The 56,284-nt window shown below is 52.8% G+C and carries 59 protein-coding genes (2 of these 59 only partly in view); 36 read left to right on the forward strand and 23 right to left on the reverse strand.

The annotated features are described in order from the left end of the window. Nucleotides 1-802, reverse strand: partial view of a glycoside hydrolase family 38 N-terminal domain-containing protein gene (locus AC6I7T_RS18245; protein WP_497788860.1) — the start only. It extends 2,093 nt beyond the left edge of the window; only the first 802 of its 2,895 coding nucleotides appear in the window; its start codon is at nucleotides 800-802; its stop codon lies off the left edge, out of view. A gap of 216 nt (nucleotides 803-1,018) precedes the next feature. On the opposite strand from AC6I7T_RS18245, the gene AC6I7T_RS18250 reads away from it, so the two are divergent. Beyond that, the gene (locus tag AC6I7T_RS18250) at nucleotides 1,019-1,810 is read left to right on the forward strand and encodes a DeoR/GlpR family DNA-binding transcription regulator (RefSeq protein ID WP_497788861.1); all 792 of its coding nucleotides are present in this window, start codon (nucleotides 1,019-1,021) and stop codon (nucleotides 1,808-1,810) included. 175 nt (nucleotides 1,811-1,985) lie between these two features. Here the strand turns inward: AC6I7T_RS18250 and AC6I7T_RS18255 are convergent, their stop codons facing one another. Beyond that, complete coding sequence (locus tag AC6I7T_RS18255) at nucleotides 1,986-2,741, reverse strand: tetratricopeptide repeat protein (RefSeq protein ID WP_497788862.1); 756 nt, start codon at nucleotides 2,739-2,741, stop codon at nucleotides 1,986-1,988. A 390-nt stretch (nucleotides 2,742-3,131) separates the two neighbouring features. On the opposite strand from AC6I7T_RS18255, the gene AC6I7T_RS18260 reads away from it, so the two are divergent. Then, complete coding sequence (locus AC6I7T_RS18260; protein WP_497788863.1) at nucleotides 3,132-4,733, forward strand: malectin domain-containing carbohydrate-binding protein; 1,602 nt, start codon at nucleotides 3,132-3,134, stop codon at nucleotides 4,731-4,733. Nucleotides 4,734-4,968: 235 nt separating this feature from the next. Here AC6I7T_RS18260 and AC6I7T_RS18265 read toward each other — a convergent pair whose 3' ends face one another. Beyond that, nucleotides 4,969-8,685: a carboxypeptidase-like regulatory domain-containing protein gene (locus AC6I7T_RS18265; protein ID WP_497788864.1), complete on the reverse strand. Its 3,717-nt coding sequence runs from the start codon at nucleotides 8,683-8,685 to the stop codon at nucleotides 4,969-4,971. A 242-nt stretch (nucleotides 8,686-8,927) separates the two neighbouring features. Here AC6I7T_RS18265 and AC6I7T_RS18270 point away from each other — a divergent pair, with 242 nt between their 5' ends. Next, nucleotides 8,928-10,283 (forward strand): hypothetical protein, encoded by a 1,356-nt coding sequence (locus AC6I7T_RS18270; RefSeq protein WP_497788865.1) that lies wholly within the window; start codon nucleotides 8,928-8,930, stop codon nucleotides 10,281-10,283. Between the two features lie 156 nt (nucleotides 10,284-10,439). Here the strand turns inward: AC6I7T_RS18270 and AC6I7T_RS18275 are convergent, their stop codons facing one another. From AC6I7T_RS18275 to AC6I7T_RS18310, 8 genes are all read right to left on the reverse strand, one after another. Continuing rightward, nucleotides 10,440-10,778 carry an ArsR/SmtB family transcription factor gene (locus tag AC6I7T_RS18275; protein ID WP_497788866.1) on the reverse strand — a complete coding sequence of 113 codons (339 nt, stop codon included), beginning with the start codon at nucleotides 10,776-10,778 and terminating at the stop codon, nucleotides 10,440-10,442. 17 nt (nucleotides 10,779-10,795) lie between these two features. Continuing rightward, entirely contained in the window at nucleotides 10,796-11,353 is a 558-nt protein-coding gene (locus tag AC6I7T_RS18280; protein WP_497788867.1) for an NADH-quinone oxidoreductase subunit B family protein, read from the reverse strand. A gap of 7 nt (nucleotides 11,354-11,360) precedes the next feature. Beyond that, a complete protein-coding gene (locus tag AC6I7T_RS18285) occupies nucleotides 11,361-12,911 on the reverse strand; it encodes a hydrogenase large subunit (protein WP_497788868.1) in 1,551 nt (516 codons plus the stop codon). A gap of 5 nt (nucleotides 12,912-12,916) precedes the next feature. After that, nucleotides 12,917-14,368 carry a hydrogenase 4 subunit F gene (locus AC6I7T_RS18290; RefSeq protein ID WP_497788869.1) on the reverse strand — a complete coding sequence of 484 codons (1,452 nt, stop codon included), beginning with the start codon at nucleotides 14,366-14,368 and terminating at the stop codon, nucleotides 12,917-12,919. Nucleotide 14,369: 1 nt separating this feature from the next. Next, on the reverse strand, nucleotides 14,370-15,035 hold the full coding sequence (locus AC6I7T_RS18295) for a hypothetical protein (protein ID WP_497788870.1): 666 nt from the start codon (nucleotides 15,033-15,035) through the stop codon (nucleotides 14,370-14,372). A gap of 4 nt (nucleotides 15,036-15,039) precedes the next feature. Further along, nucleotides 15,040-15,993, reverse strand: coding sequence for a respiratory chain complex I subunit 1 family protein (locus tag AC6I7T_RS18300; RefSeq protein WP_497788871.1), 954 nt, complete (start codon nucleotides 15,991-15,993; stop codon nucleotides 15,040-15,042). Then, a complete protein-coding gene (gene hyfB / locus AC6I7T_RS18305; RefSeq protein WP_497788873.1) occupies nucleotides 15,990-18,029 on the reverse strand; it encodes a hydrogenase 4 subunit B in 2,040 nt (679 codons plus the stop codon). The genes AC6I7T_RS18300 and hyfB overlap by 4 nt, the downstream gene beginning before the upstream one ends. Nucleotides 18,030-18,173: 144 nt before the next feature. Beyond that, entirely contained in the window at nucleotides 18,174-18,896 is a 723-nt protein-coding gene (locus tag AC6I7T_RS18310; protein WP_497788874.1) for a fused MFS/spermidine synthase, read from the reverse strand. A 520-nt stretch (nucleotides 18,897-19,416) separates the two neighbouring features. Here AC6I7T_RS18310 and AC6I7T_RS18315 point away from each other — a divergent pair. After that, nucleotides 19,417-20,553, forward strand: coding sequence for a type IV pilus twitching motility protein PilT (locus AC6I7T_RS18315; protein WP_497788875.1), 1,137 nt, complete (start codon nucleotides 19,417-19,419; stop codon nucleotides 20,551-20,553). A 21-nt stretch (nucleotides 20,554-20,574) separates the two neighbouring features. On the opposite strand, the gene AC6I7T_RS18320 is transcribed toward AC6I7T_RS18315, so the two are convergent. Both AC6I7T_RS18320 and AC6I7T_RS18325 read right to left on the reverse strand, forming a co-directional pair. Beyond that, nucleotides 20,575-23,289 (reverse strand): ABC transporter permease, encoded by a 2,715-nt coding sequence (locus AC6I7T_RS18320; protein WP_497788876.1) that lies wholly within the window; start codon nucleotides 23,287-23,289, stop codon nucleotides 20,575-20,577. 21 nt (nucleotides 23,290-23,310) lie between these two features. Then, nucleotides 23,311-23,640, reverse strand: coding sequence for a PadR family transcriptional regulator (locus tag AC6I7T_RS18325; protein WP_497788878.1), 330 nt, complete (start codon nucleotides 23,638-23,640; stop codon nucleotides 23,311-23,313). A 148-nt stretch (nucleotides 23,641-23,788) separates the two neighbouring features. Here AC6I7T_RS18325 and AC6I7T_RS18330 point away from each other — a divergent pair, with 148 nt between their 5' ends. The 5 genes from AC6I7T_RS18330 (at nucleotide 23,789) to AC6I7T_RS18350 (ending at nucleotide 30,429) form a co-directional block, all read left to right on the forward strand. Continuing rightward, nucleotides 23,789-25,852, forward strand: a complete 2,064-nt coding sequence (locus tag AC6I7T_RS18330; RefSeq protein ID WP_497788879.1) for a S9 family peptidase — start codon at nucleotides 23,789-23,791, stop codon at nucleotides 25,850-25,852. 221 nt (nucleotides 25,853-26,073) lie between these two features. After that, entirely contained in the window at nucleotides 26,074-28,419 is a 2,346-nt protein-coding gene (locus tag AC6I7T_RS18335; protein WP_497788880.1) for a hypothetical protein, read from the forward strand. A gap of 23 nt (nucleotides 28,420-28,442) precedes the next feature. Then, a complete protein-coding gene (gene ribH, locus AC6I7T_RS18340; RefSeq protein WP_497788881.1) occupies nucleotides 28,443-29,303 on the forward strand; it encodes a 6,7-dimethyl-8-ribityllumazine synthase in 861 nt (286 codons plus the stop codon). Further along, a complete protein-coding gene (nusB, locus tag AC6I7T_RS18345; protein WP_497788883.1) occupies nucleotides 29,300-29,722 on the forward strand; it encodes a transcription antitermination factor NusB in 423 nt (140 codons plus the stop codon). The genes ribH and nusB overlap by 4 nt, the downstream gene beginning before the upstream one ends. 158 nt (nucleotides 29,723-29,880) lie before the next feature. Then, complete coding sequence (locus tag AC6I7T_RS18350; RefSeq protein ID WP_497788884.1) at nucleotides 29,881-30,429, forward strand: hypothetical protein; 549 nt, start codon at nucleotides 29,881-29,883, stop codon at nucleotides 30,427-30,429. A 136-nt stretch (nucleotides 30,430-30,565) separates the two neighbouring features. Here the strand turns inward: AC6I7T_RS18350 and AC6I7T_RS18355 are convergent, their stop codons facing one another. Then, nucleotides 30,566-31,537 carry a 2-hydroxyacid dehydrogenase gene (locus AC6I7T_RS18355; protein WP_497788886.1) on the reverse strand — a complete coding sequence of 324 codons (972 nt, stop codon included), beginning with the start codon at nucleotides 31,535-31,537 and terminating at the stop codon, nucleotides 30,566-30,568. 129 nt (nucleotides 31,538-31,666) lie between these two features. Then, on the reverse strand, nucleotides 31,667-32,470 hold the full coding sequence (locus AC6I7T_RS18360) for a hypothetical protein (RefSeq protein ID WP_497788887.1): 804 nt from the start codon (nucleotides 32,468-32,470) through the stop codon (nucleotides 31,667-31,669). A gap of 228 nt (nucleotides 32,471-32,698) precedes the next feature. Here AC6I7T_RS18360 and AC6I7T_RS18365 point away from each other — a divergent pair, with 228 nt between their 5' ends. After that, complete coding sequence (locus tag AC6I7T_RS18365; RefSeq protein ID WP_497788888.1) at nucleotides 32,699-33,778, forward strand: FUSC family protein; 1,080 nt, start codon at nucleotides 32,699-32,701, stop codon at nucleotides 33,776-33,778. Between the two features lie 49 nt (nucleotides 33,779-33,827). Further along, nucleotides 33,828-34,007, forward strand: a complete 180-nt coding sequence (locus tag AC6I7T_RS18370; protein WP_497788889.1) for a hypothetical protein — start codon at nucleotides 33,828-33,830, stop codon at nucleotides 34,005-34,007. Between the two features lie 23 nt (nucleotides 34,008-34,030). On the opposite strand, the gene AC6I7T_RS18375 is transcribed toward AC6I7T_RS18370, so the two are convergent. From AC6I7T_RS18375 to hisI, 8 genes are all read right to left on the reverse strand, one after another. After that, the gene (locus tag AC6I7T_RS18375; protein WP_497788891.1) at nucleotides 34,031-34,717 is read right to left on the reverse strand and encodes a 1-(5-phosphoribosyl)-5-[(5-phosphoribosylamino)methylideneamino]imidazole-4-carboxamide isomerase; all 687 of its coding nucleotides are present in this window, start codon (nucleotides 34,715-34,717) and stop codon (nucleotides 34,031-34,033) included. After that, a complete protein-coding gene (gene hisF, locus AC6I7T_RS18380) occupies nucleotides 34,711-35,490 on the reverse strand; it encodes an imidazole glycerol phosphate synthase subunit HisF (protein WP_497788893.1) in 780 nt (259 codons plus the stop codon). Before hisF ends, AC6I7T_RS18375 begins: the two co-directional genes overlap by 7 nt. Before the next feature lie 4 nt (nucleotides 35,491-35,494). Further along, nucleotides 35,495-36,085, reverse strand: a complete 591-nt coding sequence (hisH, locus tag AC6I7T_RS18385; RefSeq protein WP_497788894.1) for an imidazole glycerol phosphate synthase subunit HisH — start codon at nucleotides 36,083-36,085, stop codon at nucleotides 35,495-35,497. Between the two features lie 28 nt (nucleotides 36,086-36,113). Next, on the reverse strand, nucleotides 36,114-36,749 hold the full coding sequence (gene hisB / locus AC6I7T_RS18390; protein WP_497788896.1) for an imidazoleglycerol-phosphate dehydratase HisB: 636 nt from the start codon (nucleotides 36,747-36,749) through the stop codon (nucleotides 36,114-36,116). Beyond that, nucleotides 36,750-37,874: a histidinol-phosphate transaminase gene (gene hisC / locus AC6I7T_RS18395; RefSeq protein ID WP_497788897.1), complete on the reverse strand. Its 1,125-nt coding sequence runs from the start codon at nucleotides 37,872-37,874 to the stop codon at nucleotides 36,750-36,752. It lies immediately after the preceding gene. Then, nucleotides 37,837-39,102 (reverse strand): histidinol dehydrogenase, encoded by a 1,266-nt coding sequence (hisD, locus tag AC6I7T_RS18400; RefSeq protein ID WP_497788898.1) that lies wholly within the window; start codon nucleotides 39,100-39,102, stop codon nucleotides 37,837-37,839. Before hisD ends, hisC begins: the two co-directional genes overlap by 38 nt. Before the next feature lie 135 nt (nucleotides 39,103-39,237). Continuing rightward, nucleotides 39,238-40,113: an ATP phosphoribosyltransferase gene (hisG, locus tag AC6I7T_RS18405; protein ID WP_497788900.1), complete on the reverse strand. Its 876-nt coding sequence runs from the start codon at nucleotides 40,111-40,113 to the stop codon at nucleotides 39,238-39,240. After that, nucleotides 40,113-40,451, reverse strand: a complete 339-nt coding sequence (hisI, locus tag AC6I7T_RS18410; RefSeq protein ID WP_497794620.1) for a phosphoribosyl-AMP cyclohydrolase — start codon at nucleotides 40,449-40,451, stop codon at nucleotides 40,113-40,115. The genes hisG and hisI overlap by 1 nt, the downstream gene beginning before the upstream one ends. 471 nt (nucleotides 40,452-40,922) lie before the next feature. Between hisI and AC6I7T_RS18415 the strand changes: the two genes are divergently transcribed. The 25 genes from AC6I7T_RS18415 to rpsE form a co-directional block, all read left to right on the forward strand. Further along, nucleotides 40,923-41,408 (forward strand): hypothetical protein, encoded by a 486-nt coding sequence (locus AC6I7T_RS18415; RefSeq protein WP_497788902.1) that lies wholly within the window; start codon nucleotides 40,923-40,925, stop codon nucleotides 41,406-41,408. 82 nt (nucleotides 41,409-41,490) lie between these two features. Beyond that, the gene (locus AC6I7T_RS18420; RefSeq protein ID WP_497788903.1) at nucleotides 41,491-41,844 is read left to right on the forward strand and encodes a ComEA family DNA-binding protein; all 354 of its coding nucleotides are present in this window, start codon (nucleotides 41,491-41,493) and stop codon (nucleotides 41,842-41,844) included. 577 nt (nucleotides 41,845-42,421) lie between these two features. Beyond that, nucleotides 42,422-42,805 (forward strand): 30S ribosomal protein S12, encoded by a 384-nt coding sequence (gene rpsL / locus AC6I7T_RS18425; RefSeq protein ID WP_497788905.1) that lies wholly within the window; start codon nucleotides 42,422-42,424, stop codon nucleotides 42,803-42,805. A 23-nt stretch (nucleotides 42,806-42,828) separates the two neighbouring features. Continuing rightward, entirely contained in the window at nucleotides 42,829-43,299 is a 471-nt protein-coding gene (gene rpsG, locus AC6I7T_RS18430; protein WP_497788906.1) for a 30S ribosomal protein S7, read from the forward strand. A 127-nt stretch (nucleotides 43,300-43,426) separates the two neighbouring features. Next, nucleotides 43,427-45,511 carry an elongation factor G gene (gene fusA, locus AC6I7T_RS18435; protein WP_497788908.1) on the forward strand — a complete coding sequence of 695 codons (2,085 nt, stop codon included), beginning with the start codon at nucleotides 43,427-43,429 and terminating at the stop codon, nucleotides 45,509-45,511. An 80-nt stretch (nucleotides 45,512-45,591) separates the two neighbouring features. Beyond that, nucleotides 45,592-46,779: an elongation factor Tu gene (gene tuf / locus AC6I7T_RS18440; RefSeq protein ID WP_497788909.1), complete on the forward strand. Its 1,188-nt coding sequence runs from the start codon at nucleotides 45,592-45,594 to the stop codon at nucleotides 46,777-46,779. Nucleotides 46,780-46,835: 56 nt separating this feature from the next. Beyond that, the gene (gene rpsJ / locus AC6I7T_RS18445; RefSeq protein WP_497788911.1) at nucleotides 46,836-47,153 is read left to right on the forward strand and encodes a 30S ribosomal protein S10; all 318 of its coding nucleotides are present in this window, start codon (nucleotides 46,836-46,838) and stop codon (nucleotides 47,151-47,153) included. A gap of 59 nt (nucleotides 47,154-47,212) precedes the next feature. Further along, nucleotides 47,213-47,953, forward strand: a complete 741-nt coding sequence (gene rplC, locus AC6I7T_RS18450) for a 50S ribosomal protein L3 (RefSeq protein ID WP_497788912.1) — start codon at nucleotides 47,213-47,215, stop codon at nucleotides 47,951-47,953. A gap of 89 nt (nucleotides 47,954-48,042) precedes the next feature. Then, complete coding sequence (gene rplD / locus AC6I7T_RS18455; RefSeq protein ID WP_497788913.1) at nucleotides 48,043-48,717, forward strand: 50S ribosomal protein L4; 675 nt, start codon at nucleotides 48,043-48,045, stop codon at nucleotides 48,715-48,717. Beyond that, the gene (locus AC6I7T_RS18460; protein ID WP_497788914.1) at nucleotides 48,717-49,010 is read left to right on the forward strand and encodes a 50S ribosomal protein L23; all 294 of its coding nucleotides are present in this window, start codon (nucleotides 48,717-48,719) and stop codon (nucleotides 49,008-49,010) included. The genes rplD and AC6I7T_RS18460 overlap by 1 nt, the downstream gene beginning before the upstream one ends. A 148-nt stretch (nucleotides 49,011-49,158) precedes the next feature. Next, nucleotides 49,159-49,983, forward strand: coding sequence for a 50S ribosomal protein L2 (gene rplB / locus AC6I7T_RS18465; RefSeq protein WP_497788916.1), 825 nt, complete (start codon nucleotides 49,159-49,161; stop codon nucleotides 49,981-49,983). 15 nt (nucleotides 49,984-49,998) lie between these two features. Continuing rightward, nucleotides 49,999-50,283, forward strand: a complete 285-nt coding sequence (gene rpsS, locus AC6I7T_RS18470; protein ID WP_497788918.1) for a 30S ribosomal protein S19 — start codon at nucleotides 49,999-50,001, stop codon at nucleotides 50,281-50,283. Between the two features lie 33 nt (nucleotides 50,284-50,316). Next, nucleotides 50,317-50,841 (forward strand): 50S ribosomal protein L22, encoded by a 525-nt coding sequence (gene rplV / locus AC6I7T_RS18475; RefSeq protein ID WP_497788919.1) that lies wholly within the window; start codon nucleotides 50,317-50,319, stop codon nucleotides 50,839-50,841. 35 nt (nucleotides 50,842-50,876) lie between these two features. Then, entirely contained in the window at nucleotides 50,877-51,542 is a 666-nt protein-coding gene (gene rpsC, locus AC6I7T_RS18480; protein ID WP_497788921.1) for a 30S ribosomal protein S3, read from the forward strand. A 147-nt stretch (nucleotides 51,543-51,689) separates the two neighbouring features. After that, nucleotides 51,690-52,121, forward strand: a complete 432-nt coding sequence (rplP, locus tag AC6I7T_RS18485; protein ID WP_497788922.1) for a 50S ribosomal protein L16 — start codon at nucleotides 51,690-51,692, stop codon at nucleotides 52,119-52,121. Between the two features lie 48 nt (nucleotides 52,122-52,169). After that, nucleotides 52,170-52,445, forward strand: a complete 276-nt coding sequence (rpmC, locus tag AC6I7T_RS18490; RefSeq protein ID WP_497788924.1) for a 50S ribosomal protein L29 — start codon at nucleotides 52,170-52,172, stop codon at nucleotides 52,443-52,445. A 3-nt stretch (nucleotides 52,446-52,448) separates the two neighbouring features. Beyond that, nucleotides 52,449-52,778 (forward strand): 30S ribosomal protein S17, encoded by a 330-nt coding sequence (gene rpsQ / locus AC6I7T_RS18495; protein WP_497788925.1) that lies wholly within the window; start codon nucleotides 52,449-52,451, stop codon nucleotides 52,776-52,778. A 31-nt stretch (nucleotides 52,779-52,809) separates the two neighbouring features. After that, nucleotides 52,810-53,181, forward strand: a complete 372-nt coding sequence (gene rplN / locus AC6I7T_RS18500) for a 50S ribosomal protein L14 (RefSeq protein WP_497788927.1) — start codon at nucleotides 52,810-52,812, stop codon at nucleotides 53,179-53,181. Between the two features lie 66 nt (nucleotides 53,182-53,247). After that, nucleotides 53,248-53,577, forward strand: coding sequence for a 50S ribosomal protein L24 (gene rplX / locus AC6I7T_RS18505; RefSeq protein WP_497788928.1), 330 nt, complete (start codon nucleotides 53,248-53,250; stop codon nucleotides 53,575-53,577). An 88-nt stretch (nucleotides 53,578-53,665) separates the two neighbouring features. Then, complete coding sequence (gene rplE / locus AC6I7T_RS18510) at nucleotides 53,666-54,214, forward strand: 50S ribosomal protein L5 (RefSeq protein WP_497788930.1); 549 nt, start codon at nucleotides 53,666-53,668, stop codon at nucleotides 54,212-54,214. A gap of 34 nt (nucleotides 54,215-54,248) precedes the next feature. Then, nucleotides 54,249-54,434, forward strand: a complete 186-nt coding sequence (locus AC6I7T_RS18515) for a type Z 30S ribosomal protein S14 (protein ID WP_497788931.1) — start codon at nucleotides 54,249-54,251, stop codon at nucleotides 54,432-54,434. Nucleotides 54,435-54,616: 182 nt separating this feature from the next. Continuing rightward, entirely contained in the window at nucleotides 54,617-55,015 is a 399-nt protein-coding gene (gene rpsH / locus AC6I7T_RS18520) for a 30S ribosomal protein S8 (RefSeq protein WP_497788933.1), read from the forward strand. 129 nt (nucleotides 55,016-55,144) lie between these two features. Continuing rightward, nucleotides 55,145-55,684, forward strand: coding sequence for a 50S ribosomal protein L6 (gene rplF, locus AC6I7T_RS18525; protein ID WP_497788934.1), 540 nt, complete (start codon nucleotides 55,145-55,147; stop codon nucleotides 55,682-55,684). A gap of 43 nt (nucleotides 55,685-55,727) precedes the next feature. Continuing rightward, nucleotides 55,728-56,084 carry a 50S ribosomal protein L18 gene (rplR, locus tag AC6I7T_RS18530; RefSeq protein WP_497788936.1) on the forward strand — a complete coding sequence of 119 codons (357 nt, stop codon included), beginning with the start codon at nucleotides 55,728-55,730 and terminating at the stop codon, nucleotides 56,082-56,084. A 71-nt stretch (nucleotides 56,085-56,155) separates the two neighbouring features. Beyond that, nucleotides 56,156-56,284: the 5' portion of a 30S ribosomal protein S5 gene (gene rpsE / locus AC6I7T_RS18535; RefSeq protein WP_497788937.1), read on the forward strand. It continues 381 nt past the right edge of the window; 129 of the gene's 510 nt are visible here — the first part of the coding sequence; the start codon lies at nucleotides 56,156-56,158; the stop codon falls past the right edge of the window.

Consider the following 56,284-nt stretch of genomic DNA (forward strand, 5'->3'; position numbering starts at 1 on the left):
TGCCTGCTTGTGCCATGGCTGTTACAGTTCCCCAGGTAAAGCCTGGAACATCGCTCAACATGGCCGAGTCAATCTTTACATTGCATCTCTTGCCGAGTTCGACGGAGTACTGAAAAAGTTGCAGCAGTTCTTCGGGCCGACACAGGCCGGTGAGTTCGTTGGCATACATGCCGTTTGGGCTTAACCATCCTTTTCGAACTGCATCGACGAGGGCTGCCCTCTCTTCCTGAGCCCGGCGACGTAAGAACAGGTCGGCTCCCCACAGCACTTCAAGATTCCATACAAATCGGGCACCTTCCGGATAGTTTGCCGTTTTGCTGGCTATCTCCATTCCAAGAGATATGTTGTGCATCTGCTTTTCTTCGACAGCGGCTTGAAGATCGGTATAGCCGAGGTCGTGGTGGGAGTGCGGCAGGATGTAGACAGTAGTCTTACGAACGGGTTTGAGCTTCACATCTGCTTCGGCTATCTGGCCGTTGCACTCGACCGTTACGTGTACCGTCCGAGGAGTACTTACCGGAGCCATGAATACCGTAAAGACATTCTCCTTCAGTGCTCTGCGATCGACTTCCGATCCATCGATTTTTGTGATGGCAGTTGAACCCTTCGATTCCTGAGGTAGCGATATTTGGAGAGGCTGACGAAGGCTCCCGTTTAGCCTCGCCAAACCACGAATCGGCAACACAAAATTTGCTGGACTTTTGTTTTCTTCTCCCAGGAAGGGGAGCGACCAGGAAGATCTTGGATAAAGTGTTCCGCCTGTAACGAGAGTTAACCCCTTGAGAAGATCGCGTCGCTTCATCCGTTCACGCTCCTGTATCGAGAGACAACTGTACCGTCATGCCCGGGAAGAGGCGGTGGGGCAGCGGCTAGTCTCGTCATCCGATATCGATTTTTAGAACAATCCCTGTTCTACATCTTTTTTGTGATCTTAGAAAGCTTTTTAGATCACATTTCGTGATCTTTTTGCTCAAAATAAATCACCAGGGAGTATGCCGGTTTGTTATGCTCGGCCTGTATGTCCAGCAAAACAGAAAATCTTGTTGCTCGTCAGGAGTTCATTCTGCGTCGCTTACAGGAGACCGGATCGGTAACGATTGATGAACTCTGTACGGCACTGGAAGCCTCAATTGCGACGATCAGGCGGGATCTTGAAGATCTGGAAGGACGGTCTCTTCTACGTCGCATTCGTGGTGGAGCTGTTCCGATCGGGCCTCTCTTCTATGAGCCCTTTCGCCATGACACCTCCTTTCAGGACAAGGTAAGTAGCTTTGCCGAAGAGAAACGGCGTATCGCCCGAGCTGCGGCGGAACTGGTGCAGACCGGCCAGACGATTGCTCTTAGCGGAGGAACTACAACGACTGAAGTCGTCCGTAGCCTGAAGCTGCTTAGTGGAATCACCATCATTACCAACACGGTAAACGTCGCGATGGAACTCAGTACTCGAAAAGATATAGAGGTGATCGTGACGGGTGGTCATCTGCGGGGGAGCTGGTTTACCTTGATCGGACCCCTAGCAACCAGTGCTGCAGAGATGCTCTTTGCCGATCTGATGTTTATCGGGGTGGATGGAATCAATGCTCGGCATGGGCTGACCTGCACAAATCCTGCGGAAGCTGAACTGTTGCGTAGTCTTGCCCGGCATTCCAAACAGAAGGTTGTTGTTGCCGATCACAGCAAGCTCGGAACAGTAAGTAAGTATCTGCTTTGTTCAACTCGAGAAATCGACAGGCTAATCACTGACTCAGGTGCAAGCGATGAAGCGATAGCACCCTTTGAAAAACTTGGAATTGTGATTACACGGGCCTGAACTTCAAAAAAAGGCGTGGCCATTCTGCCAAAGGGCCAGGGGGCCTCCATTCCTTATGACTGGTGGAATGGCTGGCAGAACAACCACGCATAAAAGCCTTGAAATAGCGGTCCTGCGCAACATCATGGTCCGGAACTGCTTGGGCCTTGTGTTGTGCAAAGAACTCGGCAAGCAATTAACGCTTGATGATCTGGGCCAAACGCGGATCCTTCCACAAACCGGCAAATTCCTGATCGGAATAGACCTTAGCTAATTCTGGGAAATGATCGTCTTTGGCTCTCTTCAGATAATCGAGAGCGCCGTCCATGTTTCCGCGTTTCGCGTATGCCTTTGCGATTAAATAGGAGATGCGAGCCCGTTGTTCGGGAGTGCTGACTCGGGCAATGACTCCATCCGATTGAGGACTAAGGATATCGGGATCCAATTCGAGAGCCCGGGCATATTCCGTCATGGCCCAATCGATCTTGCCCTGTCCGAACCAGCTCTCCGCAAGATTAATGTGGATGACGGCTCTGGTTTCGTCGAGAGCCAGTGCCTGTTTCAGGTACTTGGATGCTGGCTTGTACCTTCTTTCGAGGCAGTTGAGCGCCCCAAGATTATTCAATGCATCTACATGCTTGGGGTCATGTTTGATGGCCTGTGAAAAGTCTTTGCGAGCTCCACGCATATTGCCAAGCTTTAATTCGGCGACACCCAGCTTGTTATATAAAGTGGCATTAGTTTTATCGGTACGCAGAGCGGTGCGATAGTAGTCGATGGCAGCAACATAGTCCTTGCGGACTCTTGCCAAATCTCCCTTAAGTTCTGCCGTCTTCGATAGATCTTCCAAGTTTCCAGGTTTGGGCAGATCAAGAGCCGAACTCGCTCTTCCATAGGGAGTCCAAAGAGCCAGCAGGCCTGCCGTAAGAATTACAACTAACTGTTTTCTCATAAGTCACCTCCTCTGCGGGGTGGCATCTCGTGGGAGGAGGATGCTGCATCATCCAGCCTCCCTACGAGGTGCTCGTACAACGTACTCAGTAGAAGCTTCCCGGAACCTGGGCACAACGCTATACCTGTTACCTTTTGGGACTTTGCGGGTTAACCCTGGGCCTGTAGTGAGGAATCTCATGAATTACCGCGGGTTTTAGAACTTCTAGTGAAGTTGGAACGTAACGGGTACTGAAGCTAATTTCGCGGGAAAAGGAGGGAGCACCGGGGGGTTACACGACGTTAAATCCTCTGCTTCGGTCTCCGGATACACGGTTAACTGGCACTAAAAAAGGAGAAGAAGCGTATAACTGGATAGCAATTCAACTGGGATAAAACCGGGATTAGTAAGATGGCAGTAGGGAGTCCAGCATCGACCGATCTTCACGCGCAACGTGCAGAGCTGAAGGCCGTTCTTCAGTCAGAGCTCTTCACGCGTGCTCCTATTTTGGCCAACCTGCTGTCTTATTTATGTGAGAAGGTCTTTGCCGGAGAATCCAGCCAAATCAAGGAATACTCTGTTGGCGTAGAGGTCTTTCGCCGCGGCTCTTCTTTTGACCAGGATTCGGATTCGATTGTTCGGGTTGAGATGAATCGGCTGCGCAAACGGCTTGCGGAATACTACTCCGGACCCGGAGCTTCCCATCATCTCCGCATCACGATTCCGGTCGGTCAATATGTTCCTGAATTTGAGGTTGCATCTCAAATTCAGAAACAGGAAGTTCCACCTCCTGCTGCTTCCTCGGAACCTAGTCAACCTCCAGCCGAAGCACTTCCAAAGCCTGAAACAGAAGTGCCCGGAAGATGGAGGCAATTGCTTCGCCAAAAACGAATGATTTGGGGCGGAGTTGGATTGACTATCTTTATTGCTCTAGGTATTGGATCTGTTCTTATCCTTTCCCATCGGCATCCGCGGCAGTCGTCGACCGAGGCCGTAGCCGTAGCTCCGAATTCAACTGCGGGACGAGAGTCAATGTTCGGATTGCCGATGGGTGAGGAGATCCGGATTCTTGCCGGTGCGGGCCGCAGTTACGTAGATCACGCCGGTAAGCTATGGAATACAGATGCCTACTACTCTGGTGGCACATCGGTGAAGAGCTCCGTGCAGCATATCTGGAGAACTCAAGATCCGAGTTTTTACCGTACCAGTCGCCAAGGCCAGTTCCGCTATGACATACCTCTGAAAAAGGGTCTTTATGAGTTGCGTCTGCACTTTGCCGAGACCGTCTATGGTCCGGAAACTACCGGAAGCGGTGGTGAAGGTAGTCGTGTAATTTCCGTTCGAGCAAACGGAAGGCCGCTGTTGTCACATTTCGATATTGTGGCCGATGCAGGTGCCAGCCGGACGGCTGATGTTAAGGTCTTTCCAAACATTGCGCCTTCTCAGGATGGCTTCTTGCATCTGGAGTTTGCCGGAGAGTCTGGGAATCAAGCTACTTTGTCGGCTATTGAAGTTCTTCCTGGGACGAAGGGTCATATTCGCCCAGTTCGGATCTTGGCCCGCCAAACTCCGTATTACTCAAACGATAGCCAATGGTGGAGTCCTGACAACTACTTCGAGGGTGGACAGATATCTTCCCATCCGGAACCGGTTCGCGGAACCGATGATCCTGAACTCTTTGAAACCGAACGCTGGGGAAACTTTTCCTATGCCATACCCGTTTCGCCCGGTCACTACACTGTAAACCTGTATTTTGCAGTACATAGTGGAAGTCCGAATGAGTCGGCAGAACCTTCGTCCGAGGATTCAAGCCCGGTTCATATCTTCAATGTGTTTTGTAATGGCAAGGCCATTCTGGAGAATTTCGATCTTAGGGCCGAGACGCATAAAAGCGATGTTGTAATCCGTAGCATTCCGGGGCTCGAACCGAATGCGCAGGGCAAACTCCTGCTTAGCTTCGTTCCTGTGAAAGGATATGCAACTGTTACGGGAATCGAAGTCTTGCCTCAGTAGTATGGTTTTTCTTCCGCAGACAAGTTGCTGATAGCAGCAAGGATTTGGCAATTTCCTTAAGCTGTGAATCCCAACACACCCGGCTTGGATGTGTTGGGATTGTAGGAAACCCGTGCCTCATTTCTGAGGGGAGACTAGAGCGGAATCAGGGTAGGTGTATCCGCAAGCCACAGAGGACTGCGCAACTTTTCCGGGAACAGTAACCCTGATTCCGCTCTAGCAATGCTGCACCGGTTTAAAAGCTAACTCGCCCACTGAACTGCAGAGTACGAGTGGCATTGAAGCTGGTGATATAGCCAAACGTACCTCCGCCAACAGTCGTATTGGGATTCGTTAACTGCGGATGATTGAATAGATTGAAAGCCTCCACACGAATTTGGAATTGGCTTTCGCGATACATATTGAAGCTGCGGAAGACACTGGCATTGACACCGGTCGTACCTGGTCCCCGGAACTGATTACGATGTGTATTGCCGAAATGCGGCGCAACAATCTGGGATGGGGTTTGGGATGCAGAATAAGTAGGTTGTACCGGGTTAGCGAATGACGTGGGATCGAACCAGGGATGACCGCCCGAAATCGCATTGCTGCCCGGCGTACGGTTGTGTCCACTGAGTTGGTGATAGGGTGCAACTAAGTCAGCATAGAGAGTGTTGTTGGGTGAGTTAAAGCCATTGCTATTCGAAGGACTAACAGAGAACGGTGAGCCGCTGACGTGGCTAAACTGGCCGTTCAATTGGAAGCCACCGAAGACAGCGCCGGCGATACCTTTGTTAAGAAAATGCTGGCCACGGCCGAGGGGCAAATGATAGATCCCCCATATCTGCAGGTTATGGGTACGATCAAAGCCAGAGGTTGCGCGGTTCCTCTTGAAATATGCAGGATAGGAGAAGGCTGCTCCACCCGATCCTGTGCCTCCACCATTGTCTGTGTAATCGAAGGCATGAGACCAGGTGTACGCGGTACCAAACTGCGCCAAACGCCCGAAATTACCCGTCAATTGTGCCTGCAGTCCATTGTAGTTTGAGCTGTCTTTGGGTTCAGTTAGTCCAATGCCACCTGAGTTGTAACACACATATCCAGTCTTTGCATTGCATCCGGCATTGACATTGATCAGCTCGTTTGCGGCAAAGTTGCAGGGGCCGGTCAACCCAGTGGAAGGATTGTATTGTCCGTTCGCCATGCATGGGGTTGACCCATCAGGCAGTGGGGCGGCATTGAGGGAAAAGCCAGTGATCTGCCGTATCTGATGAGTGCCAACATAACCGATATTGGCTACAAGACCGTGGCCAAAATCCTGTTGGATAAATAAGTTCCACGATTCGATGTAACCTCGGCGATAGTCCTTCGGAACTGTAGTTGTAGAGCCGCTAATCGGAAGAGACACAAAACCGCTGGACAGATCAGGTAAAGGTGGGTTCGGAATTCCGACTGCGAGAGTAAGGGCCTGTCCATTGGCAGGATTAATCGCAATAGTGTTGGCTGCTGTTCCACTGAAGGTGGGTGCCTGATCTACCGGGAATGAGTCACGCAGGAATCGCAAACTATCCGGGTCAGTGGTGATACCTGCTCCAAGACGTATTACCAGGTGATCCGTTGCGCGATAGGCAATTCCGGCACGCGGTGTGAAGTTAAGCTTCGACATCTGAATGCCGGCATTCTTCGGGTTCCCGTTGACTCCGCCGATGATCACATTCGCTGTCTGCGGCAAAGAAGGATCGAGACGGTATACACCACTTTTATCGCGAGACGGAGCCGGATAAAACTCGTAGCGAACACCGTAATTCAGAGTGAGTTTCCCATTTACCTTCCACTGGTCCTGAGCATATGCGGAATAATTGCTCCAACGCAGAGAGTTGGGATTGAAAATTTGATAGGCATGGCCAACCGCAGCTCCCGTGCCGTTGTTCGGCAATCCCAGGAGGAAGTCCGCCAACGAGGTGTAGGCGTTAATGTTGTTTTGGCTTCCCGATGAGGTTACGTTCGCAGGACCTGTAGTCATACCTCCCTGGAAAAGGAAGGCGCCGCGAGGCCCTTGAATACCGCCACCGCTGGTTGGTTGGAAATGGTTGAGAAGAAAGTGAAAATATCCAAAACCATATTTCATTGAATGTCTGCCCTTTGTCCAGCTGACATTCACATCGCCTGTGAATTGGTTATCGCGGAAAAGGAACGGGCTTGCTAAGGCTGCATTGCCCAAGGTTCCGAACCCGGTGAATTGAAAGGCTGGCTGGCCAACATATTGCGGCCCGACGCCGTTGGTCCCCGGAATTCCGAGGGTATCGGTTCCGAAATCGCCTGCTGCAATATCGACCAGGGACTGGACGCCGGAATTCAGGCGTGTATATCCCAGGTCTGCATCGACAACCAGGTTCGAAGTAACGACGTGACTAAAGCCAATGCCTACGTTCTGTACTCGTCCCTTTGTTGCTCCCGGTTGTCCTCCATCGAAGGTTCCTCCACCTGCATTGCCAAGCTGCTGGGGATCGATGATGGTAAAAGGCTCCACGCTATAACGGCCGAAGAGTGTTGTGCTTTCGGAAGGCACGTACGTGATTTTGGCATCGTTAGTATTGCGGTTATAGGCGAGGGTCCCGCTGCCAAAGTAATCGTTGGCCATCTGATTGTTGAGTTGTTGGGTGGTCGGCGCACCTACGGAATTGGAGATTGGCGCTAGAAGCGTTAACATTTTTGCCGCCTGCGGAGAAATTCTCGAGGCAGGGATACAGTTGCAACCGTACTCCGATAGGAATGTCGGACGGTGACCTACGTTCAAGTATCCGGAAGTTGTATTAGGACCGGTTTGTACGACTCCTCCCGGCTGCGGATCATAGAGAATCGTGGCGGCAGCAGGTGCCGACAATCCGTTGACGGAGGAGAAGTCACCGCCGATCATTGCCGCACTGGGAACGGTATAAAATCCCGAAATAAGTTGACGGCGCGTAGTCCGCTCGAATGCGTCGAAGAAGAACAGCTTTTTCCTTCCGGTGAGGATGTGGGGAATGTATACAGGGCCACCTACCGATCCGCCGAATTGATTGAAGATATTCTTCGGGACCTTCGGCTGAACCTTTGGCGTGTTTACATATCCGCGGGCATTGGTATTGAAAAGCTGGTTATATTCCCAGGCACTGCCGTGGAGATCCTTCTGGCCGCCCTTAATGGTGACGTTGATAGACGCTCCACCTGCCATACCTTGTTCAGCATTGAAGGAGTTGGTAACGACGTTTACTGATTGAATGGAGTCAGCAGGCGGAACATACGCAATCAAATAGGGTACCCAGCCATTTTGATTCATGGCTCCGTCAATTCGATTGGAAACGCCCATGTTTTCGGTTCCATTGACATTTGCTGACATAGCGCGGGAGGGATTGAGCGAGGTAGAGTTTTGTTCCGATACCGCGGCGAAGCCGGGAAGAATGGTATAGAGCGCCTGAAAATTACGGCCCTGCGTTGAAGTGATTGGAAGTTCGGCAATTTGCGTTTGAGAGATTTCGTGGTTTACCTCGGCCGTTTCTGTTTGCAGGATAGGTGCAGTTGCATCGACGACTATCTTCTCTGTGACGGTAACCGGCTGTAGTGTAATGTCGACACGTGCTTCTCGATTGACCTGGATAACCACTCCACGCTGTTCGTAGGCAGAAAATCCCCCAGAGGCAGCGATCTTGATGATGTACTGCCCCGGAAGTAAGTTAAGAAAAAGGTAATTACCTCCGTTATCCGACTGAACGGTACGAGATTCTCCAGTCTGTTGGCTGGTTACTATAATCGGTCGGTTGGGCACGATGGCACCGGCATTGTCCTGTAATGTTCCCGTCAGCGACCCGTACAATACCTGAGCGACACCGGACCCGGTACACAGAAACACTACCAGGCAGGTGGCCAGGAAGAAGGGAAGCCAGCGTTGTTTTTTGTGCGGCTCAGAACTCGTTGAGCGCAATCTAGATATCATGAACAGCCTCCATAGTTTGAAAACCAAATTAATCTGAGTGATCCTGGTAACTCCAAATGCCTCTAAACAAAACCGGTGGAATAGAAGTTGCCGGACGGAGCGCCATGAGAAGCTTGTGGTTAGTTCGTTGGCAAGGTTGAATACAGTAGTTTCCAGGAGAGTTCTTGTAAGTCGCACTATGTCAATGAGATAGAAGGAGGTAAAATACCGGCCGTTACCTGGCGGAGTGCGGGGAGTATGAGATGAAAAACGATCAAGGTGACGAACAACTAAAGCCCTTTAGAGCATGGCCTCCTGAGGTGCGACCGATGGTAGAGTGTGCTCTCGAAGAGATGCTGAGCAGCATCCCTTTTCGGACGAGCCGACAATGCCAGGACCTGCTCCGCTACATCGTTTTGCATAGCTTGAACGGGGAGGAGGAGTCTCTTCGGGAGCGTATTATCGGAGTCGAGGTCTTCGGCAGAAAACCCGATTATGATCAGGCGGCAGATCCTGTGGTGCGCGTCCGCGCTGCTGACGTGCGAAAACGCCTTGCGCTGTTTTACGAGCAATCTGCCGATGGGGCCAGTGTCGTAAAGATCGCTATCCCGTCGGGTTCCTATAAGGCTTGTTTTGAATTCCGTACCAATAACGAAGGTGGAACACCTCCGAAAGAAGAGGTCGTTCCTGGAGATTTGTCATCGAGTTCCCCGCTTGATACATCCACGGGGGTGGACAAGTCAGAGGAACCGGGGACGATTGAATCCCCGCACAAGGCAAATACGAGTCTCCGCGCTTGGCTCCTGCAACAACGTTTGTTTCTCCTAACTCTTTTATTGTTAATAGCTGCCGGAATCAGTTATACGTGGATAACGGCAACTCCCGATACAGCCTTACATCGCTTTTGGTCGCCACTCCTTAAGGATCAACACCGTAGCCTGATCTACATGGGAGGTAATACCGTCTATGAGTTCTCATTGCCCTTTGTCGAGAAGTATCGGCAGGAGCATCATCTTAGTAGTAATGAAGAGGCAAGACGGGAACTGGATCTTTCCCTCAGCCCGCAAGAGATGCTACAAGGTAGCGATTTATATCGATTAGCAGACACTTACGTTTCAATCGGGGACGTCGCAGCATCTGCAAAGGTTGCTTCCTTCCTTTCCGTAGAAAAGAAAACATACGATATGCGTTTCAATCAGGACATCTCTATCGGAGACTTGCGACAGGGGCCGGCAATCCTTATTGGGGCATTTAATAATATGTGGACCCTTCAGCTCACCGATAGCCTCCGGTTTGTTTTTGCGTCCGGATATCGCATCCAAGATCGTTTCGATACGAATCGATTCTGGAAAGCAGCCCAGAACCCTACGGAAGACTATGCAGTCGTATCGAGAGTCCTCAATTCCAAGACGGGAGAGATTCTCATTACAGCCGCCGGCCTTGGGCAAGCTGGGACCTGGGCCGCCGGAGAGTTCATTACTACCCCGAAAGCACTCGACGCCTTTACTCGTATTGCGCCCAAGGGGTGGGAACGTAAAAATTTACAGATAGTTCTGCACACCACTGTGATCAATGGTTCGCCAAGCGAACCCGATATCGTTGCAACCTATTATTGGTGAAGAGGGCTTCGGAAGGGGGCCCGAGCCGATAATTGCATTGTTTCGATGGAGCATCGGTACAATGCCACTTCAGGCCCTCGCCAGCGGAATGCAATTGAATCAAGTCCGGAAGCCGCTCGACAGACTCAATCTCCGGTCTCACGTACCCGCTATTATCTAGTTGGGTTTTACAGGTTTTTCCATCTCGTCCAACATTCCCAACCACTCTTTCAGGTGGGCGTGGAAATAGCGCTTCATGAGCGCGAGGACTTCGAGGATCAGAGGATCTTTCACCGAATAGAAAACCTGATTTCCAACCTTACGGTTGCTTACGATCTGCTTTGCGCGCAATACGGCCAAGTGCTGTGAGGCATTGGCTTGTTCAATCCCTAGCCTTTCGATCAGGGCTCCAGCCGAGAGCTCTCCTTCGCCCAATGCTTCGATGATGGCAATCCGCGTCGGATGTGCGAGCGCTTGAAACATGTCCGCCTTAAAGCGCCGTAATGAATCTTGCACGATTTCCTCTCTCTTCACTAAAGTACATCGCCTGAACTACCCGGTTTGCCAGTGGTTCCACCCGGAGCCAGTGCCGTGCACACAGTCTGGAGAATGCCACGCAGGATAGCGGTTGGGCTAGGGGGACAACCCGTCACTGTAAAGTTTACCGGGATAACGTTAGCCACGCCTCCGCGACTCGCGTAATTTGTCCCATAAATTCCGCCGCAAGCACCACAATCCCCGACAGCTACGACCCATTTCGGGTCTGGCATGGCCTCGTAGGTGCGTTTCAGCGCTTCCTCCATATTGACTGAGACCGGGCCGGTTGCCAGTAGCAGATCGGCATGCCGGGGGCTGGCGACGAAATGAACTCCGGCCCCCTCCAGGTTGTAATAAGGATTATTCACTGCCTGGATCTCGAGTTCACATCCATTGCATGAGCCTGCATCTACGTGACGAATGCAGAGGGCCCGCCCCAGGATCTTCTGAAGATTCGACTGCAATGCATCGAATTCGGACGTTAGCTCGTCGATAATCGGTGAGGACTCGGTCAATATGCCGGTGCGCAGTATGCGCGAAAGAACGTCAAACATGATTACCTCATCCGTCCTGTCCGCTGTAGGACAGGTTGAAAGATTTGTTTACTAACGGAAAATCCGGCACGATATCGCCGATAATCGCGTACTCGAGAAGCGGCCAGTTTTGCCACGAAGGATCGTGTGCATGGCATCGCCGGATGGAGCCTTGTGGACCTGATTCCAGAGCAATCAACACAGGGCCACGCCAGCCTTCAATTGCTCCCACCCCAAACTGGTTGGGTTCTGCGGCTGCTACAGGAGCCTGAATCGGTCCGGATGAGAGGTTTTCCAGCAGAGTCCGGCAAAGCCTCAACGATTCGAACACTTCTTCAAAACGCATTTGAACCCGGGCGGCTACATCGCCTGAAGTCTGTACCACCAACTTTGGATTCAACTTGTCATATGGAGCACAGGGATGATCGATTCGTAAATCCGAAGCGATTCCCGAAGCTCGCCCTGCTATACCAAGAGCCCCGAGCTTTTGCGCTTCGTCAATCGTCAGTTTGCCAGCTTCCCTGAAGCGATCTTGCAGACCGGCATGTTCGGCATAGATGGACTGGAGATTGGCAACGGCTTTCTCCAGGGCAATATACTGCTCTATCAGAGTATTTGTTGCTTCTGGCGTTAGCTCGCCCGCTACGCCACCGGGAATAACGTAGTCGAAGAGATAGCGTGCTCCGAAGGCGAGAGCGTTTGCTCTTAACAGGTCCTCTTTCAGCCGGGAGAACTGCGTGAGACCAAAAGCGAAGCCGGCATCATTCCCTAGTGCGCCGAGATCTCCAAGATGGTTGGCAATCCGTTCATGTTCCAGTGCTAAGGCTCGCAACTCTGTAGCTCTGGCTGGGCAGACGGCTTTAGCGATAGCTTCCAGTGCTGCGCAGTAAGCCCAGGAGAAAGCCACGGCTGAGTCTCCGGAGATGCGAGCCGCCAGGCGGTGGCCCTCCAGTTGGGACAATTCTTCGAAATGCTTTTCCGTTCCTTTGTGTTTGTATCCCAGCCGCTCTTCCAGACGCAGGACCTTTTCTCCAACGACAGAGAAGCGGAAATGTCCGGGTTCGATGGTTCCGGCATGTACAGGACCGACAGCGATCTCGTGTACGCCATCTCCTTCGACTGTCACAAATGGATAGGGTTCGGAGATAGCTGGATACTGCCGATGTCCATCGAAGTCTCTCCGTAGGGGAAACTCTGTCTCTGGCCATCCACCGTGGCGAAGCCAGCCTCGGGTATCTTTTTCTTCCGTTGCGATTCCCAGAAGATCGTAGACCGCACGTTGCATCCTCTTCGCAGCAGGGTAAAGGGCAGCAATACTTGGATACTTTAGTTCCGCTGTCTGGGGGATTGCATGTTCGACAACAAGAATGTGTTCCGCCTGGAGATATGCTGCATAGATACGGAAACAACCATCCCGATCCCGGTCATCGCTTCCCCACAGCGTAAAAAATTGTGCTCCAGACTCGCGTAAAATTTCGGCTACTTGAAACCATTGCCGGCTATCTACAGTTATTCCGTTAACCGGCACATTGGATGGTACCGGGATGCGTTGATGATGTTCCATAAAGCTGGTTCCCATGAGCGTCATCCAATCAGGCGCGCAGCAGCGCGATACCATTCAGCCAGAGCTGGAGGCATGTAGAGCCCCAACATCAATACCAGTGCCAGGTGAACAAACACAGGCACCAGAGCCGGAGAGTGCGAGAGTGGTTGTGCGTCGCTTTCTCCAAAGACCATTGGTTGCACTCTGATAAAGATGGCGGCGAAGGCCACCCCTAAGGCAATCAAGAGAAAAGGTGTTGACCAAGGATGCTCTCGCATGGCAGTTGTAAGAATTAAGAACTCGCTGGAAAAGACGCCAAAGGGCGGCATGCCTAAGATAGCGAGTGAGCCGAGAACCAAACCCCAGCCGATAGTCGGACTAATACCTATCAAGCCGCGAATGCCATCCATCTGTTGTGTTCCTGCGGCCTGTGAGGCGTGTCCGGCTGTAAAAAAGATTGAAGACTTCGTTAACGAATGAACAGTCATATGCAGCAAAGCTGCGAAATTTGCCACGGGACCGCCCAGTCCAAAAGCAAAGGTAATGATCCCCATGTGTTCAATCGAGGAGTAGCCAAATAGCCGCTTAATGTCGCGTTGTCTCCACAGGAAGAAGGCACTCAGTACTGCAGAGAGTAATCCGAAGGTCATCAGCAGGCGACCAGGGAGAGAAGATCCGATAGAGCCTACGACCAGAACCTTGCAGCGTACGACAGCATAGAGGGCGACGTTCAGAAGCAATCCCGATAGTACGGCTGAGACCGGCGTCGGGCCTTCTGCGTGTGCATCTGGAAGCCAGTTATGCAGAGGTGCCAGGCCTACCTTCGTTCCATATCCGACAAGAAGGAAAACGAAGGCTAATGCCAGTACCTTTGGTTCAAGTTGTCCTTTGACTGCATTCAGATGTGTCCATAACAGAGCTGTCATGCCCTGACGTCCCAGCTCTTGTTCGGCAGCGAAATAAAGGAGGATGGTGCCGAAGAGTGCTTGCGCAATGCCGACACCACAGAGGATGAAGTATTTCCAGGCTGCTTCCAGACTAGCCCGTGTACGGTAAAGAGAAACCAGCAGAACTGTCGAAAGAGTTGCAGCTTCCATGGCTACCCAAAGCAGTCCCATATTGTTTGTGAGTAGCGCCAGAAGCATTGCTCCCATGAAGAGCTGATACATACTGTGGTAAAGCCGCAGACGACGGGGATTTAGGCGCCCGTGGTCTTCTTCAATGCGCATATATGGACGGGAAAAGAGAGCTGTAGTGAAACCCACGAAGGCAGTCAGTCCAACAAGAAACACGTTGAAGGAATCGACGAAGAACTGCTCGTGCCCGGTGAGGATTGGGCCGTAACGAATTACTCGCATTACCAGGAACGCAGCAGCCACCAGAGTGGAGAAGCTCATGCCTATGTTGAGTTCGGCGGCATAGGAACGTGCCCCGAGTAGCGCTAACAAGAGCGCACCCAACAATGGCAGGCAAAGAACAAACAGTATCTCCACTTCAATCCTCCTTAAGCGATTCGAGGTGGTGCAAATCCAGGCTTTCGAACTGCTCCCGGATCTGGAAGAAAAATATGCCGAGGATAAAGACGCCTACCAGTAAGTCCAAGGCGATGCCTAGTTCAATAACCATCGGCATTCCATAGGTAGCACTCGTTGCGGCAAAGAAGAGACCGTTTTCCATTGCCAGAAATCCGATCACTTGTGTCACAGCCTTGCGGCGCGTGATCATCATCAGAAAAGAAAGCAATGTAACCGAGAGCGCAATCCCCAGGGTCTTGCGGGTGATGGTTGTGGCTAACATGCTGATCGGCTGGGCCAGACCGAAGGCAAAGATGACAAGGATCAGTCCTAACAGCATCGTCGTCGGAATGTTCACGAGAGGTTCGTTATCCCACTCTGCTCCAAGACGACGGATGAGGTGGTTCAGAATCAACGGCAACCCAATTACCTTCAAGATCAAGGTGAGCGCAGCGGAGTAATACAGCTCCGTCAGTCCTGCGCTGTAAGCCACAAGAACTGTAGAAAGGAACAGGATGCCTCCCTGACAGGCAAAGAGGGTGATCAGCCGTTTTGTCCTTCGACCTGACAGCATCGAGAAAGAAATCAACAGCAATCCTGCAGCGAGCAGTTTCAGCACTTGGGCGATCAGATAAGACATGTGCATTCGATCAGGCCCCCAAAAGAAGATGGACAAGCAGTCCAAGGACTGTAAGCAAAAATGCGGATGCTAGATATTCCGGAGCCCGAAAGATCCGCAGCTTTGCCGATAGCGTTTCGATCAATGCCAGCGCGCTACCTGCAACGACAAGCTTCAAAATAAGAACACCGGCAGCAAGAAAGAGTGCTAAGCCACCATCGGCTCCATGCGTTGCAATTCCAAAGGGAAAGAACAAGGCAAAGCCGATGCAGGCATAATTCAAAAGCTTCAGGCTGGAAGCCCATTCCACCAGTGCCAAGTGACGTGCCGAGTACTCAAGCAGCATCGCTTCGTGAATCATCGTGAGCTCGAGGTGTGTTGCAGGATTATCGATCGGAATACGAGCGTTCTCTGCCAACAGCACCATAAGGAAGGCCACTGCCGCGAAGGTGAGGCTTGGGTCAATGAGAAATGGATGTGCGCTGTAGGTCTCCACCAGACTCGGCAGCGCGGTGCTTCCCGACAAGAGGAAGGCGTTGAACAGTACCATCAACAGAGCTGGTTCGGCTAGAAAGCCGATCATCATCTCACGACGTGCACCTAAAGTACCGAAGGCCGTACCCACATCCATGGCCGCCAACGATAGAAATACACGGGCTGTCGCAAAGAGGCCCGTCAAGGCAATTGCATCGGCAACCCTGGCAAACGGAAGATCTGTAGCGAGAGAAGGAATGATGGCTGCTGCCAGCACCATAGTTCCAAACAGCACATAGGGCGTTAGCCGGAACAGAGGTGAGGCATCTGTAGCTATGGCAGCATCTTTATTGAACAGCTTTCGCAGCGTTCTATATGGCTGTAGTAACGATGGTGCTGAACGGCTTTGCAACCACGCCCGGCATTTGCCGATCCACCCCGTGAAGAGGGGTGCTACCGCAACAGCAAGCAGTACTTCGCCGAATTGGCGGACCAATGCAATCGTACTCATAAGACGAACACCAATAAGCCAATCAGAGTCAGGAAGCTATAAAGCAGATAGATGGCTAATCTGCCTCCCTGCAAAACACCGATCCGATCTGCCAGCCACTGGACACCTTGTGCAATGGGCAGATAAATACCCCGCCACATTCGGTCTTCAATCCGAATTCGATAACGAGGCTCCTCATCGGAAGGCAAAGGAAGGTCGCGCTTCATGCGGAAAAACGGCCCAAAGATGTGGCGAATCGGTTGACCAAAGCCCTCGGCAGTATCCTGCATGCGGGATGTCTGCCAGGGATAACCGCAGTCCCAAGGATCTGTTCGGCGAATGCGCCCGTGAGCGAGGACGCGCACAAGAATGAAAGTCACAGCGATGACTCCCACGACGCTTGCAAAGAACAGGACGCCGCTATAGGAAGCCTGTTGTATTCCAATTGGCGCAATCAACCAGAAAGGTGAATGAGTATTGGCAACTTGTCCTAGAAGCTTGCCGGTAACCGCGCCTGCAGCTCGTAAAGAAAGCTGCGGCAATACGCCGAGGATCACGCATCCTATCGCCAACCAGCTTAGTCCGATCTTCTCCAGGAAGTTGGCATCGTGTGCTTCCGTCAAAGAACTCTCACGTGGTTGGCCAAGGAAGATTACTCCATAGAATTTCACCATTACGTATGCGGCCAAAGCCGTGGTGAGCGCAAAGGCAGCAGCTCCGAGCGGAACCAACATATTGATGAAGGTATGCGGAATCTGAGGCGTGAAAAGGAAGGACTGTAACAAAAGCCATTCAGAGACGAATCCATTAAAGGGAGGCAGTCCAGCGATGGCAAGAGTTCCGACCAATGCCAAGGTAGCCACCCAAGGCATATGTCGAATTAACCCTCCCAATTTTCCAAGGCTTCTTTGCTTGGTCGCATGCAGCACCGATCCGGTGGCAAGGAAGAGAAGGCTCTTAAAGAATGAATGGTTGAGTGCGTGAATCAGTGCGGCACTCAAGGCCAACGCAGCGAAGAGCTGCATATTGCATCCGGCAAAGAGAATGGATAATCCAATACCGGCAAAGATGATTCCGACATTCTCAATTGAAGAGTAGGCCAGCAGACGTTTCATGTCTGTCTGAACGCCGGCAAATATGGCTCCGAACAGGGCTGAGAATAATCCCATCGTTAGCACCAGCACGCCCCACCACCAGAACTTGGCATCTAGCAGGTCGAAGCTGACTCGCACTATTCCGTAGATTGCTGTCTTGAGCATCAGGCCGCTCATTACCGCGGATACGGGCGAAGGGGCTGCCGGGTGTGCTTCCGGAAGCCATACATGCATCGGTACTAAGCCTGCCTTTGCTCCGAAGCCTATTAGTGCGAGGAGAAATGCAACTGTTGCCCAGAAGGGAGAGAGGGTAGCGTTGCGCATGGCATCAAAGGTGAATTGCCAGCTGCCGCCTTGCAGTACTCCGAAACTGAGCAAAATACAGATGGCCCCAACGTGAGCGATCAAGAGGTAGAGAAATCCGGCTCTTCGAATCTCGGGAATGCGGTGTTGCGATGTCACCAGGAAGTAGGAACTGAGCGCCATGGTTTCCCACGACACCATGAAGAAGTAAGCATCATCCGCGAGCATCACAAGCGCCATACTGGCAAGGAAGATGTGGTATTCGAGTCCTAATAGGCCAGGCGCGGTACCGACTCCGGAGCGGAAATATCCAGCCGCAAAGGTGGAGATGCCTGTTCCCGCTAATCCCAGCAAGAGAAGGAAGAATCCCGATAGTGCATCCAAACGAACATGAAAAGGGAGATCGGGTAGGCCGAGTGGAAGAGTGATGATGTCGGGAGTGTGTCCTGCCGTGAGAGCAATTCCGCCCAAAACTGCGATGCCGAGAGAAATCAGTGCTCCGAGAGGGAATAGAAAGTGCGCTACAAAGCGCACGCTATGCGGTCGAATAAGTGCGAGTAACCCCAGAGCCAGCCAACCGAGTACAAGGGCTAACACCAGCGAGAGGTCGTGCTTCGACAACGTAAGAATGCTCGAAGATATCCAGCCAGCGATGCTCATGAAATGAGCTCTTTCGGATAGATCTGGTGACTATCTTGTATAAAGATTTGAAAATTCTTCATAACTCTTGCCAATAAAATGTTCCTGTCGTGTGCACCGTTTCTTGTCTTTGAGCCGCACAGATGCACATCGTGATACGACCTTCTAACTTGCCAGGCATGTATCTCGTTCTTGTTGAAGACTTAATGCGGTACGACGAAGCGGAATCGGATGATGGTGCTTCGCATATTCAATTGCCCGTCTCCACTCTTCCGATGTACGAGCGAATGCATTTCCTCTGCTGGCGAAGACAATCACGTTATCTCCGTCTTCTCCATCTACTGTTCTGACCTTGCTCTGGAAGCTTTGGCAGATGCGAGAGGTCAAGAGTTCAATATCTTCGCAGAGATTAACAACCAAGATGCCATTTGGAGCTAATGCTTCATAGCAGTTGTCGTAGAAACGGGGACTACATAGTTGCCGGGGCTGCTCAAGATCGAATCCGTCGACGATCAAAACATCGAATTCATTTTTGTGGCGGTCGACAAAATCTGCTCCATCTTCGCAGTGAACTCTGAAACGAAGATCGTCGTCGGGAATAAAGAAGCGGTCTCGCAGTGCGATAACTTCCGGATTGATTTCCGCAATCGAGATTTGCGCGTGCGGCAGGAAACGATAGCAGTATTTCGGTATGGAGCCGCCCCCCAAGCCGATCATTCCTATGTGGCGTGGCTGTGCATGGAAAAGCAGAAAGCCCATCATGGTCCGGGTGTAACCAAGCGCCAGAAAGTTATCCGGCGAACTGATGCGCATCTTGCTTTGTACCGCACTCACCTCGAAATGAAGAGTCAGTGTGTCATTCTCTTCATAAACAAAGGGTCGGAACATACGAGTTCTTGATTCGTCTTCTTCGTGTTGGTCCGGCAACTCGCCCACAATAGACATCCTTCTGTCTCAGTTTATGGAATACAGAGACATTACTTGCTCGGGCATCGAGCAAACGATGTTTTCCTCTTTCTCTTTCTTTCCGGTAGAGCTCAAAAACGGGTAATTATTTGGAAGTATCGGCAGAACGCAATCGATTCGACATCTTCGTTACGAGTTTGCCGTTGGTCTACGACAGAAATCTTTTACATTAATTCGTATATTATAAATATCGAATATACCGGGTGCAATCCTTTCTGTTCGTGATCAGAACCTGCTTTGGTACCCATTGTTACGGAAACCTGCGCTAAGCCTCGGAAAGTGAGTACCTTCCTGCTCTCTTCCCCTTTTGGATCAGGAGACAAAAAATCTCCTGCCTTCTGGAGAGGTCTTCCACATGCTGCTGACCAGAAACGTGAGCATCGATCTCGTGGGATGCGTCTAATCGATATGTCCGTCGATTTGTGCTCCTTGGGATTGCTGGATGGCTGAATACGATCTCGAATTGACGCGTCTTGTTGACCAGCTGAATCGTTCCGTTGGTGGTACGAAAAGCGCTGAGAAGATGTCGCTCGATCAACTGCTGTCGGCAGCTGTTCAACGTCATGCTTCCGACATCATTTTGGTAGCAGGATCGCCCGCGACCTTTCGGGTCAATGGTGCTCTGACACCTGGGGTGGGGCCTGTTACATCTCCGGAGGATCTCCGTGGCATGCTCTTGCCATTGCTTTCCGTGAATCAAACGCGGGAATTGCAGGACAACAAGGCCCTCGATTTTTGCTTTGCGCGTGGTTCCATAGGAAGGTTTCGAGCGAATTTTCATCACCAGAGAGGGACACTGGCTGCGGCGATACGTCTTTTGCCTCCACAGATTCCATCCCTTGAGACTCTTCATCTTCCATCGAACTTGGCCCTTCTGGCTGAACGCAGGCAGGGACTGGTGTTACTCACCGGGCCCACCGGTTGCGGGAAAAGCTCTACACTTGCCGCAATTGTCGATCTGATTAATGAGCGGCGTCGTGATCACATCATCACGATTGAAGATCCTATTGAATATCAGCATGTGAATCGCAACTCGCTTGTGGAGCAGATTGAGTTAGGTCACGATATTCCGACCTTTGCGCAAGCCGTGCGATCTGTTTTGAGACAGTCTCCCGACGTGATCCTGGTGGGAGAAATGCGAGATAGCGAGACGATGTCTGCGGCCCTTACGGCAGCAGAGACCGGGCACCTGGTGTTGTCGTCATTACACACAAATGATGCGGCCCAGACAGTTTCGCGCATTCTGGATACCTTCCCGACAGGCTATCAGTCGCAGATACGCCAACAGTTGTCTTTAGCCCTATTAGCCGTGGTCTCTCAGCAACTTCTCCCTTCTGCAGATGGTGTTGGCAGATATCCTGCGGTTGAGATCATGATGGCAAATGGCGCAACGCGGAATCTGATTCGTCGCGGTGACGATCACCAACTCCGGGCGCACATTGAAACCGGGAGAGCCGAAGGCATGTTGACGCTGGAGCAGTCGCTGGCTGAACTGGTACGTACAGGACGAATCTCGCGCGAGACTGCCTTTGCTCACTGCTATCATCCGGAAGATTTGCGGCGTCATCTCGGTAGTTGATGACCCTTTGTAATAAGACTGCTATTCATGCCGTAAAGCATTCATCGGATCGATAGCGGCCGCTTTGTAACTCGGAATCAAAGAAGCGATCAGAGTTGCAGCGAACAGTAGTATCGGAACGAGTGAAAGAGTAATAGGGTCAAAAGCTGGAACCTGATAGAGAAAGCTAGTCAGTAGTCGAACAAGCGCAACAGAAAGAGAAATGCCGATGAGAAGACCAAGTGCAAGCAATTTAAGTCCCTGCTGAAGAATGAGCTGTATAACGCCAGCTTCGGACGCTCCGAGTGCCATGCGCAGCCCAATCTCGCCTGTCCTTTGGCGAACAGTATAGGAGAGCAATCCATAGATACCGACAACCGCGAGAAACAATGCCATTCCCGAAAAAATGGTCAGCAAGATTACCTGGAAACGCCGTGTTGCTGTGGCCTGTGAGACCAGATCCCCCATCGAATGAATGTCTGCGATAGCCAAGTCAGGATCGATACTGTGGACGGCATTGCGAATCTCCGGTATGACTGCACTAGAGGGAAGGGAAGTGCGCACAGTAATGTAACCGCTACTTACAAATTCTCCTCTCTGCAACCCCTGCCAAAGCGGTACATAGATTTGTGGAAGAGCACTACTCTCAAGACTCATATTTCGAATGTTATCCACGACTCCAACGATTGTGATCCATGGCGCATTGTTTATCCTTCGGATATGGTGACCAAGCGGATTAGCGTTTCCAAAATATTTCTTAACAAAGACTTCGTTGACGATAGCTACGTCCGGACGAGTAGGCATGTCTTCATCAGTAAAATTGCGTCCTGCAAGGAGTGGAATTTGCATGGTCATCAGATAGTCAGGTGAGATGCATCGTTGTTCCACCAATTGCTCCGGAATTGTTTGTGTTTTGTTGGTGGAATGGCCCTCGACTTCAATTGGTGTGACACTTTCCGAGTTGCTTAATGGGAGGTAATTGACAATGCCCGCTGCCTGAATGCCATGGATTGCCTGTATTCTTGTAAGCAAATCTTTGAAGAAGATCGTTTGCTTCCTTGTTGTGTCGTAGCGGGGATTCGACTGATGAACAGTAAGTTGAGGATTGAGCTGTATCGTCGCTGAGATAGTCGAAGCTGAATAGCCTACCGGAACAGTTAGAACATTGATGTAGCTTCGCACAATCAGACCAGTACCCGTAAGTAGCACAGTCACAAGTACGACTTGTGCAATAACCAACGCATCTTTAAGGTGTTTCCTCTCCCCTAATATTCCGCGCACTCCGCTGCTTTTCAGGAATGCCACCAAATGAATTCGACTTGCCGAGAGCGATGGCAGGGTGCCGAAGAGGACACTAGTGATTACTGTCACGGTAGTTAAAAACATTAAGACATGAAGATCCAGAGTTGCATTTTGTATGCGAGGGATATCATTAGGACTACATTTCAGCAGTATTTGGAGAAAGATAAAGGACAGTCCTATTCCGACAATGCCGGCGGCGCTTCCTAGCATTAAAGATTCCGTAAGCATTTGACGTACGAGTCTATTTCTGCGAGCACCGAGGGTAGCCCGTACACCCAACTCTTGCGTTCGATCCGTGGCACGTGCCAGGAGCAAATTGGCAGCATTGCTGCAAGCAATCAATAAAACAAGTCCCACGGCTCCTAGCAGCAGCCACATCAGTGGCTTTACGGGTCCTAGAGCACTATTCAGAAGAGGGACAGTACGTCCTCTCCAGCCGCGGTTATCGGGAGCACGTAATAAATCAAGCTGTGACACGATTGCACTCACTTCCGCTTGTGCTTCGCGCAGACTTACTCCGCCTTTTAGGCGCGCAAGAGTGAGTCCAAAGGATTGTTCCCGATCTGCTCGTTGTTGTGCTGTTAAGTCAGACGGAATCCATATCTGAGTTGTCTCAATACGAGGATTGGAAAATTTGAAATCACTCTTGTGTGGGTATCCAAAATCTTGCGGCATTACACCTATAACCTGATACGACTGTCCGTCGAGGCGAAGAGTACGGCTCAGGATATCGGTAGATCCTCCAAACATGTCTTGCCAGAGTGCATAGCCGATGATTACAACATGGTCGCTTCCCTGCTGTTCATCGCTCCTACCGAAGGTTCGCCCCAATGAAGGTGAAACTTGTAAGACAGAGAAAAAATGCTCGTCGACCTTTGCTGCACCGATTCTTTCGGTGCGATCCCCAACACCGAGATTGTAGGTAGACTGTGCGAAGAGCGTCATCTCTCGAAAAGAACGGTTCTGTTTCTCGATATCGAAAAAGTCTGCGTTTGTAGGAGTGAAAGCATCTGAGAAGGCACCCCAGCGTGGATTGGGAGTGCGGACATAAACCAGCTTCTCCGGTTGTCCATAAGGCAGAGAGCGAATGAGTACTGCATTGACTAAGCTAAAAATCGCAGTAGATGCACCAATTCCCAAAGCGAGCGTAAAGATCGTGATAAGGGCAAAGGAGTGATTTTTCAGGAGGGTACGCAGACCATAACGAAGATCCTGAACAATGTCTTCGATCCACCTAAGGCCGCGCGCTTCATAGCACTCTTCTGTGATTTGAGCGACACTACCGAATTCGGCCATAGCGGCGGCTCTAGCCTCCTTGGGAGACATGCCTCCGGCGAGGTTTTCTTCAATCTGGTGAGCGAGATGGAACTTGATTTCTTCACTAAGCTCACTATTGCTCGAATCTTTTGTGAGCAATGAGTGCAGACGGCGAAGCAGGCTCTGCAATGGGCGCATAGTTACCTCGTCTAGAGGCTTTCAGATTGCTTTCAGGACCCCTTGGACCGCTGTTGAGAGCCGATCCCATGATTCTTCTTCCGCTTCCAGCCGTTTCCTTCCGGCCTTTGTTAATGAGTAGTACTTTGCACGGCGATTGTTCTCCGATTCTCCCCACTCAGCCTGAATCCAGGCCTGATGTTCCAATCGATGTAGTGCCGGATATAGTGCACCTTGGTTTACCCGAAGAACATCCTTCGAAAGTTGGCGAACTCTTTGCGCAATTGCCCATCCATGCATTGGTTCAAGGCTTATTACCTTCATGATCAGAAGGTCGAGTGTTCCCTGGAGTAGTTCGTTGGATCGTGTCACACCTTCCCCTCAGTGATTGACAGGAGAATATCCCAGGAATTCTTAATCTGCAAGAGAACTGTTCTTTTTTAGGTGGACGACGAATCTTGTTTCGCCGGATTGTCGGTAAGCAGGTCTGTTTAGACGGCATTTCTGCTAGCATCCGCTCATGAGGGCATTCCTTTCTACCTTCTTTGTTTTCAGCTCGATTTTCTGCCTGAATTCAGGACTATATGCGCAGCCTGCTCTTGCAGGCACTTCTTCCTCGGCATCTTCTGCGGCATTGCCCAAGGAGCCGCGAATTACAGCATTACTTGCCGAACTAGGAAAAGCTCATGGCTTTCGTCAGACAGCTATTTCTCCGGATGCTGCCAGGATTGCCTGGCTGGAGGCTGGGACAGAGACCATCAAGATTGCGGCTGTTGCCAACTTATCGGAGGTGCGCTCTCTTGTTGTCGGTGAGAAGGCTGAGGGGCAATGTGAGCAGGGAAATTTTGCCTGGTCGCCTGATTCTCGAGTGCTCGCTTTCTTTGTGAGCTGCCCCTCATCGGAGAAGACCGATCTTTATCTGGCAGATGTAACAAGCGGTGCGGCTCTCAGGCGGTTGTTGAGCGTGAAAGGTTATGTCGAGGGTCTTCACTATTCACCGGATGGAGCTTCTCTTTCTTTTCTCTATGTTGAGGGAGCAACCAGACCCTCGGGAGCCCTGGCTGCGATGAAGCCGCCAGCTGGCGTTATAGGAGAGGATGGAGTCGAAATTCAGAGAATTGCGATTGCCGATGTGCAAAAGGGAGAGCTACGCCAAGTCACTCCCGCAGATCTGCACATCTATGAGTATGACTGGGCTCCCGATTCCAAGCATCTGGCCTATATTGCGGCAACGCCTCCGGGCGAGAATAACTGGTGGGTAGCAAAGCTCTATACCCAGGAACTGACTGGACCTGCAAATCCTATTCTCGATCCGGTTACAGTGAGTGGTTCGCTTCATGGGCTGCAGCTCGCTGTGCCCAGATGGTCTCCTGATGGCAAGCAGATTTCCTTTATCGGCGGTCTGATGAGCGATCAAGGCTCGACGGGCGGAGACATCTATCTGGTCCCTGCAAATGGTGGTACTCCTAGAAATCTCACCACCGACCGGCCGACGAGCCCTGCTTGGATGGAATGGCAGGACGATACCCATCTATTGGTGACGGAGCTTGCCGCTGGCGATAGTCGTCTGGTTCGGATGCAGGTGACCTTCGATGGAGGTCGTTTCGACTCTCCTCTCTTCCAGGAACCGGCCTCGATTGGGGATGGGCTGATGCATTTAAGCCTGTCGGCTTCTCGCGACCATTCTACGTTTGCCTTCATGAAACGTTCGTTTTCGACCCCTGAAGAGGTCTGGATACTGAGTTCCGGGAGTCCGAAGCGGGTAACCCAGAGAAATGCCGGGTTGAGGCCGTCCTGGGGAAAAGTGGAGTCGGTCAAATGGACCAACGAAGGCTTTCAAATTCAGGGATGGCTCGTTTATCCGCTGAACTACGACTCCTCCAAGAAGTATCCGATGATTGTTTATGTGCACGGGGGACCGGCCTCTGCCGAGATGCCTGGCTGGCCGGGAGTCGGCTATACCCCGCTCGCTTTTTCTCATCTTGGATATTTTGTTCTTTTGCCGAATCCCCGGGGCAGCTTTGGCCAGGGTGAGGCTTTTGCTGCTGCCAATCGCAAAGACTTTGGTTATGGGGATCTGCGGGACATTCTCGCAGGCATGGACGCTGTTCAGGCCTCTCATCCGATAGACAAGGACCGAATTGGCCTGACGGGCTGGAGCTATGGGGGCTTTATGACGATGTTTGCCGTCACGCAGACCCATCGTTTCCGGGCGGCGGTTGCCGGGGCGGGAATCTCCGACTGGCTGAGTTATTACGGGGAGAACTCAATTGATCAATGGATGAAGCCCTACTTCGGCGCTTCTGTCTATGACGATCCCTCGGTTTATGCCAAGAGTTCGGCGATTAATTTTATTAAACAGGCAAAGACTCCCACCCTGGTTGTCGTGGGAGACCGAGATGGGGAGTGCCCGGCTCCCCAATCTTTTGAGTTCTGGCATGCACTTCGGGCTGCTAGCGTTCCGACACAGTTGGTCGTCTATCCAAATGAAGGCCATCGTTTTGCGTCGATGGACCATCGCCGGGATGTGCTTGAACGAGCCCTGGAGTGGTTCCAGAAATATATGCCGGCTAACGGAGAGTGAGCTTGAGCATCTTCTGATCGTTTATCGGATCCTGGTCGTCACCGACAGATGACCAGGATGTTGTATTTAAAGGGCAAGGTTACCTGGGCTGAATTCGTTTTGAATGGTCCCAAGCGTGAAAACGTCCCGGTCTGCCTGATACACTTCTTTTTCGGACCATTTGGTATTTTTGACAAGGTTCATCATCCGCTGGGCGATTTGACGTCTTGCGGGGAGGTTTCATGCGGCGGTTTTTTACCTTTGCTGTTTTGCTTGCACTAGCACTCCCAGTTGGTATCTCGATTTCCGGTTGCACCAGTAACCCAGATGCGAATTATTGCCAAAACACTGGGTATGGCACGAAGAAGGGAACTGTCTACACGATTTCCCTGACCCCGGTTCAGGGCATCTCGTTGGCATATGGGCAAACGGGCACGGTGACCACGCCAACTGCTGCCGACTGTACTGGTGCCTCAGCTAGCGTTAGCAACTATACCTATTTGACTGACAATCCGAATTTGGCAGACATTTCTCCCAGTGGATCGATCTGCGCCGGTACCTGGAACAAGAACAGCGCTGGCGGTACGCCGGACTACACTGTTTGCACGCCGTCAAAGCAGACAGGTGTTGTTCACCTCTGGGCGAATGGCGCGGGCGTCAGCTCGAATAAGATTCCGGTCTATATTCATCCGCCGATTTCCAGCCTGCAGCTTACGAATACTGCAAGCATTGCAACAGGATCCTGTATTTCTCAAGGGGATACCCAGACACTGAGTGTCTCGGCATATTCTGCGAATGCAGACGGAACAAGTAGCTTGCTGTGTCCAATAACGGACGCAAAGGGAAATATAATAACTTCCTGTACCGATGTCATTGGTTCTTTGAGCTACACGCCGGTAAACTCGAACGTCGCTTCAATTGACCAAACCGGCAAAATTACGGCGAAGCTGCCGGGTTCTACAGCGATCAGTGCTACGCTCTCATCGGTTAGCTCGACTGCCGGATATTTCTCCGTCTGTTCGCCGGTGCAGTTCTCCCTGGCACTGCCCAATGGGACGACCACGGGAACGATCACTAATGGTGTTTCTCAAAATCTGAATTCGAAGGCAATCGATAGGAACAACAAGACCATCAGTGGTTTGACGCTCGACTACACATCGACCATTCCACGGAACATCACTGTTTCCTCAAGCGGCGTTCTCAGCAGCACCTACCCAGGGACTGCAAATATTTATGCTTTCTGCCAACCGTCGAACTGCAACCCCTCTCCTCTCGACAAAGTCGGTCAGTTAGGGGGAACTGGTGTTCCGATCGTTTCCAATCCGATCCATGTGACGGCAGATGGTAATTCCAGTTCCTATCTGTGGATTGGCAGTCCGAATCAGTCACAGTATTTTGTGCCTGTGAACGTGTTTGCTGGTACTGTTGGCAGCCCTGTGCGCCTGCCTTACATGCCGAATTCCATGATTCTCGACCAGACGGGAGCCAGCCTCTATTTCGGCAGCTACCGTGAGCTGATGGTCTACAGCGCGAGTACCAACAGCCTCTCTTCGGAAGACACGAATGTCCCCGGAGTTGTTCTGGCTGTCTCTCCCGATAATTCACAGGTATTGATTAACGATCAAACCTCGGCCAGACAGGTCTTTTACTTGTACAACGTTTCCGGAAAGACCTTTTCTACCTACGGTGGCGTTGGCTCTAAGGCCGCTTGGACCCCGGATGGCAAGACTCTATACATCCTGGGCAGCGGAAGTTATGCCAATAAGCTTTTCGTTTATAACAATTTCACCGGATGGCATACCTACGATCTCTCGGGATCTGGAAGTGCAGGGGACATCGCTATTACGGTTCCTCATGCTGGAGCCTATTTCGCAGGTACAACGTCGACTGTTGCCCGTGGCTACTGCTGGGATAACACAACCGGCGCAGCTTATCCATCGGCCGATACGGTGGGCGTTGCCACGGATCATCTCGCAGCGACATCTGATGGACTTCATATCCTTGGTACTTGGGTAAACACCAATACTGCTGCAACAGCCGAGACTACGAACCTGTACGACATCGGTATCAATAATCTCGGATTCGACATTAGCTCTTCATCCCCGTCGGGAATATGCCCTGCTACGAATGGTGTGACGAGTGCGCTGAAGTTCTCCTCGACGGTTCAGCAGACTTCCTTCTCGATCACGAAGCCTGCAGGCTATAACGCGATCGTCAATCAGCTGGTGGCAGCGACAAACTCTTCGTTGGCCTTCGTTACATACAACTTCCTGGACGGCAACAATCAGGCCTACGCCACGCCGAGTTCAACCGGTGCTGTACTGCCGTACTACAAGCCTGGTGCTGTCGGTTCAATCGGCACAGTCGGAAACGTGACCATATCCGGTACCGCAACCGCACCTGTTGGCGGTACGTTTAGCCCGGACAATTCGATATTCTTCGTCGGGACTTCAGGGGACAACATGGTTCACTACATCAACACATCGACCCTGAAAGACACCACTCAGATTAGTCCCAAACTACTGGACAACAATGGAGTCGCTGTGGCGCCGACTGTAATTTGGGCCTATCCGCGTGCAGCTAACTAAATGAGCGAGGGCAAGAAAATCAAATGATCAAGGGTATTACCGTCTTGCACTCCGCTGCCTCTTCTGCGGCGAATGACAAGTTAACCAGTTTCTTCTCCGGGCTGGGATTTGAATCAGGAAAAGAGGGCCCGATTTCGGGACCCTCTTTCTTGGCCCCAACGGGAAATCTGCAATTCGCGGATGGCTCTCAATCTCCGAAATCCGGAATTCAAGTGGAAGTTACGGAGCTGGACGCCGTTTATTCCTCGGTACAGCAGTGGCTAAGCTCAACCTGGGGGGAGGCTACCGGACGCATTACGCCGGTTTCCGAAGCAGAGAAGATTCGTTCTTTCGAAGCTGAACCTGTTCCCGGCCTGCGAATCGCCTTCTGGGAATGGACCGATATTTTGCAAGGCAAGCCAGTCGCAATCGAAGGCGATTTGAGCGCTGCGGGCATGCGGTTTGCAATTGTTGTTGCCCGTTGGAATGCAGTTATTACAGACCGTCTTTTGCAGGGCTCGCTGGATGCACTGTGCCGTAGTGGCGCTGTCAAAAGCGATATTCAGATTGTTCGCGTTCCCGGGGCTTGGGAGATTCCCTCTGCTGCCCGTGCTTTGGCAGAGAAGAAACAATATGACGCGATTATTACCCTTGGCTGCCTGCTTCGTGGAGAAACTGCGCATTATGAGGCAATCTACAACGAAGTTTCCCGTGGCATAGGGCAGTCGCAGCAGGAGACCGGTATTCCTCACTCTTTTGGTGTGTTGACCTGCGAGACCTTGGAGCAGGCCCTGAATCGTGCTGGTATTAAGGCAGGAAATAAGGGGTTTGAAGCCGCGGTAGCCGCAATTGAAATGGTTTCGCTGCATCGGAAATTGGGCAAACCTGCCGGCGGGGTTGCATGAGCGTCGCCGGTTCAAGACGCAAATCCCGCGAACTTGCCATGCAAATGCTCTTTCAGGCCGACATGGGCAAGCAATCCCCTGAAGAAGTTCGCAATACTTTCTGGAAGGCCCGCGAAACGGTTGATGCCGATGTGCGTGGCTTTGCCGAGGACCTTTTTCGTGTAGCGAAAACTCGCGAAGAAGAAATCGACACAATTATCGAAAAACACTCGGCCAATTGGCGGTTGGTTCGTATGCCGGCGGTAGACCGCAATGTGCTTCGACTGGCAGTTGCCGAGATGATCGGTTTTCGCGGTACCCCTTTTCCCATTGTTATCAATGAGGCTTTGGAGATTGCCCGTCGTTATTCTGCGCCGGAGTCGATTAACTTCCTGAATGGGGTTCTCGATGCCATTGCACGCGCACAGCTGAATTCATAATCCTTCTAGAGGAGGACTTTGGACTGGCGGAGTTCCGCAATAGGGGCTTGCATTCAAATAAGCTATAAACAGGTCTCCTCAGAGGAGGCCTGGGCGATCCGTGTAGCTTCGGGTACATCTACGCTGAAATTGCTTCAGTCCTTGGTATGCTTGCAATCGTGACTCGTATTTCTCGCTCTTTGCCTTTGTTCGTTATTGCTGCTTTATGTATCTCAGGTTGTTCTCGCTCCTCCTCCAAACAAGATGCTCCGACATCCCGGCAGGAGGCCAGGCTGCAGGCGCGAGCCGCCGCACAGGGCCGTGAGAATGATCGCCAGCAGCTGGAAAAGATTCCTCCACCGACAAAGAGTCGATATATCGATGTAAGAACTCCCGATACCTGGCAAAATCCATTTTTGAGCGTCGGTACCGATGTCATTAAGATGCGGGTTGTAATGCCCGATGCTAATCCCAGCCAAATAGGGCAAGGCGGGATGTTGCGTCCAGCCGGAGCTCGTCGTCAGGATCTGGATATTCGAATTGCAGATCTACCGTCGGCTCTGACGGCACTTCCAGTAAAAGCATGGCCCTATGGTCGAGTGATTGCAGTTGCTGAAGGCCCCACAACGGACAAGAAGTTAAGACTGCAAATACGACGCAATGTCGAAGCTACAATCCAGACCTTGAATGATCTGGGCATTGTGGTCGATGAATGGCCGACGAAATAACACAGTTCTTATCGAAAGAGGGCCACGATTAAAAACGTGGCCCTCTTGTCGTCAAGTAACGTGAAGAGCGGCTTTCTTTGGTGGAAAGCCACGCCCACTTCTATTGCTTCGGGTCTACATCTTTTCGGGAAATGCTCTAATATCCATTCGAAACGATATTGTGTAAGGGCCGTCCTTCTATCAGACGACGAACCTGATCGGCAGCGATCTGTAAGGCTCGCGGCATAAATTGTCCTGTAGAGCCCGCGACGTGCGGGGTTAGCAGTAGATTGGGCGCGCTCCAGAGAGGGTGTCCGGCTGGAAGCGGCTCCGGGTCTGTCACATCGATAGCCGCTCTAATTTTGCCAGCATTGAGCTCTTCTACTAGAGCATCGGTATCTACCACCGGTCCGCGTGCGGCATTGACGAGTAATGCGCCTTGCTTCAGTAAGGCAAATTCAGCACGCCCAAACATCCCTGTGGTTTCGTTTGTAAGCGGGACAATCAGGACAACAACATCTGCATCCGGCAATACGCTATGGAGATTCGATACCGGGTGTACAGGTGGCTCTCGTCGAGCGCTTCGAGCTACACGAACGATCTCCACTTCAAAGGGCTTCAGTCTGTCTTCGATAGCCTCTCCGATAGCACCGTAGCCAATAATGAGCACCTTCTTACCGGAGAGGTCCTCAAGAAGCACCGGGGGGTAACTTGGTGGCGATTGTTTGTGCATGGCGCTGAATCGTTCCGGAGCTTCAAATCGACGCGACCATTTTTCCGAGCGCTGCACGTCGAAATAAAACGGCATGTACTTCAGGGAAGCCAGGATCGCCATGATCGCCCATTCGGCTGTGGCTCGAGTATGCGCGCCTTGTGCATCGCAAACCGTTATCTTGGGTCCCACCAGTTGGAGAAGCCAATCCACACCTGCCCAGAGGCCCTGCACAACCTTAATTCCCTTTAAGTGGGGGAAGATTGCTTTCGCCGGAGCGGGATACAACGGCGGAATCCAAAGATCGATTTCAACCGGGTGATCCAGGGTGTCTGGAAGGGGAATGATTTGCGCTTCGGAAGGGAAAAGAGAGAAGAACTTGGGATCAACGGAATCAGGTAAACCGACGCGAATCATTGTCGCAGCACCTCGGGAAAAATCGCTTTTTTCATGCTACACGGGCGTGCTGCGCATATGGGAAGCGGAGCTATATCTGCCCCTGCCGGTTCTGCTTTGTGCTCGGTTTACCTTTTGGGGGAAATGTCTTTAGTGGGTATGAAAGATTTTGCTGTTGATGTCGGGCCAATACTCCTTCACCAGATTGGAAAACCCATCGATTCCGATCTGTAAGATCCACTTCTGACCTGTCTTTGTCCATGTCCGCTCGCGGCTTGGGTAATAGAGTGTCGATATTCCAGCCGCAGCCCCATTCCCAATCACCTCTGAGAAGTTCGGCGTCGGATTACCCTGGTCTGTCCGTGTAATCAAGAGCCGGGATACAGAATAGCCTGTGCGTTTGATGATGCCGCCGTGACCTTTTGTGTAGTAGCGGGGATCTTCGCGAGTAAGAGTCGGCAGGGCAAACTCCGTCATCAGGTTTCCTGCAACGTTATCAGCAAAGGAGTGCCAGTAATAGCGGGCATATCCTGGAGCTCCCTGGTGGAATTCGGGGTAGGAATCCTGTGCCTGGCTGACTCCAGCCAGAATGCCTACAAAGAGAAAGGCCGAATAATCGAAGCTATCCTGAAGTGTGAGGACCAATTTCTCTTTTGTCGATTCCGGGGGGAGCTTAGTGTCTGCCGAAACAGAACGGAAATTCGGAATTATTCCGAGAATGCGGCTGGTCTGCTGCCCTGACGCCGGAGCCGTCGGCTGAGTAGTGGATGCCGATGTGGAGGCTGGCTGTTGAGCCTCTGCCACGGTGGGGGCGTCCGGAAATGATGCGCCAATCGAGCTCGGAGATGGGGGGGACGTGGAAACAGCTTCTTCCTGAGCGTGAAGCCGAGATCCAGAGAGGAAGAACAGAATCAGAACAATGACGAGAAACTTATTTCGATGGGATGGGAACATGAACTCCTCAGATATGTATTATGACGAACTCGCAGCGCCTTTAGATTTCTTACAAATTGTTCATCTAAAAAGGCGTGGCCAAGAGGGTCCGGTACCTGAGAGGTTTTAGCCGGGATCAAGTGAGGTAGCCGTCACAGGTCAGAGTAAACAACACATGTTAGAAAAGAGGAAACATCAAACAATTGAGACCCTTTCTCCAAGAATTATCCAAAAGGTTGGCACACTAGAATGCGCCGCAAAATTAGCCTGATCACGCAAGAGCATCGAAACCTGCTAATCCAAGGAACAAAGACTGGCTTAGCGGCTGCGTTGAGCTGTTGGATCACATCTCTCTTTCATTTGCATGAAGCCTATTGGTCAGGTATCAGCGCTGTTATCGTTTTGCAATCGGATGTAGGTTCAACCGTAACGGCTTCGCGTAACCGTTTTATTGGGACCACAATCGGCGCACTGCTTGGATTCGTGGGATCGCTCGTAGGTCCGCAACCGGAAGTCTACGGACTCACTGTTTTGGTGGCCATGGTTCTGTGCGGGCTATTGAATCTAAAAGAGAGCTCCCGTTTAGCGGGAGTGACGATCACCATCGTGATGATGGTTCAGCAACATGGTCCGAGGCTTTCCCACTGGCACATCGCTCTCAATCGATTCTTGGAAGTTCTCGTTGGCATCATCGTTGCCTTGATCGTATCGGCCGTAGTAATGCCCCGACGGGCACGCGAGCACCTTCAAGAGGGGCTGGCCCAGGCTTACCGGTCACTTGGAACTTTCTTTGAAACGATCATGTTGGGCTTCCGCGATACTCCCGCCGAGAATCTACAGGAGGCCAAGACGACTACCGGTCTGTTGCTGCGAACCAATGAGCAGCTGCTTCGTGCGGCGCGTCATGAACCTGCAATTGGTCCCGCTGCTATCGAATGTCTTTCGTTGTTAGCCGAGTACGCACGGGCTCTATATGCCGCGTTGCTGGCCTTGGAAATTTCCGTGAGAGAGAGCCATAGTGATCAGTTCGGCCGCCGTTTGGAGCCTGAATTAGGGAAACTGGTAGGAGATACCAAAACCGGTTTCCTTCACGTTGCAAATTGCGCGAGCAACTGGCGATTTGATATTCCACCGGAAGGTATTGACCTCGAAGCCGATATTGCTGCTCTTGACGCCCGGATTGCGGAAGGTCGCACACAGAGTCAGAATGTGCCTCTGGAAGAGATACTCCGGCTCTATGCTGTGCAGTTGCACCTGAAACAGATTGCCAGAGTCTTGCGTGCCTCCCGACTGCAGTTAAATGAGGCAGTTACAGAGAATAAGCGCTGAAGTGAGTTCAATCTGGAGATGCCCTCGATCACGATATGCTGATACAAGCATGCGAGCACTTATCTGGTTTGTTCTAGCTGCAGGGTGGGGAATCGAAGCATTAATTTCGAAGATTCGCCACAATACCGGCCACGCGATTCTTACTGCCGCGATTGCCATGATATTTGCTGTCGTTGGCTGGATGGTGCGCCGGTATGACCGGCGCTTGCTTGAAAATCGGAGAAGCTGATACCGCAGTTATAGTGGGCGAACTCAGGCCTTCAGTGTTCCGGTATAGACAGCCATTCCCGAGACGGCATCAATACCCATTGCATCCAGGGCATCGATTTCTTTCTGTTCTCGAATACCTCCGGCGACAATGAGCTGGCGAGAGGTCTTCTTTTTCAGCCGTTCCGCAATATCGATGGGAAATCCCTGCATCGTACCTTCCCTATCGATATGGGTATAGAGGAATGCTTCACAGTAGGGTTCCAGCTCGGCGATTGCCTCATCGGGCGTAAGTGCGACCTGCTCCTTCCAACCTTTTACGGCGACCCGTCCCTGCTTAGTATCGATTCCTGCGATGATGTGGTTTGCTCCGACAGTGGAAGATAATTCCGCTGCGAAGTCCGTATTTACCAACGTCGGTGCCGCTGTCGCGCGAAAGAGCGAGGATCCTACGATCACGCGCCGTGCTCCTGCATCGAGGACCTCCTTTGCGCGCTGCACGTTATGAATGCCACCACCTACCTGGCAGGGCAAACGGCTGGCGATCTTTTCGATCAGCGTGCGGTTGTCTCCTTGACGCATAGCAGCATCCAGATCAATGAGCTGGACCACCGGGTAAGCTGCGAAGCGATTAATCCAGTATTCGAAATCATCGAAAGCAAGCTTTAGTTTTTCTCCCTGAACGAGTTGAACAATGCGCCCACCCATCAGATCAATTGAAGGAATTAGCATGGAAGCCTCACTGGCACTCCGGCAGAAGCCAGTTGCTCCTTCAGATCGCGAGCGCTGGAAATACCGAAGTGGAAGATACTGGCGGCAAGGGCAGCATGAGCCTTACCGCGATCAAAGACCTCGACGAAGTGCGCAGCTGTGCCGGCTCCTCCAGAGGCAATTACGGGAATCTGCACAACTTCACTTACCCGCGCTGTCAGCTCACAATCGAAGCCTGCTCGTGTTCCATCCGAGTCCATCGAGGTAAGCAGAATCTCTCCCGCGCCGCGCTCCTCTGCCTCGCGGGCCCAGTCGAGCACTTTGCGTCCAGTGGGCTTGCGGCCTCCATGGACATAGACCTCAGCCTCCGCTATCGGGTCTGTAGCATCAGGACTGCGCCGGGCATCGATAGCGACAATGACGGCTTGAGCGCCAAAGCTTCGTCCGATTTCGTCAATCAACTCAGGGCGTGCGAGCGCCGCGGAGTTGATGCTGACCTTGTCCGCTCCGGCATCGAATACGGCAGAAGCATCTTCGGCCGTGCGAATACCGCCGCCGACAGTGAAGGGAATGAAGAGCTCGCGAGCGGTTCTTCGTACCGTCTCTAGCAGCGTTCCACGTCCCTCATGTGTCGCGGTGATATCGAGCAGGACAATCTCGTCAGCGCCTTCTTTTGCATGGCGGGCAGCCAGAGCAGCCGGATCACCGGCATCGATCAGGTCTACAAATTGCACACCTTTGACAACACGTCCGGCCTTGACGTCCAGGCACGCGATTACACGTTTGGTCAGCATCGTTCTAGATCTCCAAGAAGTTGCGCAGAACACGCATCCCGGTCTTGCTGGATTTTTCGGGGTGGAATTGGACTCCCATGATGTTGTCGCGTTCTACAGCGCCAGTAAAGGAACCTCCATACTCTGTAACTGCCACTGTGCCTTGGACCACGGGGGCACGGTAGGAGTGAGTGTAGTAGACGTATTCTCCGTCTTGAATTCCTTTCATCAACCTGGAACCTGGGGTTACTTGAATAGAATTCCAGCCCACGTGTGGAACTCTGATGCCCGAAGGGAATCGCTCGCACAGTCCCTGAAAGGCGCCAAAACCGCGCTGATCCGGATCTTCTGTGCTTCCCTCAAAGAGCCATTGCAAGCCAACACAGATTCCGAGAAAAGGAACTCCACGTGTAGTTGCTTCTCGAACTGCGTCTGTAAGACAGGCATCGTCGAGAAGCTTGGTTGCGGCAAAATGACCTACTCCAGGCAAAATGATTTTTGTTGCGGAAGCCACAACAGTGGGGTCTGCGGTAACGGTCGCAGCGGCTCCTAAAGTAGTAAGAGCTTTCATGACTGAGGTCAGATTGCCAGCTTTGTAGTCGATAACGGCGATCAATGGAGTCTCCTGATATAGAGCCGTGGTACTAAAGCAATCCCTTAGTACTTGGCAGCATTTCACCGAGTTGCGGATCTTTGGAGCAGGCAACTCGCAGGGCACGCGCAAATGCCTTAAAGATGGCTTCGATCTTGTGGTGGTTCGAGCGGCCGTACATTACCTTCATGTGGACGTTGGCGCGAACACCGCGGGCAAATCCTTCGAAAAAGTCGGTTACCAGTTCGGACTGAAGATCTCCCACCAGCCGTACACGAACCTTAGTATCGACTGCAAAGGCCGGGCGACCGCTTAAATCGATTGCTGCAATTGCCAGCGTCTCATCCATTGGCATCAGAAAGTATCCGGCACGAAGGATGCCCTTTTTATCTCCCAGGGCTTTATCGAAGGCTTCTCCGAGAGCGATGCCCACATCTTCTACCGTGTGGTGCTGATCGACGTCCAAATCTCCATTGCACTGGAGATCGAGATCGAAGGCTCCATGCCGGGTAAAGAGCTCCAACATGTGATCGAAGAAGCGAATGCCGGTATGGACGTTGTATTTTCCGCTTCCTTCAATCGTGAGACGGAGAGAAATCTTCGTCTCGGTGGTATTCCGGTCAAGCGATGCAGTGCGCTTCTTTGTTGCTGGGGAGGTTTTTCGAGGTGATGCTTTCTTTGTTGCCATCTAGCGCTTGTTCTCCCATCCAATAGCAGTTAATGATGCCGATAGAGCTTCGTGTGCAACTTGCATTTGCTGCCTTGTTCCAATGGTGATGCGAACACAGCCGTCGCATCCCGGGTCTGCCGAGCGGTCGCGAACCAGGACTCCGCGTTTCTGCATCTCTTGTGCGAATTGGCGATGCTTTTCTCCGATGTAGACCAGAATGAAGTTGGCTTGCGAGGGCCAGAAGCGTAGGCCAATTTCTTGCAGAACTGTCTTGAATTCTGTACGGGCTACGGTGACTTGATCGACATACCAATTCAGGTAAGTCTCATCCTGTAATGCTGCGGGCAGACAAGCGAGAGCCATCGAATTGACACTGTACGGAGAAAGTACCCGGCGAATCCACCGCATCGCTTCTTCTGTTCCAGCCAGAACACCGATGCGGAGTCCGGCGAGTCCATAGGCTTTGGAGTAGGTCCGAGTCAGCATCAGATTCGGGATCTTGCCGATTAGGTCGGCAACGGTTTCTCCGTAGAAGTGAAAGTACGCCTCATCGACCAGCACAATCGCCTGAGGTGCCCGGGTTGCAATCTCCAGAATCTGCTCCCGGGTAGCGATTGATCCGGTAGGGCTATTGGGATTGGCAATGGCAATCAGCTTTGTCTTAGGCGTAATGGCAGCGAGGAGCCTCTCATAAGGGAAAGCGAAGCTTTCGTCTGCCTGTACCGTTTTTACGGTTGCATCTGTTGCGGACGCATAGACCTCGTACATCGTGTACGTAGGTATGGGAAGCAGAAGCTCGTCGCCCTCATCCAGAAAGGTCTCGAAGAGAACGTGGATTGCCTCGTCGACTCCGTTCGTAAGAACTGTTTGCGCTGGAGTAAGACCGAGATATGTGGCTACCTTGGCCTCGACAGATTCGCGTTCCGGATATTTTGTGACAATCTGGGCTGCGATATTGGCCAATGCCTTCAATACTAACGGCGAGCATTCCAGTGTATTTTCGTTGAAGTCCAGTCTTAGTGAGTCGCGGCTACCTAGCGGAGGGTGATACTCCTTCATCTGGCGAACGCGAGCACGTGGAGCTGGTGTCGATAGTGTGGCTGGTTCAGGCACGTATCCCCCTTGTACGAATAGCTTCGGCATGTCCTTTCAGTCCTTCTGCTTCTGCTAATGCAATAGCGACAGGACCAAGCTGGCGCAAACCTGCTTGCGTGTATTGCTGCACTGTGATGACTTTGACGAAATCCAGAACACTCAATCCTCCACGCACACGTGCTGTTCCCCCGGTAGGCAATGTGTGATTCGGACCGGAGACATAGTCTCCCATCGGTTGCGGCGAATACTTTCCGACAAAGACCGAACCTGCATTGGTCACCCATTTGAGGTCGGCTGCCGTGTCGACGGTCAAGTGTTCCGGTGCCAGACGATTGGTAATCGACCTTGCCTCATCAACGGTCTTGGCTAGAAAGACGATACCGTTACGGAGGACGGATTCTTTTGCAATGGGATTCGTCTTGATGCGCTGCTTCGTTTCCGAGATGACCTCTTTTGCCAACGTTGCCGATGTTGTGACAAATATCGGTAGTGCTTCCGGATCATGTTCAGCCTGTGCTACCAGATCCGATGCAATTGCTGCAGCGTCTCCCGTTTCACTCGTGACGACGATTTCTGTCGGTCCTGCCAACATATCGATGCTGCAATCGAAGGCTACAAGCTTCTTTGCTGCGGTGACGTAAAGATTGCCGGGACCAACGATGCGGTCGACACGTGCAATACTCTCTGTCCCATAGGCAAGGGCTGCGACAGCCTGCGCTCCACCGATGCGATAGAAATTCTCTACATTCAAAAGTGCTGCAGCTGCCAGCGTTTCTCTAGCCGGTTTCGGCGAGACTACGACGATGCGCTTTACGCCTGCAACCTGTGCGGGGATGACTGTCATGAGCAGCGTTGAGGGCAAAGGATAACGGCCGCTGGGAACATAGCATCCGGCAGCCTCCAGCGGACGGATAGCAACACCGGCTTTTAGCCCATCACTGGGAGTAAAGGTCCAATCTTGTGGAAGCTGGCGTTCCGCAAAGGCCCGGATGTTGTCAGCTGCGCGTCGGATGGAGTCACGAAGCTTCTGAGGAGTTTCTTCCCAGGCTTGCTGCATTTCTTCGCGACTAATTTGTAAGGAAGTATGTTTCGTGTGTCCGTCGAACTTGGTCGCGTACTTTCTCAGGGCGCGATCGCCATTCTTTCGGACGTCGGCAACGATCTTTGTGACAGCCGGCATTACCGTATCGAGAGTTGCTCCACTGCGCCGTTCGAGTTGTTTAAGCAGTTGCTCTGCTTCCTCTGCATTGCGGCCACTGGTTCTGATCAGTCTCATTTTCACTTGTCTCGCGTAAGGAGATCTGCGGGTTATCCCAGCTTTATTATTGCGAAGCTGAGATAACCCTTGTCTTTACCCGGAAGCTTCCCGTATACCGCTACATCGATCGCGAGAAGCCCCAAATATCTCTTGCTACAGAACTACCTTGTTCAGTGGGTATTCCACGATTCCGGTAGCTTCCGCAGCCTTGAGTTTTGGAATGACGTCGCGTACTACGTTCTCTTCGAGAATCGTATTTACTGCTACCCACTCCGAGTTACTGAGTTCGGAGACAGTCGGAGCATTTAGTGCGGGTAGCACAGAGAGGACTTGCTTCAGGTTCTTCTTCTCCACATTCAGCATGAGTCCAACTTGCCCTTGGGCAGCGATTGCACCCTTAAGCATCAGTGCCAGGGAATCGATCTTTTCCTTCTTCCATGGGTCGGCGTATGCGGAGGGATTGGCGATCAAGTGTGTTTCGCTCTCCATGACCGTATCGATGATGCGCAGATGATTCGCCTTCAGAGAACTGCCGGTTTCGGTAACTTCGACGATGGCATCGGCGAGCATCGGAGGCTTAACTTCGGTTGCGCCCCAACTGAACTCGACCTTTACATTTACGCCCTTGCTGGAGAAGTACTTCTTGGTGACTTCGACAAGCTCGGTGGCAATGATCTTGCCCTCCAGGTCTTCAGCCTTCTGGAAATTGCTGGATTCCGGAACGGCCAGAACCCAACGGACCTTGCGGCGGCTCTGCTTCGCGTAGGTCAAACTGGTAACACTGGTTAGATTGAGACCGGATTCGACAACCCAATCAATTCCGGTCAGGCCAGCGTCGAGTACGCCGTGATCAACGTAACGGGCCATCTCCTGCGCGCGGATTAGCATGCACTCAATTTCGGAGTCGTCGATAGAAGGGAAGTAGGAGCGGCCGTCGGCGTAGATGCTCCAGCCTGCACGGCGAAAGAGAGATATTGTTGCGTCCTGGAGACTGCCTTTGGGGATGCCGAGGCGAAGTTTGTTAGCCATTAGCGGGTCTCCTTTCCATTCAGGGCGATGGGCTTGGTAAAGCAGGAGACAGTACCTTCGTGGCAGACCAGACCGTCACCTTCCACCTCGACACGGAAGAGCAGGGTGTCGTTATCGCAATCCGTGGAGGCTTCGATAATACGCAGACGGTTTCCGCTGGTTTCACCCTTCATCCAGAGCTTTTTGCGGGTACGGCTCCAGAAGGTGACGAAGCCGGAATCCAGGGTCTTTTGATAGCTCTCGGGATTTAGGAAGCCGACCATGAGGACTTGGCCGCTCTTGGCGTCTTGGACGATCCCCGGGACCAGGCCGTCCAGCTTGTCGAAATCGATCTTCATTGCTGTATCGCTCACTTATTCTCTTTTCCGCTTGGCTTTTGTCGGGGGAATGAAAAAGCCCGCCGACGTTAGCGTCGGCGGGCTCCTTTGGAATCTTGGGATTGAGGCCTTTTAGTTTAGGCCGCAGTGGCACGCCGACATGTTCATCACATGATGATGGTGGTGATGACGATGATGGCGGTGGCTCTGCATCTAACAACGACCTTATTTCAGAAGTCGTCTGCTGTCAAACAAAAATCTTGTGTATGCGTAGCCGCTCGTGAAAGAGCACAAGCCAGAATAATCCGAGGTGTCTCTGGACTAATCAACATTGGTGCTGGCCGCTCTATGCAGGATTCCGGACGTACCTGTTCTGCGCGCATCGGGATGAAGGGAAATCTGCACATAAGTAAACATGAAAAGATCCAATAAGCTGAAATTGCTTTAAGGCGCAGGAGCACATGCTGGAGAATCCTGTAAGGAAGGAATCATATGGGTGCGGAACGGAAAGACGTTCACGATCTTCTGGAGAAAGTGGGCGCAACCAAAGTCCGGCACAATAAACATGCCGTATGGGAGCTGCCAAACGGCAGACGCCTTACTGTTCCTACAACACCTTCCGATCCTCAAACCTGGTCGAAAACTTACAGCAGGATTCAGAAATTAGCTGGAGTCGCGGAAGCCGATTCCCTTGAATCCAAGGAAAAGGCAATTTCGGAAAAGACAACTCCAAAGAAAAAGCCTCGTTCCAGTGGCAAGCAGCCCAAGCAGCTAAAAATCATGCTTCCCGAAGAATCGGTTCCTCCGAAACAGGATCTGCGTGCTCAGCTGAAAGCCGTGCTGCCAAAGGTCAAAGAGAAGCCAAAACCGCCAGTGGTGCCTCCCAAGCCTCCTCCGAGACAGAAACTCGATCCGGCTGCGGAGTTCGAGCGAGTTATGCTGCAGGCCGGAGTACGACGGAAGAAGTGGCCGAAATAAGTTCTGCCGATAACTCCCCTTGCAGGAGATTTCTGAGGTTAAGACAGGAATCTGATTGAGATCCTTGGATTTGAAAAGAAGAGTGAGACAATCCTGGGAAATGTTTGAGCCGGGATGGAGCACGCGGTTGGGACTCGTCTTTTGTCTTGGAGCTATCTGCTGCGGGACTCCCTCTGTTATGGGCCAGGACCTCTCCTGGTGGTTCACTCCGGAGCAGAAGGCACAAGCTGCAAAGCCAAAGATCAGCACAGTCGATATCAACCAGGCTTCTGTTGCCGATCTGATGAAGGTTCCGGGAATAAGTCGTGTCTGGGCGTGCCGAATTGTGAGATTTCGTCCCTATGCAAACAAATATGCCCTTAAACTGGAAGGGATCCTTCCTGGGGACGTTTACGAGCGGATAAAGCCGTATTTGGTGGCTCACCGGGGGAAGTAGAGTGGCGGGAGAGCTGCGAAAGGCGACTCTGATGCGCTTTCCGGTGACGAATAGAAATTTTTACCAGATTTTCCGGCCTTCCCGTTGACCCTTAGGCCCCAGCTTGTTACTCTTAGAAGGTTCCGCGAGTATGCCTCTCGTCGTGTGTGTTGTTGAGAGGCGTTACAACCGCAGGTGAGCACCGGAAATTGGTGCCTGAGTGATTATGTGATAAGGCCTGCGGAGCTGGGAAATGTTAGCCTATATCCCAGGTACCTCTAGCTAGCACTCGCGCTTGGCGGAGGACATCGCATCGGTGCCTGCGACACCTTCTACCTTGGAAGGCTATGCAGGCCGGAAGCACGAAACGGAACTGACTCCCTGGCAGGCGAAAGCCTGAACGCAGGAACGTGCGGTCACCGTCGTGATTCTCGTCTGGTAGTGGAAGCAGGACAGACGCGAAGCAGGAAAGAAGAAGCTTGCGCGGCTTTGTGTCCCGTTGTAGGGCGTGAAGTGTTGCGCGCTGCTTGGATCTTCTGTTGTTTCGTGTGTGTGTAGAAGATTTTAGAGATTTGTTTGTGCTGGTAAGGAGTCAGGTTTGCCTACATTCAGTCAGCTTGTGAGGAAGGGCCGTACGGCATCGCGTTACAAGACGGCCTCACCTGCATTGCAGGGTTCGCCGCAGCGTCGCGGGGTTTGCACTCGTGTATATACGCAGACGCCGAAGAAGCCGAACTCCGCACTGCGGAAGGTCGCGCGTGTGCGTTTGACCAACGGTATTGAAGTGACGACGTATATTCCCGGCATTGGCCACAATCTGCAGGAGCACTCCATTGTGCTTATCCGCGGAGGCCGTGTGAAAGATTTGCCTGGAGTGCGTTATCACGTGGTCCGCGGCACGCTGGATGCGGTTGGCGTGGCGAACCGCAAGCAGGGCCGTTCGCGGTATGGGGCGAAGCGCGCTAAGAGCGCAGCGAAGTAGTTACGGAACAGGATTAAGGAACTATGCCGAGAAAAGGACATATCGCAAAGCGGGAGGTTGCTCCCGACCCGGTTTACAGCTCGACGCTGGTGACAAAGTTCGTCAACTCCATGATGTGGGGCGGAAAGAAGTCGACAGCGCAGGGCATCTTCTACGAGGCGATGAAGAACCTCGAACAGAAGGGCGGGGATGAAGCGCTGAAGCTCTTCAAGAAGGCTGTAGAGAACTGCAAGCCTTTACTGGAAGTTAAGACTCGCCGTGTTGGTGGCGCGAACTATCAGGTGCCGATTGAAGTTAATCCTGAGCGCCGCACCTCTCTTGCTATTCGCTGGCTCGTGAACTATGGCCGTGCGCGTGGTGAGAAGGGCATGATTGAGAAGTTGACCAACGAATTGCTGGATGCGGCCAATGGCCGTGGCGCTGCGATGAAAAAGAAGGAAGACGTTCATCGTATGGCTGAAGCCAACAAGGCTTTTGCGCACTATCGCTGGTAAGAGTTGTCTTGGTTCCCCTTTAACTGCGGAATCTGGGAATTCTTGAATAGAGTTCTGCCCTGAACCTTGGGCAGGTGTGATGAACAGTAAGTAGCCGCAGGCGGAAGTCTGCAAGAGAGAAGAAAACGTGCCTCGCACAGTACCTCTGAATCGTTGCCGGAACATCGGAATCATGGCGCATATCGACGCCGGAAAGACGACCACGACGGAGCGCATTCTTTTCTATACGGGCATTACCCATCGCATCGGTGAAGTGCATGAAGGCACTGCAACGATGGACTGGATGGAGCAGGAGCAGGAGCGCGGTATCACTATTACCTCTGCTGCTACCACCTGTTCCTGGCGCGATATCCGTATCAACATCATTGACACTCCGGGTCACGTTGATTTCACGGCGGAAGTCGAGCGCTCGCTGCGTGTGCTCGATGGTGCTGTGGCGTGTTTCGATGCTGTGCACGGAGTTGAGCCTCAATCTGAAACTGTTTGGCGTCAGGCTGATAAGTACTCGGTTCCCCGTATTTGCTTCATCAACAAGATGGACAAGATGGGTGCCGATTTCGAGCATGCGGTGGATACCATCCGCAAGCGCTTGAATGCTAAGCCTGTGGCAGTGCAGATTCCGATTGGCCAGGAAGCGAATTTCAAGGGGGTTGTCGACCTCATTGAGATGCGCGCGATTCTCTGGCATGACGAAACGATGGGCGCCAAGTATGATGTCGAGCCGATTCCTGCGGATCTGCAGAAGAAGGCGGAAGCTTTCCGTATGCAGTTGGTTGAATCGGTTGCCGAGTCGGACGACGAGATGCTCGCTAAGTTCCTGGAAGGTGAGACTCCGAATGCCGATGAGCTGCGTGCTGCGCTACGTCGTTCGGTAATCGGGATGAAGCTTTTCCCGGTGCTCTGTGGTACGGCCTTCAAAAACAAGGGTGTTCAGACCTTGTTGGATGCAGTAGTCGATTATCTGCCTAGCCCCGTGGATATTCCTCCGCTTCAGGGTTCCAATCCTGACAATATGGAAGAAAAAATCGTTCGCAAGGCTGACGATAACGAGCCCTTCTGCGCGCTGGGTTTCAAGATTATGACCGATCCTTTCGTGGGTCAGTTGATCTTTATCCGCGTGTATTCGGGTGTTCTGAAGCAGGGCGATACGGTTTACAACCCTCGTACGGGTAAGAGTGAGCGTATCGGTCGTTTGTTGAAGATGCATGCCAACAAGCGTGAAGAGATCAGTGAGATCTATGCTGGCGATATCTGTGCTTGCGTCGGTCTGAAGACCTTGGTCACTGGTGACACGATCTGCACCGAAAAGGCTCCCGTTGTTCTGGAGTCGATTGAGTTCCCGGCGCCTGTTATCGATGTTGCTGTAGAACCTAAGACCAAGAGTGATCAGGAAAAGATGGGCTTGGCCCTGTCTAAATTGGCGCAGGAGGATCCTACCTTCCGTGTTCACACTGATCCTGATTCCGGCCAAACGATCATTAGCGGTATGGGTGAGCTTCACCTGGAGATCATCGTCGACCGCATGATGCGTGAATATAAGGTTGAAGCGAATGTTGGTAAGCCGCAGGTGGCTTATCGCGAGACTATCCGCAAGAATTCCGAAGCGGAAGGTAAATACATTCGTCAGACTGGTGGTTCCGGTAACTACGGGCATTGCAAAATCCGCCTGGAGCCGAACGAAGCAGGTAAGGGTTACGAGTTCGTCAACGATATTAAGGGTGGTGTGGTTCCCAGGGAGTACATCAAGCCTATCGATCAGGGGATTCGCGAAGCCATGCAGGGCGGTGTTCTTGCGGGTTACGAAATGGTCGATATCAAGGCGACTCTTTTTGACGGTAGCTACCACGAAGTCGACTCGAACGAAATGGCATTTAAGATTGCGGGTTCGATGGCCTTCAAAGAAGCAGCCAAGAAAGCTAGCCCCGTACTTCTAGAGCCGGTAATGTCGGTCGAAGTGGTTGTGCCGGAAGAGTTCATGGGCACCATCATTGGCGACTTGAACTCCCGCCGTGGCCGGATCGAAGGTATGGAGCATCGTGCCGGAACTCAGGTTATCAAGTCCACTGTCCCGTTGAGCGAAATGTTTGGTTATGCCACGCAGATGCGCTCTTCGACTCAGGGCCGTGCGACTTACTCGATGCACTTCTCTCGCTACGAGGAAGCGCCTCGGTCGGTAGCCGACGAGATTATTGGCCGCAATCAAGGCAAGTAAAGTTTTGCACTGTACGGGGCGCCTGATGCGCCCCGCAATGTAACCGAGTTAGCAGTAACGAGAATTCTGAGAGGGACGAGATGGCGAAGGAGAAATTTGATCGGTCAAAGCCCCACGTAAACGTGGGAACGATCGGGCACATTGACCACGGGAAGACGACGTTGACGGCAGCGATCACGAAGGTGCTGTCGAAGCACAACCCGAAGAATTCATTCCGGTCGTTTGATTCGATTGACAATGCGCCGGAAGAGCGGGAGCGCGGAATTACGATCGCAACGGCCCACGTGGAATATGAGACGCCGAATCGTCACTATGCCCACGTAGACTGCCCGGGACACGCAGACTACATCAAGAACATGATCACGGGAGCCGCACAGATGGACGGAGCGATCCTGGTGGTGGCAGCAACGGATGGACCGATGCCACAGACCAAGGAGCACGTACTGCTGGCTCGGCAGGTTGGTGTGCCGTACATCGTGGTGTTCCTGAACAAGTGCGACGCGGTGGAAGATCCTGAGTTGATCGATCTGGTGGAGATGGAAGTACGTGAACTTCTGTCGAAGTACCAGTTCCCTGGCGACGATGTGCCGGTGATCCGTGGTTCGGCTCTGGGAGCTTTGAACGGCGAAGGGCAGTGGGAAGCGAAGATCGACGAGTTGATGGAAGCGGTCGACAAGAACGTACCGCAGCCTGACCGTGCAGTGGATCTACCGTTCCTGATGCCGATCGAAGATATCTTCTCGATCTCTGGCCGTGGAACCGTGGTAACAGGCCGTATCGAGCGCGGCAAGGTAAAGGTTGGCGAGGAAGTAGAGATCGTAGGCTTCCGTGACACCCGCAAGACGGTCGTGACCGGCGTTGAGATGTTCAAGAAGCAGCTGGACGAAGGCATGGCAGGAGATAATGCCGGATTGCTGCTGCGCGGCATCGGCAAGGACGACGTGGAGCGCGGAATGGTTCTGGCCAAGACCGGATCGATTACGCCGCACACGAACTTCAAGGGCGAGATTTACGTGCTGTCGAAGGAAGAGGGTGGACGTCACACTCCGTTCTTCAACGGCTACCGTCCGCAGTTCTACTTCCGTACGACAGACGTTACGGGAGTGGCAAAGCTGCCGGAAGGAACAGAGATGGTGATGCCGGGCGATAACGTTCAGCTGTTGATTGAGCTGATCACGCCGGTAGCCATGGAGAAGGGCCTGCGCTTTGCAATCCGCGAAGGCGGACGCACAGTCGGTGCCGGTACCATCTCGGAAATCATCAAGTAGGTTGACGATCGCCGGGAGTGAGAGCTCCCGGCGAAAGAAAGAACAAGAAGACGCCAATGGTAGGACAAAGAATTCGAATCCGGCTGAAGGCTTACGACTATCGTGTGTTGGATACCTCGACGGGTGAAATCGTCGATACAGCCAAGCGCACCGGTGCCCAGGTTGCTGGCCCGATTCCGTTGCCGACAGTGAAGAATAAGTATTGCGTGCTGCGTTCCCCGCACGTCGATAAGAAGTCCCGCGAGTCCTTTGAGATCCGCACCCACAAGCGCTTGATTGACATTCTGGAGCCGACACAGCAGACCGTTGACGCCCTTATGAAGCTCGATCTTCCCGCCGGTGTGGATGTTGAAATCAAGGCCTTCGAAAAGTAACGAAATAACAGCCTTCAGTGCCCATGCGTTTCCTGGGCATGATGGGGAGTAAAAGACAGATGGCAGTTACAGGAATTTTAGGAAAGAAGATCGGCATGACGCAGGTGTTCGATGAGAAGGGTGAAGTTCACCCCATCACCGTTCTGCAGGCCGGTCCTTGCGTGATTACCCAGCTGAAGACTGCAGCCAAGGATGGCTACGACGCAGCTCAGATCGGCTTGGTCGAATTTGTGAAGGCCTCTAAGGTCAACAAGCCGATGACTGGACACTTTGGCAAGAACAGCGTTCCTCCGGTCAAGATGGTGAAGGAAGTTGCTGTAGAAGCCGGTGCTCCAGCTGCCGACGGTGAAGCTGCGAACGGTGTAAAGGCTGGCGATAAGGTTCTGGTCGACATCTTTGCTGAAGAGAAGTGGGTCGACATTATTGGAACCAGCAAAGGTCGCGGATTTTCCGGTGTTGTGCGTCGCCACGGTTTCGCTGGCGGTCCGAAGTCTCACGGCCACATGTTCCAAGTTCAGGGTTCAATCGGTGCTTCTTCTTTCCCGTCTCGCGTTTTTCCAGGGCAACGCATGCCTGGTCACTTTGGCGTCGATCGGGTAACGGTTCGCAATCTTCGGATTCGCGGTATCGATCTGGAAGAGAACCTTCTGATGGTAGAAGGTGCGGTTCCAGGCCCGAAGGACGGATATGTGCTGATCTCCAAGGCGAAGCAGCCGCCACGTGAACGTCGTGGATTCGGCGGTTCCGGCACGGTTGACCCGCTGAAGGCTTCGAAGAAGGCTTCCAGCAAGAAGAAGTAAGACGAGCCGTCCAGGCGAAAGCGCGCCTGAGGGCCGCATGAGATAGAGGGCATAGGCGCAATGCGCTGTGCAGCTCGAAAGAGAAGACGATGGCAAACATTGACGTTTTGAATCTGAGTGGACAGAAAGTGGGCTCGCTTGAGCTTGCCGATGAAATATTCGCGGCAGATCAAGTGAACGAGGCCCTGCTGTGGGAAGCTGTGAAGCACTATCGTGCTGCGCTGCGCCAAGGCACCCATGCCACGAAGAACCGTAAGCTGGTCGCTGGTTCAGGCAAGAAACTGTGGAAGCAGAAGGGTACAGGCCGTGCGCGTATCGGCTCTGTTCGCTCGCCTCTGTGGAGGCACGGCGGTACGGTTCACGGACCGCAGCCCCGCTCCTATGAGTACGCCTTCCCTCGCAAGAAGGTGTTGGGTGCATTGCGCTCCGCACTTGCTGCCAAGCTGGCCGATGGAAAATTAACTGTGGTGGATTCGTTGGAACTGAAGGAAGCCAAGACCAAGGCTTACCGTCAGGCCCTGGACAAGCTCGAAGCCAAGCGCACCACTCTGTTGGTGGAGAGTGGTCAGACTCTGAGTCAGGCTCTATTGCTCGGGTCGCGCAACTTGGCAAATGTCGAGTTAGTTCTGAACAACGAAGTTCATCCCTATGACCTGCTCCGTTATGAGCGCGCTATCTTCTCGAAGGCCGCGATCGAAAAGCTGCAGGAGTCATTGAAGAAGACCGTGTCCAAGCGCAAGCTGGCACAGGCGGAGGTGGCCTAATGCCGACGCTTTATACCGTGATTCGCCGGCCTCTGATTACCGAAAAGGGCTTGGGCGTTAAGGAAACCGAGGGGACCCTGGTATTCGAAGTGGCCGCCGAGGCAACAAAGACGGAAGTGAAGCAGGCTGTTGAGGCTCTCTTCAAGGTGAAGGTTGCCGGTGTTCGCACCGCAAACTTCTTCGGTAAAGAGCGCCGTCGCGGCAAGTTCTCCGGCTATCGCCCTGACTGGAAGAAGGCGTATGTGCGCCTGAAGGCAGGCGAGAAGATGCCGGAGTATGTGAACAACCTGTAGAGATCTCTGGTTGCTATTTCGTATAGCCAGAGTGGGGTTGGGACGAAGAATTCAGAGCTTTCCGATCTGAGAGATCTCTTCGGAAGCAACAGAAGAAGCTGAAGGCCGAGAAGCGAATGCTCAAGGCTCACAGTTTGAGAAGAAGACGATGCCGATCAAGACATACAGACCGATCACGCCGACACTGCGTTTCCAGACGTCGCTGGTGAACGACGATCTGACCACGGACCGTCCGTACAAGCCGCTGCTGGTTGTAAAGCAGCGCACTGGTGGCCGTGGGAGCTCGGGTAATATCACGATCCGTCACCACGGCGGCGGCCATAAGAAGAAGCTGCGGCTGATTGATTTCAAGCGCGATAAGTACGGGATTCCCGGTAAAGTGGCTACGATTGAGTACGATCCCAACCGTAGCGCACGAATCGCCCTTATTAGCTATGCGGATGGAGAGAAGCGTTACATCCTGCAACCGATTGGCCTGAAGGTTGGCCAGACGGTGATGAGCGGGCCAGACGCTGACATCCTGGTGGGCAATGCCCTGCCGCTCAAGAACATCCCTGCCGGTACTACGGTGCACAATGTTGAGCTCCGGCCTGGAAAGGGCGCCCAGATGGTGCGCTCGGCTGGTGCCTCTGCACAGCTGGTTGCCAAAGAGGGCGATTATGCTCTGTTGAAGCTGCCCAGCGGCGAAACCCGCAAGGTCCTTGTCGATTGCATGGCGACTGTTGGCCAGGTTGGCAATACGGATCATGAAAACGTAGCGATCGGTAAGGCCGGCCGCAATCGTTGGAAGGGTATTCGTCCTACCAACCGCGGTGTAACGATGAACCCGGTCGATCACCCGCACGGTGGTGGTGAAGGTAAGACTTCCGGTGGACGCCATCCGGTAACCCCTTGGGGCCAACCGACACGCGGCTACAAGACGCGCAACAACAAGCGGACAGATGCATTCATCGTGAACCGCCGGTCGAAGTAGAGGAGCTGAGGATTTATGGCACGTTCGACAAAAAAGGGGCCCTTCATTGACGGGCACCTGATGGTCAAGATCGAAGCGATGAACCAGGCCAATGACAAGAAGGTCATTAAAACCTGGTCACGGCGGTCGACGATTTTCCCGGAGATGGTTGGACACACGATTGCGGTGCACAACGGCAAGAAGTTCATCCCGGTGTACGTGACTGAAAACATGGTTGGCCACAAGCTTGGCGAATTTGCCGCAACCCGCACGTTTAAGGGTCACTCGGCAAAGGCCGAAGCAGCGGCTAAACCTCGCTAAACGGTTCGAGAAGAGGATTAGGAAGGCAAGCCAATGCAACAGGAGACACGAGAATTCCGGGCCGAAGCGCGATTCCAGCGGGTATCCCCGCAGAAGGCACGGCTGGTCCTGGATCTTATCAAGGGCCGCGGCGTAGGCGAGGCTCTGGAGACGGTCACCTTCACGAAGAAGGGCGTGGCGCCGATCGTGAAGAAGGTTTTGACTTCGGCGTTGGACAACGCCAAGTACCTGAGTGAAGAACAGGGCTTGGATGTCGACGTTGACAACTTATACGTGAAGCAGGCAATCGCCAACGAAGGCCCGCGCATGAAGCGGATCCGGCCTGCCCCAATGGGCCGCGCTTATCGCTATCAGCGCCGTCTCGCGCACATCATCATCTCGGTGGCGGAGCGTAATGGCGGAGCCCTGGTAACCACGGCAGAGCCCGAGGCAGCTGAGCCAGCTAAAAAGAAGGCTCCGGCAAAGAAGACAGCCGCTAAGAAGACCGCAGCGAAAAAGCCCGCGGCCAAGAAGACAGCAGCCAAAAAAGCTCCGGCAAAGAAGCAAGCTGCCAAGTAAGCGGCGCAGCAGAGAAGGTTTAAAGAGGAAGAATTATGGGACAGAAAGTCCATCCTTACGGATTCCGGCTCGGCGTCAACAAGCCGTGGAGGTCTCGCTGGTTTGTCGAGCGCGACTACGACAAGTTGCTGGTCGAGGACGTTCACCTGAAGCAGGAGTTGAAGGACAAGCTGAAGGCTGCCGGCGTTAGCTCGGTAGAGATCGAGCGTCCTGGCAACAAGCTGCGCTTGATCATCCGCACTGCGCGTCCGGGCATTGTCATCGGCCGCAAAGGTGCTGAGATTGAGAAGCTGAAGGGCGAGCTCCAGAAGCGCACCAGCCGCGATGTGTTTATTGACATCCTTGAAGTTAACAAGCCAGAGCTGGATGCTCAGCTGGTCAGCGAGAACATCGCTCTGCAGCTCGAGAAGCGTGTTGGCTTCCGCCGCGCGATGCGTAAGGCCGTTGATTCCGCTCTTCGTTTCGGCTGCAAGGGAATCAAGGTTCGCGTCTCCGGCCGTCTGAACGGAAACGAAATCGCGCGTTCGGAGTGGTATCTGCAGGGCCGTTTGCCACTGCATACGCTTCGTGCCGATATCGACTACGGCTTCTCTGAAGCTCGGACCACCTACGGTGTCATCGGCGTGAAAACGTGGATCTACCGTGGCGACATTTACGAGCAGAGGCGTCGTCAGCCGCAGGTTGGGACTACCGTTTTTTAAGCAGCTTCTAGCATTTAGCTTTTAGCCACTAGCTGAATCCGCTGTTGGGAAGGCTTGGCTGAACGAAAAGAGCAAAGGCTAGGGTTGCAAAAGTCGAGCTAATGGCTAGTAGCTAACAGCTAATAGCTGCTTTTAGAGGATTTCGCTATGTTGATGCCAAAGAAGGTCAAGTTTCGTAAACAGCAAAAGGGCAAAATGCGCGGGAAGGCATGGCGCGGCTCGGAGCTGTCGTTCGGGGACTACGGCCTGAAGGTTATGGAGTGCGGCTATATTACGGACCGGCAGATTGAAGCCAGCCGTGTCGCAATGACCCGCTTTATCAAGCGCGGCGGCAAGATCTGGTTGCGGCTCTTTCCGGACAAGCCGATCACCAAGAAGCCTGCCGAAGTTCGTATGGGATCCGGTAAGGGTCCGCTGGATCACTGGGTAGCTGTTGTTCGTCCCGGCAAGATCCTGTTTGAGATGGAAGGCGTAGCGCCGGATGTGGCTCAGGAAGCCATGCGCCTGGCCTCGCACAAGCTGCCGCTGAAGACGCGCTTTGTACAGCGTCACGACGTCAAGGTTGTTGCGGCAAAGTAAAGATTGGGCTGGCGGCCTCGATGGGCGTATAGCCGGAGAGAATAGAAGATGGAACTCGAAAAGATTCGCAACCTGAGCGATGGAGAGCTGAAGCAGCAGGAGCAGCAGGCGGCTGAGCAGTTGTTTCGTCTGCGCTTCCAGATGAGCCTCGGGCAGAACGAGGGCGTCAGAAAGCTGCGCGGCCTCAAGAAGGACATCGCCCGGCTGAAGACTGTGGCGCGGGAGCGCGAGCTGGGCCTGCACGGGGAAACCCCCAAGGCTGAATCGGCGGCGCCTGCCAAGAAGACCGCCAAGAAGAAGACGACGAAGAAGGAGGCTCGCTAAGCAATGAGCGCAGCCACAGAGAACGTGCAGAATACACAAGCTGAGTCGCGCCGTAATGAAAAGGTGGGCCAGGTTGTTTCAACCAAGATGCAGAAGACCATTGTGGTCGAGGTTGAAATGCGCAAGGCTCATCCGAAGTACAAGCGCATTATCAAGACCAGCAAGAAGTTCTATGCCCATGACGAGCAGAATTCCGCCCGTGTTGGGGATATGGTTCGCATCCGCGAGACCCGTCCGTTGAGCAAGCTGAAGCGTTGGCAGTTGGAAGAGATTGTTCGCCGCTCCGCTCTGGCTCAGATCGAAGAAGCAGCAGCAGTAAAGGCAGCCGAGTAACTACTTCCCGGTAAGCTAAGGAGAAAAGCAAATGGCAGTGCAGATGAGAACTATGCTCGCGGTAGCGGATAACTCCGGTGCACGCAAGCTACAAGTGATCCTGCCCCTTGGCGGCTCAAGCGGTCTGAAGGCCGGGCTGGGGGATGTGGTTACGGCAGCAGTGAAAGAAGCCTCGCCTGACGGTCAGGTCAAGAAGGGCAAGGTAGTCAAGGCTGTAGTGGTTCGTACGCGCAAAGAGTATCGCCGTCGTGATGGAACCTATATCCGCTTTGATGAGAATGCCGCCGTCCTGATCAACGATGCAGGTGAGCCGGTTGGTACCCGCGTCTTCGGACCTGTGGCCCGCGAGCTGCGCGAGAAGAAGTTTTTGAAGATTGTCTCGTTAGCTCCCGAGGTCCTGTAATCTCGAAGTTGGCGACAAGATTTGAAGAGTAGCCGGTACGTTAAAGACCGGCAGATGAGAGAAGCTATGGCGAGTTTGAACATTCAGCGCAATGACACGGTGGAAGTCATCACCGGCGCAGACAAGGGAAAGCGTGGACGCGTGCTGCGTGTGATGCCCGACGAGGGTCGTCTGCTGGTCGAGCATGTGCGGATCGTCAAGAAGACGGTCAGCTCCAAGCAAGGCCGCAACACCAAGGGCGGTATTGCCGAGCAGGAATCGCCGATTCAGGTTTCCAACGTAATGCTGGTTTGCCCCAACTGCGGACCGACACGCGTAGGACACAAGTTCGAAGGCGACACCAAGGTTCGCGTCTGCAAGAAGTGCGGCCAGACCCTGGCGGCGAAGAAGAAGTAAGCGTTGGCAGTATCGGCGCAATTGAGCACCTTCCGTAACGGTAAACGGCAAATGCCAACCCGAGACCGGAAGAAAGGTAGATAGAGAAATGGCATCAAGGCTGAGAGAGAAGTATCACAAGGAAGTCAAGCAGGCTCTTAAGAAAGAGCTTGGTCTTGATAATCCGATGGCGGTTCCGCGTCTAGAGAAGATCGTCATCAACATGGGATTGGGTGAAGCCACCCAGAACTCGAAGTTGATGGATCCCCTCATTGCAGATCTTGCGGCAGTTGCTGGTCAAAAGCCGGTGACGACACGTGCGAAGAAGTCAATCGCAGCCTTTAAGGTTCGCGCTGGCATGCCTATCGGCGCCATGGTGACACTTCGTCACGACACGATGTACGAGTTCTTGGATCGCCTGATTTCGACGGCATTACCGCGTGTTCGTGATTTTCGCGGGGTTTCGACCAAGAGCTTCGACGGCCGCGGCAACTACACATTGGGATTGCGCGATCAGCTGATCTTCCCTGAGATCGATTACTCCAAGGTTGAAAAGCTGAAGGGCATGAACATCACCATTGTGACCACAGCCAAGGACGACAATTCGGCGCGAGCTCTCTTGCGCCTCTTCGGCATGCCTTTCCGCCAGACGGCGTAACGACACGGGCCGGTATAAGGTTTAAAGAGGATACATGGCAACAACTGCAAAGCGAGTAAAAGACGAGAAGAAGCCGAAGTTCAAATGCCGTAAGCACAACCGTTGCAAGCTGTGCGGACGTCCCCGTGCTTATCTGCGCAAGTTCGGCATCTGCCGTCTCTGCTTCCGTCAGCTGGCGCTGAAGGGTGAGATTCCCGGCGTCGTGAAGTCGAGCTGGTAGAATCGTTCTTTTGGAGATAGGCCGAAAAGCCTGTTGGAATTGGTTGCGCCCTTTCCGGCAAAAACCAGGAATCCGGCTAGACGGCAAAAGAGAAATTGCGGCAGCTAGAGTAGCTGCCGCAGGAACATTCCCGCAGGTTCTCCCTGGGATACAGGGAGCGAACGGGGGATGAAGGAGACAGAATGAGTTTGACTGATCCGGTAGCAGATTTTCTGACGCGTATTCGCAATGCGATCCGCGCGCGTCACCAAAAGCTGGATGTTCCGGCCTCAAAGTTGAAAACAGAGATTGCCCGCATTCTGAAGGAAGAGGGCTATATCGCGAACTACAAGGCAACCGAGGAAGAAGGAAAGCCTGTTCTTCGTGTTTATCTGAAATACGGCGCAAATAACGAAGCTGCTATTCGCGACTTGTCACGTGTTTCCCGTCCAGGCTGCCGTGTGTATGTCGGCCGTGATGAGATCAAGCGGGTTCAGGGTGGATTGGGAATCAGCATTCTGACCACACCCCGCGGTGTTATGACTGGACGCCAGGCTCGCCGTGAAGGTGTTGGCGGCGAAATTCTCTGCGAAGTCTGGTAGTTTCGGCAGATTAGCCTCGAACGAACCAGTTTTGGATGGATACGCAGCAGTGCTGCGTAGGCTGCAGTGGAACGGTATCCGGAAGATTCTTCCGGAACCGCGACTCGCAAGCCCTGAAGGATTTTTGAGATGTCTCGAATTGGAAAGAAGCCGATTCCGCTTCCCGCGGGCGTGAAGTACACGGTCAACGGCAACAAAGTCCTGGTGGAAGGCCCTAAGGGCAAGGTTGAGACACTAGTACACGAAGGCATTAAGTTGGAAACGCAGGATGGTCACTTGTTGGCTGTTCGCGAAGACGACAAGTATGCCGCAGTACACGGCCTCACCCGCGCTCTGGTTGCCAATGCTGTTGAGGGTGTGACCAAGGGATGGAGCAAAGAACTCGATATCGTCGGTATCGGATACCGCGCTGAGTTGAAGGGGAAGGGTATGGTGGTCTTTACTTTGGGCTACTCGCACCCGATCGAATTTCCTCTGCCGACCGGCGTCGAAGTTGCGATTGATCCGAAGCAGACTCACCTGACGATCACCGGAATCGATCGTCAGAAGGTTGGGCAGGTCGCCGCAGATATGCGTGCACTGCGTAAGCCCGATCCGTATAAGAACAAGGGTGTCCGTTACTCCAGCGAACGCTTGAAGAAGAAGGTCGGTAAGACCGGCGCTAAGTAAACCGAACGGGGCCGCAGGGCGGCTCCGCTGATAGGAAAATACGATGATCTCTCAAATTGAAAGAAATGTAATTCGCCAGCGGGTTCACACTCGCATTCGCGAAAGACTGACGGGAACCACCGAACGTCCTCGCCTGAACGTATATCGCTCTTTGAACCATATCTACGCTCAGGTAATTGACGATTCCAAAGGGGTAACCGTGGCTTCCGCTTCGTCATTGGCGGCAAAGGTGAAGACCGGTGGCAACGTTGCGGCAGCCAAGGAAGTCGGCAAACTGGTTGCGGAGAAGGCTCAAGCCCAAGGCATCAAGAAGGTTGTCTTTGATCGCGGTGGCTATCTTTACCACGGGCGTATTAAGGCTCTGGCGGATGCAGCTCGCGAGGCTGGTCTGGAGTTCTAAGACCGCTGTAACGGTCGAGTTTTTCGAGTGAGGATCGGGGCTGCGGCCTCCGGAAGGATACGAAGAAGCAAATGGCAATACTCAAGAAAAAATTGGATGCCGGCCAATACAACCTGAAGGACCAGGTCGTGGCGATTAATCGCGTCACCAAGGTGGTCAAGGGCGGCAAGAACATGTCGTTTGCCGCACTGGTTGTGGTA

The organism is Humiphilus diazotrophicus (assembly GCF_059726315.1).

Coding starts and splice junctions, on each gene's coding strand:
- rpsG (WP_497788906.1), top strand. CDS start 42,829: ATGCCGAGAAAAGGACATATCGCAAAGCGGGAGGTTGCTCCCGACCCG.
- AC6I7T_RS18335 (WP_497788880.1), top strand. CDS start 26,074: ATGCGGCGGTTTTTTACCTTTGCTGTTTTGCTTGCACTAGCACTCCCA.
- tuf (WP_497788909.1), top strand. CDS start 45,592: ATGGCGAAGGAGAAATTTGATCGGTCAAAGCCCCACGTAAACGTGGGA.
- AC6I7T_RS18260 (WP_497788863.1), top strand. CDS start 3,132: ATGGCAGTAGGGAGTCCAGCATCGACCGATCTTCACGCGCAACGTGCA.
- AC6I7T_RS18310 (WP_497788874.1), bottom strand. CDS start 18,896: ATGTTCCGACCCTTTGTTTATGAAGAGAATGACACACTGACTCTTCAT.
- rplR (WP_497788936.1), top strand. CDS start 55,728: ATGATCTCTCAAATTGAAAGAAATGTAATTCGCCAGCGGGTTCACACT.
- AC6I7T_RS18415 (WP_497788902.1), top strand. CDS start 40,923: ATGGGTGCGGAACGGAAAGACGTTCACGATCTTCTGGAGAAAGTGGGC.
- AC6I7T_RS18460 (WP_497788914.1), top strand. CDS start 48,717: ATGCCGACGCTTTATACCGTGATTCGCCGGCCTCTGATTACCGAAAAG.
- hisI (WP_497794620.1), bottom strand. CDS start 40,451: ATGAAGATCGATTTCGACAAGCTGGACGGCCTGGTCCCGGGGATCGTC.
- AC6I7T_RS18320 (WP_497788876.1), bottom strand. CDS start 23,289: ATGCGCCCATTGCAGAGCCTGCTTCGCCGTCTGCACTCATTGCTCACA.
- rpsH (WP_497788933.1), top strand. CDS start 54,617: ATGAGTTTGACTGATCCGGTAGCAGATTTTCTGACGCGTATTCGCAAT.
- nusB (WP_497788883.1), top strand. CDS start 29,300: ATGAGCGTCGCCGGTTCAAGACGCAAATCCCGCGAACTTGCCATGCAA.
- AC6I7T_RS18370 (WP_497788889.1), top strand. CDS start 33,828: ATGCGAGCACTTATCTGGTTTGTTCTAGCTGCAGGGTGGGGAATCGAA.
- rplV (WP_497788919.1), top strand. CDS start 50,317: ATGCAACAGGAGACACGAGAATTCCGGGCCGAAGCGCGATTCCAGCGG.
- hisF (WP_497788893.1), bottom strand. CDS start 35,490: ATGCTGACCAAACGTGTAATCGCGTGCCTGGACGTCAAGGCCGGACGT.
- hyfB (WP_497788873.1), bottom strand. CDS start 18,029: ATGAGCATCGCTGGCTGGATATCTTCGAGCATTCTTACGTTGTCGAAG.
- rplE (WP_497788930.1), top strand. CDS start 53,666: ATGGCATCAAGGCTGAGAGAGAAGTATCACAAGGAAGTCAAGCAGGCT.
- rplX (WP_497788928.1), top strand. CDS start 53,248: ATGGCGAGTTTGAACATTCAGCGCAATGACACGGTGGAAGTCATCACC.
- rplN (WP_497788927.1), top strand. CDS start 52,810: ATGGCAGTGCAGATGAGAACTATGCTCGCGGTAGCGGATAACTCCGGT.
- AC6I7T_RS18280 (WP_497788867.1), bottom strand. CDS start 11,353: ATGTTTGACGTTCTTTCGCGCATACTGCGCACCGGCATATTGACCGAG.
- ribH (WP_497788881.1), top strand. CDS start 28,443: ATGATCAAGGGTATTACCGTCTTGCACTCCGCTGCCTCTTCTGCGGCG.
- AC6I7T_RS18270 (WP_497788865.1), top strand. CDS start 8,928: ATGAAAAACGATCAAGGTGACGAACAACTAAAGCCCTTTAGAGCATGG.
- AC6I7T_RS18330 (WP_497788879.1), top strand. CDS start 23,789: ATGAGGGCATTCCTTTCTACCTTCTTTGTTTTCAGCTCGATTTTCTGC.
- AC6I7T_RS18300 (WP_497788871.1), bottom strand. CDS start 15,993: ATGAGTACGATTGCATTGGTCCGCCAATTCGGCGAAGTACTGCTTGCT.
- AC6I7T_RS18255 (WP_497788862.1), bottom strand. CDS start 2,741: ATGAGAAAACAGTTAGTTGTAATTCTTACGGCAGGCCTGCTGGCTCTT.
- rplD (WP_497788913.1), top strand. CDS start 48,043: ATGGCAAACATTGACGTTTTGAATCTGAGTGGACAGAAAGTGGGCTCG.
- hisD (WP_497788898.1), bottom strand. CDS start 39,102: ATGAGACTGATCAGAACCAGTGGCCGCAATGCAGAGGAAGCAGAGCAA.
- AC6I7T_RS18515 (WP_497788931.1), top strand. CDS start 54,249: ATGGCAACAACTGCAAAGCGAGTAAAAGACGAGAAGAAGCCGAAGTTC.
- rplF (WP_497788934.1), top strand. CDS start 55,145: ATGTCTCGAATTGGAAAGAAGCCGATTCCGCTTCCCGCGGGCGTGAAG.
- AC6I7T_RS18375 (WP_497788891.1), bottom strand. CDS start 34,717: ATGCTAATTCCTTCAATTGATCTGATGGGTGGGCGCATTGTTCAACTC.
- rpsC (WP_497788921.1), top strand. CDS start 50,877: ATGGGACAGAAAGTCCATCCTTACGGATTCCGGCTCGGCGTCAACAAG.
- AC6I7T_RS18250 (WP_497788861.1), top strand. CDS start 1,019: ATGTCCAGCAAAACAGAAAATCTTGTTGCTCGTCAGGAGTTCATTCTG.
- hisC (WP_497788897.1), bottom strand. CDS start 37,874: ATGCCGAAGCTATTCGTACAAGGGGGATACGTGCCTGAACCAGCCACA.
- hisB (WP_497788896.1), bottom strand. CDS start 36,749: ATGGCAACAAAGAAAGCATCACCTCGAAAAACCTCCCCAGCAACAAAG.
- rplB (WP_497788916.1), top strand. CDS start 49,159: ATGCCGATCAAGACATACAGACCGATCACGCCGACACTGCGTTTCCAG.
- AC6I7T_RS18285 (WP_497788868.1), bottom strand. CDS start 12,911: ATGGGAACCAGCTTTATGGAACATCATCAACGCATCCCGGTACCATCC.
- AC6I7T_RS18295 (WP_497788870.1), bottom strand. CDS start 15,035: ATGCACATGTCTTATCTGATCGCCCAAGTGCTGAAACTGCTCGCTGCA.
- rpsS (WP_497788918.1), top strand. CDS start 49,999: ATGGCACGTTCGACAAAAAAGGGGCCCTTCATTGACGGGCACCTGATG.
- AC6I7T_RS18355 (WP_497788886.1), bottom strand. CDS start 31,537: ATGATTCGCGTCGGTTTACCTGATTCCGTTGATCCCAAGTTCTTCTCT.
- rpsJ (WP_497788911.1), top strand. CDS start 46,836: ATGGTAGGACAAAGAATTCGAATCCGGCTGAAGGCTTACGACTATCGT.
- rpsQ (WP_497788925.1), top strand. CDS start 52,449: ATGAGCGCAGCCACAGAGAACGTGCAGAATACACAAGCTGAGTCGCGC.
- AC6I7T_RS18360 (WP_497788887.1), bottom strand. CDS start 32,470: ATGTTCCCATCCCATCGAAATAAGTTTCTCGTCATTGTTCTGATTCTG.
- rpmC (WP_497788924.1), top strand. CDS start 52,170: ATGGAACTCGAAAAGATTCGCAACCTGAGCGATGGAGAGCTGAAGCAG.
- AC6I7T_RS18315 (WP_497788875.1), top strand. CDS start 19,417: ATGGCTGAATACGATCTCGAATTGACGCGTCTTGTTGACCAGCTGAAT.
- hisG (WP_497788900.1), bottom strand. CDS start 40,113: ATGGCTAACAAACTTCGCCTCGGCATCCCCAAAGGCAGTCTCCAGGAC.
- rplP (WP_497788922.1), top strand. CDS start 51,690: ATGTTGATGCCAAAGAAGGTCAAGTTTCGTAAACAGCAAAAGGGCAAA.
- AC6I7T_RS18365 (WP_497788888.1), top strand. CDS start 32,699: ATGCGCCGCAAAATTAGCCTGATCACGCAAGAGCATCGAAACCTGCTA.
- AC6I7T_RS18265 (WP_497788864.1), bottom strand. CDS start 8,685: ATGATATCTAGATTGCGCTCAACGAGTTCTGAGCCGCACAAAAAACAA.
- rplC (WP_497788912.1), top strand. CDS start 47,213: ATGGCAGTTACAGGAATTTTAGGAAAGAAGATCGGCATGACGCAGGTG.